Origin of the sequence: Desulfofundulus luciae (genome assembly GCF_030813795.1) — a bacterium.
In the GTDB taxonomy this organism is placed as follows: domain Bacteria; phylum Bacillota; class Desulfotomaculia; order Desulfotomaculales; family Desulfovirgulaceae; genus Desulfofundulus; species Desulfofundulus luciae.
In genome coordinates, this window is record NZ_JAUSUX010000004.1 from 111998 (window position 1) to 161709 (window position 49712).

The 49712-nt window shown below is 56.4% G+C and carries 46 protein-coding genes, 1 pseudogene and 1 riboswitch (1 of these 48 cut by a window edge); of the genes and pseudogenes, 2 read left to right on the top strand and 45 right to left on the bottom strand.

Going from position 1 to position 49712, the window contains the following annotated elements:
* From J2Z49_RS03855 to J2Z49_RS04040, 38 genes and pseudogenes are all read right to left on the bottom strand, one after another.
* A protein-coding gene (locus tag J2Z49_RS03855) for a DUF512 domain-containing protein (protein WP_407650040.1) crosses the window boundary here: on the bottom strand, positions 1 to 413 show its beginning. 925 nt of this gene lie to the left of the window's left edge; the window shows 413 of its 1338 coding nt (coding positions 1-413); the start codon lies at positions 411 to 413; its stop codon lies off the left edge, out of view.
* A gap of 528 nt (positions 414 to 941) precedes the next feature.
* Positions 942 to 1121, bottom strand: coding sequence for a capping complex subunit for YIEGIA (locus J2Z49_RS03860; protein ID WP_307399993.1), 180 nt, complete (start codon positions 1119 to 1121; stop codon positions 942 to 944).
* 21 nt (positions 1122 to 1142) lie between these two features.
* Positions 1143 to 2033, bottom strand: a complete 891-nt coding sequence (locus J2Z49_RS03865) for a YIEGIA family protein (RefSeq protein ID WP_307399994.1) — start codon at positions 2031 to 2033, stop codon at positions 1143 to 1145.
* 13 nt (positions 2034 to 2046) lie between these two features.
* Positions 2047 to 3327 carry a stage II sporulation protein P gene (gene spoIIP, locus J2Z49_RS03870; protein ID WP_307399996.1) on the bottom strand — a complete coding sequence of 427 codons (1281 nt, stop codon included), beginning with the start codon at positions 3325 to 3327 and terminating at the stop codon, positions 2047 to 2049.
* Positions 3324 to 4088, bottom strand: coding sequence for a DUF1614 domain-containing protein (locus tag J2Z49_RS03875; RefSeq protein WP_307399998.1), 765 nt, complete (start codon positions 4086 to 4088; stop codon positions 3324 to 3326). Before J2Z49_RS03875 ends, spoIIP begins: the two co-directional genes overlap by 4 nt.
* Positions 4089 to 4198: 110 nt before the next feature.
* A complete protein-coding gene (locus tag J2Z49_RS03880; protein WP_307399999.1) occupies positions 4199 to 6439 on the bottom strand; it encodes a bifunctional 4-hydroxy-3-methylbut-2-enyl diphosphate reductase/30S ribosomal protein S1 in 2241 nt (746 codons plus the stop codon).
* Positions 6440 to 6458: 19 nt separating this feature from the next.
* Positions 6459 to 7037, bottom strand: a complete 579-nt coding sequence (locus tag J2Z49_RS03885) for a lysophospholipid acyltransferase family protein (protein WP_307400000.1) — start codon at positions 7035 to 7037, stop codon at positions 6459 to 6461.
* Positions 7037 to 7714 carry a (d)CMP kinase gene (cmk, locus tag J2Z49_RS03890; protein WP_307400077.1) on the bottom strand — a complete coding sequence of 226 codons (678 nt, stop codon included), beginning with the start codon at positions 7712 to 7714 and terminating at the stop codon, positions 7037 to 7039. Before cmk ends, J2Z49_RS03885 begins: the two co-directional genes overlap by 1 nt.
* 106 nt (positions 7715 to 7820) lie before the next feature.
* The gene (aroA, locus tag J2Z49_RS03895; RefSeq protein WP_307400001.1) at positions 7821 to 9113 is read right to left on the bottom strand and encodes a 3-phosphoshikimate 1-carboxyvinyltransferase; all 1293 of its coding nucleotides are present in this window, start codon (positions 9111 to 9113) and stop codon (positions 7821 to 7823) included.
* A 558-nt stretch (positions 9114 to 9671) separates the two neighbouring features.
* Positions 9672 to 10766 (bottom strand): prephenate dehydrogenase, encoded by a 1095-nt coding sequence (locus tag J2Z49_RS03900; RefSeq protein ID WP_307400003.1) that lies wholly within the window; start codon positions 10764 to 10766, stop codon positions 9672 to 9674.
* On the bottom strand, positions 10759 to 11793 hold the full coding sequence (gene aroF / locus J2Z49_RS03905) for a 3-deoxy-7-phosphoheptulonate synthase (protein WP_307400005.1): 1035 nt from the start codon (positions 11791 to 11793) through the stop codon (positions 10759 to 10761). The genes J2Z49_RS03900 and aroF (J2Z49_RS03905) overlap by 8 nt, the downstream gene beginning before the upstream one ends.
* A 418-nt stretch (positions 11794 to 12211) precedes the next feature.
* Positions 12212 to 13045: pseudogene (aroF, locus tag J2Z49_RS03910) on the bottom strand (3-deoxy-7-phosphoheptulonate synthase); the annotation flags it as partial.
* An 18-nt stretch (positions 13046 to 13063) separates the two neighbouring features.
* A complete protein-coding gene (gene trpA, locus J2Z49_RS03915; protein WP_307400007.1) occupies positions 13064 to 13870 on the bottom strand; it encodes a tryptophan synthase subunit alpha in 807 nt (268 codons plus the stop codon).
* Between the two features lie 3 nt (positions 13871 to 13873).
* A complete protein-coding gene (trpB, locus tag J2Z49_RS03920) occupies positions 13874 to 15064 on the bottom strand; it encodes a tryptophan synthase subunit beta (protein WP_307400009.1) in 1191 nt (396 codons plus the stop codon).
* Positions 15065 to 15089: 25 nt separating this feature from the next.
* Positions 15090 to 15704, bottom strand: a complete 615-nt coding sequence (locus J2Z49_RS03925; protein WP_307400010.1) for a phosphoribosylanthranilate isomerase — start codon at positions 15702 to 15704, stop codon at positions 15090 to 15092.
* Positions 15698 to 16492: an indole-3-glycerol phosphate synthase TrpC gene (trpC, locus tag J2Z49_RS03930; protein WP_307400012.1), complete on the bottom strand. Its 795-nt coding sequence runs from the start codon at positions 16490 to 16492 to the stop codon at positions 15698 to 15700. Before trpC ends, J2Z49_RS03925 begins: the two co-directional genes overlap by 7 nt.
* Positions 16489 to 17523: an anthranilate phosphoribosyltransferase gene (gene trpD / locus J2Z49_RS03935; RefSeq protein WP_307400014.1), complete on the bottom strand. Its 1035-nt coding sequence runs from the start codon at positions 17521 to 17523 to the stop codon at positions 16489 to 16491. The genes trpC and trpD overlap by 4 nt, the downstream gene beginning before the upstream one ends.
* A 36-nt stretch (positions 17524 to 17559) precedes the next feature.
* Positions 17560 to 18201, bottom strand: coding sequence for an anthranilate synthase component II (locus J2Z49_RS03940; RefSeq protein WP_307400015.1), 642 nt, complete (start codon positions 18199 to 18201; stop codon positions 17560 to 17562).
* 5 nt (positions 18202 to 18206) lie between these two features.
* Entirely contained in the window at positions 18207 to 19868 is a 1662-nt protein-coding gene (locus J2Z49_RS03945) for an anthranilate synthase component I family protein (RefSeq protein WP_307400018.1), read from the bottom strand.
* A 475-nt stretch (positions 19869 to 20343) separates the two neighbouring features.
* On the bottom strand, positions 20344 to 20721 hold the full coding sequence (gene aroH, locus J2Z49_RS03950) for a chorismate mutase (RefSeq protein WP_307400020.1): 378 nt from the start codon (positions 20719 to 20721) through the stop codon (positions 20344 to 20346).
* 67 nt (positions 20722 to 20788) lie between these two features.
* Entirely contained in the window at positions 20789 to 21208 is a 420-nt protein-coding gene (locus J2Z49_RS03955; protein ID WP_307400079.1) for a HutP family protein, read from the bottom strand.
* A gap of 246 nt (positions 21209 to 21454) precedes the next feature.
* Positions 21455 to 21898, bottom strand: a complete 444-nt coding sequence (locus J2Z49_RS03960; protein WP_307400022.1) for a hypothetical protein — start codon at positions 21896 to 21898, stop codon at positions 21455 to 21457.
* A 78-nt stretch (positions 21899 to 21976) separates the two neighbouring features.
* Positions 21977 to 22711 (bottom strand): pseudouridine synthase, encoded by a 735-nt coding sequence (locus J2Z49_RS03965; RefSeq protein WP_307400023.1) that lies wholly within the window; start codon positions 22709 to 22711, stop codon positions 21977 to 21979.
* A gap of 54 nt (positions 22712 to 22765) precedes the next feature.
* A complete protein-coding gene (locus J2Z49_RS03970; protein WP_307400024.1) occupies positions 22766 to 23299 on the bottom strand; it encodes a spore maturation protein in 534 nt (177 codons plus the stop codon).
* A 389-nt stretch (positions 23300 to 23688) separates the two neighbouring features.
* A complete protein-coding gene (locus J2Z49_RS03975; protein ID WP_307400026.1) occupies positions 23689 to 25011 on the bottom strand; it encodes a CapA family protein in 1323 nt (440 codons plus the stop codon).
* Positions 25012 to 25112: 101 nt separating this feature from the next.
* Positions 25113 to 26444, bottom strand: a complete 1332-nt coding sequence (nagZ, locus tag J2Z49_RS03980) for a beta-N-acetylhexosaminidase (protein ID WP_307400027.1) — start codon at positions 26442 to 26444, stop codon at positions 25113 to 25115.
* Positions 26425 to 27534 carry an Ig-like domain-containing protein gene (locus tag J2Z49_RS03985; RefSeq protein WP_307400030.1) on the bottom strand — a complete coding sequence of 370 codons (1110 nt, stop codon included), beginning with the start codon at positions 27532 to 27534 and terminating at the stop codon, positions 26425 to 26427. The genes nagZ and J2Z49_RS03985 overlap by 20 nt, the downstream gene beginning before the upstream one ends.
* A 27-nt stretch (positions 27535 to 27561) precedes the next feature.
* On the bottom strand, positions 27562 to 28566 hold the full coding sequence (locus J2Z49_RS03990) for a M48 family metallopeptidase (RefSeq protein WP_307400031.1): 1005 nt from the start codon (positions 28564 to 28566) through the stop codon (positions 27562 to 27564).
* 266 nt (positions 28567 to 28832) lie between these two features.
* Entirely contained in the window at positions 28833 to 29423 is a 591-nt protein-coding gene (locus tag J2Z49_RS03995; RefSeq protein ID WP_307400033.1) for a nucleoside recognition domain-containing protein, read from the bottom strand.
* Positions 29424 to 29528: 105 nt separating this feature from the next.
* Complete coding sequence (locus tag J2Z49_RS04000) at positions 29529 to 30806, bottom strand: FAD-dependent oxidoreductase (RefSeq protein WP_307400081.1); 1278 nt, start codon at positions 30804 to 30806, stop codon at positions 29529 to 29531.
* Between the two features lie 147 nt (positions 30807 to 30953).
* The gene (gene ytfJ, locus J2Z49_RS04005) at positions 30954 to 31415 is read right to left on the bottom strand and encodes a GerW family sporulation protein (RefSeq protein WP_307400035.1); all 462 of its coding nucleotides are present in this window, start codon (positions 31413 to 31415) and stop codon (positions 30954 to 30956) included.
* 1 nt (position 31416) lies between these two features.
* On the bottom strand, positions 31417 to 32085 hold the full coding sequence (locus J2Z49_RS04010) for a DUF2953 domain-containing protein (RefSeq protein ID WP_307400037.1): 669 nt from the start codon (positions 32083 to 32085) through the stop codon (positions 31417 to 31419).
* A gap of 303 nt (positions 32086 to 32388) precedes the next feature.
* A complete protein-coding gene (locus J2Z49_RS04015; protein WP_307400039.1) occupies positions 32389 to 33237 on the bottom strand; it encodes a Gmad2 immunoglobulin-like domain-containing protein in 849 nt (282 codons plus the stop codon).
* Positions 33238 to 33291: 54 nt separating this feature from the next.
* Positions 33292 to 34275, bottom strand: coding sequence for a tryptophan--tRNA ligase (trpS, locus tag J2Z49_RS04020; protein WP_307400041.1), 984 nt, complete (start codon positions 34273 to 34275; stop codon positions 33292 to 33294).
* 33 nt (positions 34276 to 34308) lie between these two features.
* Complete coding sequence (locus J2Z49_RS04025) at positions 34309 to 34938, bottom strand: site-2 protease family protein (protein WP_307400043.1); 630 nt, start codon at positions 34936 to 34938, stop codon at positions 34309 to 34311.
* On the bottom strand, positions 34931 to 37564 hold the full coding sequence (locus tag J2Z49_RS04030) for a CBS domain-containing protein (protein WP_307400046.1): 2634 nt from the start codon (positions 37562 to 37564) through the stop codon (positions 34931 to 34933). The genes J2Z49_RS04025 and J2Z49_RS04030 overlap by 8 nt, the downstream gene beginning before the upstream one ends.
* Positions 37565 to 37959: 395 nt before the next feature.
* Entirely contained in the window at positions 37960 to 39303 is a 1344-nt protein-coding gene (lysA, locus tag J2Z49_RS04035; RefSeq protein WP_307400048.1) for a diaminopimelate decarboxylase, read from the bottom strand.
* Positions 39304 to 39427: 124 nt separating this feature from the next.
* Positions 39428 to 39616, bottom strand: a riboswitch (Lysine riboswitch).
* A gap of 86 nt (positions 39617 to 39702) precedes the next feature.
* Positions 39703 to 41067: a TrpB-like pyridoxal phosphate-dependent enzyme gene (locus J2Z49_RS04040; protein ID WP_307400050.1), complete on the bottom strand. Its 1365-nt coding sequence runs from the start codon at positions 41065 to 41067 to the stop codon at positions 39703 to 39705.
* Positions 41068 to 41324: 257 nt separating this feature from the next.
* Here J2Z49_RS04040 and J2Z49_RS04045 point away from each other — a divergent pair, with 257 nt between their 5' ends.
* Positions 41325 to 41624: a carbohydrate-binding protein gene (locus J2Z49_RS04045; RefSeq protein WP_307400052.1), complete on the top strand. Its 300-nt coding sequence runs from the start codon at positions 41325 to 41327 to the stop codon at positions 41622 to 41624.
* 34 nt (positions 41625 to 41658) lie between these two features.
* Here the strand turns inward: J2Z49_RS04045 and J2Z49_RS04050 are convergent, their stop codons facing one another.
* The 7 genes from J2Z49_RS04050 to spoVAC all read right to left on the bottom strand — a co-directional run bounded on the left by J2Z49_RS04050 (position 41659) and on the right by spoVAC (position 48200).
* Positions 41659 to 42636 carry an acyl-CoA dehydratase activase gene (locus J2Z49_RS04050; protein ID WP_307400083.1) on the bottom strand — a complete coding sequence of 326 codons (978 nt, stop codon included), beginning with the start codon at positions 42634 to 42636 and terminating at the stop codon, positions 41659 to 41661.
* On the bottom strand, positions 42636 to 43718 hold the full coding sequence (locus J2Z49_RS04055) for an acyl-CoA dehydratase activase-related protein (RefSeq protein WP_307400054.1): 1083 nt from the start codon (positions 43716 to 43718) through the stop codon (positions 42636 to 42638). The genes J2Z49_RS04050 and J2Z49_RS04055 overlap by 1 nt, the downstream gene beginning before the upstream one ends.
* On the bottom strand, positions 43718 to 44707 hold the full coding sequence (locus J2Z49_RS04060) for an acyl-CoA dehydratase activase-related protein (RefSeq protein WP_307400056.1): 990 nt from the start codon (positions 44705 to 44707) through the stop codon (positions 43718 to 43720). Before J2Z49_RS04060 ends, J2Z49_RS04055 begins: the two co-directional genes overlap by 1 nt.
* Before the next feature lie 94 nt (positions 44708 to 44801).
* Positions 44802 to 46331 (bottom strand): spore germination protein, encoded by a 1530-nt coding sequence (locus J2Z49_RS04065; protein WP_307400058.1) that lies wholly within the window; start codon positions 46329 to 46331, stop codon positions 44802 to 44804.
* Between the two features lie 11 nt (positions 46332 to 46342).
* A complete protein-coding gene (gene spoVAE / locus J2Z49_RS04070) occupies positions 46343 to 46699 on the bottom strand; it encodes a stage V sporulation protein AE (protein WP_121452509.1) in 357 nt (118 codons plus the stop codon).
* A gap of 10 nt (positions 46700 to 46709) precedes the next feature.
* Positions 46710 to 47723, bottom strand: a complete 1014-nt coding sequence (gene spoVAD, locus J2Z49_RS04075; RefSeq protein WP_307400060.1) for a stage V sporulation protein AD — start codon at positions 47721 to 47723, stop codon at positions 46710 to 46712.
* A 12-nt stretch (positions 47724 to 47735) separates the two neighbouring features.
* Positions 47736 to 48200, bottom strand: coding sequence for a stage V sporulation protein AC (spoVAC, locus tag J2Z49_RS04080; RefSeq protein WP_307400062.1), 465 nt, complete (start codon positions 48198 to 48200; stop codon positions 47736 to 47738).
* A gap of 289 nt (positions 48201 to 48489) precedes the next feature.
* On the opposite strand from spoVAC, the gene J2Z49_RS04085 reads away from it, so the two are divergent.
* On the top strand, positions 48490 to 49712 hold a 1223-nt coding region (locus J2Z49_RS04085; protein ID WP_307400063.1), incomplete at its 3' end, for an IS1634 family transposase.

The following is a 49712-nucleotide window of genomic DNA, read 5'->3' on the forward strand; positions in this document are numbered from 1 at the left end:
TCCAGATCCCTCTCTCTCAAGTTGGTCAGGGTAATAAAGTTCCCCTGGGTGAAGGAAAGGCGGTAGTCGTCGTCTTTTATGTACAGGGTGGGGCGCAGGCCCCGGGGCATTTGATCGACAAAACAGAAAAGGCAGCGGTTCTGGCAGCGGCGGATGGGTTCCAGTCCTCCGCCGGCAAAATCCACGCCCAGGTCGTCGTCGTAATCCTTTTCCACGTCGTAGAGCCATTCCTCACCGTTGGCTTTGATCAGGGTAAGCGTCAGTTCTTCTTCACAGGTCAAAAAGCGGTAGTCCAGAATGTCCTCCACCGGCAGGCCGTTTACGGCCACCAGCCGGTCCCCCGGTTCCATGCCCAGTTCGGCGGCAATGCTGCCGGGGGCTACTCTTTCTATTACGAGACCCTGCGCCGCCATCATCGTCACCTTTCGCTGGAAAAAACGTCACCATACGTAACAAAACTTTACCATACCATACGTCTGTATTATATTGTAACTTCACCCATTGTCGCAAGCCGAAACTGGGGATACGTCCGTATAAAGATTCAGTAGGTAACTCTGTTCTGAAAATATACTCGCCTGCCGTTTGCACGCGCTCGCTCCGTTCGCCTCGCAGGCCAAACTAGCGCTCGACCTCGGGCTCCGGCGGGGTTCCCGGCCCATTCGGCATCCATGCCTCAGGGGCCGGCCTCGGGCATCCATGCCCTCGGCCCCGCCTCCACCCTCGGTCTCGCTAAGTTTGCCCAGCACTCAACAGGCTTCGAATGATGACCGACTAAACACAATCACTTTCGAGTCTGTTGAGTGCTGGGTCAAGGTCGCTCGCTTCGTGCAAAACGGCGGCTATTTTTCCTCTATTGGTGGCGCTGAGTGCGTCATGGACGCCTGCTTTAATTTTACACGGCCCTGGGGATACTTCAGAAAGCCACGCACCAAAGATGTTTCTCAGTGCTTCACAATGATGTAGACGCCGTTTTCCAGGTCGTGGACCATGGCGTCCAGGGTGCGGGCCAGATAACGGGCCATCTTGACCTGTTCTTCCTGGTTGCGGGCAAAAAAAATAGGCGCTCCTCCGGCGACAATATCCATGTTCAAGGTTACCACGGCCAGTATGCGTTCTGCCATTGCCATCCTCTCCCTCGTCTTTTACCTGGCGGCCATGCGTCCCGCTTCGGTTTTCAAGGGCCTGGAGCGGGCGCTTTCCAGTACGGGAGTGCGCTTCACCGCCAGGATCAAAGCATCCATGTCCCTTTCCACCGGCACCGTGTACAGTCCCACCGCCCCGCTGTCGGGGTCGATGCGGGCCAGAGGGGTGAATTCGGGAAGATCCACGTCCTTTTTGGTTCCCAGGAGCACCGTGACGGTGTGGGCCATGGCCTGGCGCTGTCCCAGATCATGGATGGTGGCCCGGGCATCGGCATTCTTTGGTTTGATTAAAACCGCCAGGCCTTCAGCCGTAATCTTTTCGCGCATTTCCGTTAAACCAATATTGATAAACCCTATGTTTTCCACCATGAGGATGGAATCTTTAAACCATATTCTGGCCGGGACAACCTCGCATATATCCCCGATGGTCTCCCCGGCCATAAAGGTGCGCACAAAGAGGATGGCCAGCAGGGCCATGATAACCGCCGCCGGGGTCTTCCCCAGTTCGTAGGCAATGCTGGTAAAAAGGGCGCAGGCCATGGTCAGGTAGTTGCGGGCTTCAAAGGTGCGGGCTATCCCCTCGATATAATCGCTGCCCCGCTTGACCAGCTCGTTTTCGTCCAGATGTTCCAGGGTTTTTCTTTCGATACCACGGATTTCCCGGAACTGGCTGGCAGCCAGGGCCAGAAAGGTCACCGCCGTATAATCCGGTTTCAGGATGGCCGGGATGGCCACCGCCCCCAGGGCCGAGGCAATAAAACCCAGGGACAGGTGGGAGAGATAGCCGTGGGGGTAGCCGGGATACTGGCGGTAGTCCAGCCGCAGCATGACCATGCGGGCCACAGTCCCGGCCAGTGTCCCGGCAATGATGGTACCAAGGTAATGTTCCAATTTACTTCCACCCCTAATCCTGGCGGATGCGTTCCAGGTGGTCCCTGGCCGCTTCGCTGGCACCGGGATCTTTATGGCCCGGGGCAGGGACATGGGTGGCTTTTTCGGCAGTGTCCAGATCGGGTTTTCTGGCCCGCCTGGGGGCAAAAAAGCTGGCAAATTCCCGGCCAAAGAAGTCGCCGAGCCTGCTTTTGGCCCTGTCCCAGCTGCCGGCGCTGATGAGCAGGAAGGCTCCACCGCCCAGCAGGGTCAAGGCGATAATCCAGCCCAGGGCTTTCCAGCTACCCGGTGTTCCTGCCGTGCGGTCGGTAATTGGTTTGGGCGCTCCTTGAGGCGGGGGCCCGGTGAGGCCGAGTACAACCGGGACGGCGTCGGCCAGGAGGGAGACGCCCCGCTCGGCCTCCTCCTTGGTATTGGTGTGCGTACCCGCTTCAATGAGCAGGGCGGTAGGCATAAGATCCTGGTTGTAGTTACCCTGGGCGGTGAAGATTTCTTTCACTATCGGCTTGTGTACGCTGTTGGCATAGGACATAAGCCTTTTGGCAAAATCAAGGTTGGCCTGCATCCGGGGGTTTTCCCGTCCCACCACCAGCCGTGCTTGAGCCACCTGCTGTTCGGAAATGTAACGCCGGTAATAGGTGGGGTCGGGCACTCCATCCCTGTGCACATCGAAAAGGGCAATAGGGTTATTTTGCATCAATCTTACTGCCGTTCTCCGGGAACGGTAGTAGGCGTTGTCATCGTGGGGGTCGTGGGGAGTTTTGTCGTAATCCACTCTCACCCCGCCATTTTTCAAGCGGTTCACCAGGGTTTCCCCTACTTGATAGATGCCTCCTTTAAAGGGGATGGATTCCGAGCCGTCCGTAGGCACATAGGATTCATCGCTATGGGTATGGTAGATACCCACCGGCCGGGTGTTCCGGACCACCTGGACGACGGGAACCTCCAGCCGGCTGTAAAATTCGTTGTAGGCCAGCAGGTCCCTGTCCATTCCGATAAAGCGGGCGCAGGCGGTATTGCCCTGTATTCTGACCACCCGGTAATGACGGCCTTCGGCGGTGAAAATTTCGTCACCCACCGCAACCCGGCGTGAAACCAGGCTGATCACCCGGCCATGCTCGTCCTTTACCGTGCATACGTTGCCCACCCGGTGGTCGTTTTCTGCTTCTTTGAAAAAGGAAGCCAATGACCATACCGGTTGGGTGAGCCGGGAAGCCGATAAACCTACCAGCAGGGATATTCCTGCCAGCAGCAGGCCGATTCCCCAAATGATCCTGCTTTTTGCCCCGGTCATCTTAATGACCCCCTTTCACCGGTTTTGCGACCATCTTTCCCGGCTGCGTCTTCGTCGCCGCCGCCGGCATTCGCTCCCGGTTTGCGTAAAGCCTTGAGCAGCGCCTCCGGCCGCCCCTTTGTCACAGGGCCTCCTTGAAGCCGTTCCCGCACCTCACCCACCACTTCGGCCAGGAGTACGGCCAGGATTCCCGCCAGCACAATGGCATCGAAAGCGCCGGCTCCGCCAATGGCCACCCGGCCTGCCGGGGCACCGCGGCCGGCCAGCCAGAAATAGTAACCTATATCCAGAGCCAGCAACCCGAGGGTGGCTGAAACAAAGGCGGCCCGCCTGGAACGTCCGGCCAGGTAACCCACCAATCCGGCCGCCAGCGGGTAAAGCCACAGGGCATCCAGGATTTCGTACCTGCCCCCGGGTTCAGGCAGGCCGCGCATCACCAGGGAGCCCAGGGCATAGACCACCAGGGCGGTTACCCCCGCCCCCACAAGGGCACGGGTGCGTTCCGCAGCGGTACCTGCTTTGGAGAGCAGGTAAATGGCCAGACCCAGGGGAACCAGTCCGCCGCCGACGTTAATGGAAACGGGGTAGCGGCCGCCCGGGATGGGTATGGAGATGAAACTGCCTATGATCATGGCCACAATTACCGCCAGGGCACCCCTGTCGGTAAGGCGCATGCGGTCCAGAGCCCGGTGTGCCAGGCCGAAAAAGATCAAAAGGGAAACAATAATTAGTGCGGTGAAACCCACGGGAAAGCCGGTCATTTGCAATCCTCCTCGTTGTTAATTCTTTTTTTAGACTGCCCCGGCCGGGTGTAAATATGCAAAAAAAAAGCGGCGTCTTATACGCCGCTGTTCTTTGAGTAAAGGCAGGTTTATTTTTCAAAAAGGTCTCCTACTACCTCACCTATAGTTACACTGGCACCGTTACCGGTGTGTTGATGTCCCGGTTCCTTGGCGCGCCGGCTTTCCCTTTCCCGCTCCCGGTTGACTTCCCGGATGGACAGGCGGATCCGCTTTTCGGCGCGGTCCACATTGAGTACCTTGACTTCCACCTCGTCTCCTTCCTGAACCACTTCATCGGGGGTGGCTACATGCCGGTCGGCCAGGTGAGAAATGTGCACCAGTCCCTCCACCCCCGGCTCCAGCTGTACAAAGGCTCCAAAAGGTGCGAGCCGCACTACCTTTGCCCGTATGATGCTGCCCACGGGATATTTTTCTTCCACGTTATCCCAGGGATTGGGTAACACCTGCCTTAAGCCCAGGGAAATTTTTTCATTCTCCCGGTCCACCCGGAGGACCATTACGTCTACTTCGTCGCCCACATTTACCACTTCGGAGGGATGGTTAACCCGGTACCAGGCCATTTCCGAAATGTGCAGGAGTCCATCCACGCCGCCAATGTCCACGAAGGCGCCAAAACTGGTAAGCCGGCGTACCACGCCCCGTACCACCTGGCCCTCCTGTAAACTTTCCAGCATTTCCTTGCGCCTGCGGGCTGCTTCTTCTTCCAGCACGGCCTTGCGGGACAGGATGACTTTCCGCTTGCCCCGGTTCAATTCGATTACCTTCGCCCTGACCGTTTCTCCCACATACTTGCCCAGATCCTCCACATAGCCCCTTTCAACTAAAGAGGCAGGCAAAAAGGCTCTTAGGCCCACATCCACCAGAAGACCGCCTTTGACAACTTCCCGCACGGTGCCTTCCACCGGCTCGCCGTTCTCCAGGTGCTCATTTAATTTTACCCAGGCCCTTTCCGCATCGGCCCGTTCCTTGGAAAGGATAAGCCGGCCCTCATTGTCTTCTGCTTTGATGACGGCTACTTCTATCTCATCCCCGACTTTTACCACTTCTGCGGGGGAACTTACATTGTAGCAGGATAGTTCTCTTAAGGGAATAATGCCTTCCGACTTGGCTCCTACATCCACCAGCACTTCGTCGGGACCCACCTGGACCACTACACCCTTCACGATTTGCCCCGGACGCAGGGATTTTACCTCTACGGCTTCTTTCATGCTGTCATCTACACTGGCGGTTTCGGCGGCATTTCCCCCCGTGCCGGCTGCAGCGCCGGTTGTGCAGCCAGCGGCGGGTATTTCCTCCGCAGTTTCCCGGGCGACAGCGCCGGCGGCTTCGTCGTTTCTGTCCCCGGTGGTATCCTGGGCGGTATGCGGAACTTCCCCGGCAGTCTCCCCGGCAGCACCGCCGGGGGCTACCTGTTGTCTTTCCTCCCCGTCAACGTTTGTGTCTTTGATGCTTTCCTCCACAGCTACCATCTCGCCCAACTCTTTCATCCGTCGTTCTACCTCCTCGATAATCCAGTCAGGTGTGGATGCCCCTGCCGTCAATCCCGCTACCTTTACCCCCCTGAACCAGGCGGGTTCCAGTTCCCGGGCGGTTTCCACTTGATAGGTAGGTACACCCGCCTGCCGGCACAGGGTGGCCAGCTTGCGGGTATTGGCGCTTGCTGCTCCGCCAACCACCACCATCACATCCACCTCCCGGGCCAGTTCCAGGGCGGCCTGCTGCCTGGCCCCGGTGGCATGACAGATGGTATTGTATACTTTCAGCTGTCCCGCTTTTTGTTGCAGGACATCCACCACTGCCTGGAAGTTGGCCAGCGGCTGGGTGGTTTGGGCCAGCACGGCCATCCGGGGTACTGCCGGCAACTTTTGGGCTTCCCCGGGCCCCTCCACCACTACCGCCCGCCCACCGGTCCAGTCCACAATACCCTGAACCTCGGGATGATTTTTATCGCCCACTACCACCACCAGCGTGCCGCCGGCGGCTTCCGAGTGGGCCAGCTCCTGTGCCCTGCCCACAAAGGGGCACGTGGCATCCACTACCTTCAAATCGCGTTCCCTGGCAGCAGCCAGAACACCGGGGCCCACGCCGTGGGAGCGAATGATCAGCTTTCCCCCGGGACGGGCTTCTTTCACCCCGGCTATTTCCTGTATCCCCGCTGCTGCCAGTTTTTCCATCACCTGCGGGTTATGGATCAGGGGGCCCAGGCAGTAAACGGGCCCGTCCCGTTCCCTGGCCGTTTGCAACGCCAGATTCAGTGCTCTTTTTACGCCAAAACAAAAACCCGCTTTTGCAGCCCGCCGCACTTCCATTGACAAATCACCGTCTTACTTACCCGCTGTCCATAAGCCTGGCAATTTCCCGCATTAATTCCCGACTGACCGCCTGGTAATCCGGCCGGCCGGTTTGGTTGTCACGGGAAAACACCAGCGGTTTACCTATATGTACCCGGACCTTGCCGAAGACTCCCCGGGTGTTGAGCACCGCCACCGGCAGTACGGGCACCTTTGCCCGCAGGGCCAGCATGGCTGCTCCCAGATGTGGTTCCAGGAGCTCACCGCTTTTGCTTCTGGTTCCTTCGGGAAAAATACCTACCACCCGGCCCTGCTTTAACAGTTCCAGTGCCCGCCGGATGGCCTGCCTGTCGCCACCGCCCCGGCGTACGGGAAAGGCACCTAAAGCCCGTATTACCGGTCCCAGAAGAGGTATGCGAAACAGCTCGGCCTTGGCTATAAAGTGCACCTGGCGGTCCAGGGCGCAGCCCACCACAACGGGGTCCCAGTAGCTGACGTGGTTACTGACCACCAGCACCCCTCCCGAACGGGGAAGGTGATGTGTTCCCACCACTTCCCAGCGACGGATAAAGGCCAGGATCACCCGGCATACTGCCCGGGCAAAACGGTAAAACATCAGAACGACCTCCCCAGAACCCGGGCGGCAATCATTTCAACCACTTGTTCGGCATTCAGGTGTGAACTATCAATAATCCAGGCATCCGGGGCCGGCATTAATGGAGCCACGGAACGGCAACTGTCCTGCCTGTCCCGTTCCGTGATTTCCTGGATTAATGAATCCAGGGGAACGTGGTGACCCTGGGCCTGCAGATCCATCTGACGCCGTCTGGCCCGGACTTCGGGCGATGCGGTAAGGAAAATTTTCACTTGTGCGTTTGGGAGAACCACTGTACCCACATCCCGACCATCCATAACCACATTTTGACATCTTGCCAGCTCCCGCTGCCGGCGCATCAAGACTTCCCGCACGCCGGGCAGGCTGGCCACCAGTGAAACGTGGCGTGAGACTTCCGGTTCCCGGATGGCCCGGGTTACGTCTTCACCGTCAAGAAATACCCGGGTCAGGCGGTCGGGATCAGTGGTTAATTCTATCCGGCTCTCATCGGCCAGTGCCTTTAAAGACTCTTCATCGGTAAGGTTTAACCCCCGGCGCAGGGCCTTCAAGGTTATTGCCCGGTACATGGCTCCGGTATCGATATATAAAAAGCCCAATCGCCGGGCCAGTTCCCGGGCCACCGTACTTTTACCCGCCCCGGCCGGGCCATCGATGGCAACAGACATCCTGGGAACCATGGTCATCTCCCTATTATAGTAACACAAATATCTTATTAATTTCGACACCGCAAAATTTTTTCCTTTCAACAAGAGAAAAAAGAAGCCGGGGGAAATCCTCCCGGCATTAGTCTACCCGTAAAGTGTTTAAAATACCGGCGAAACCGGGGAAGGAAACATCCACACACCCCGCATCCTGAATTACCGTTTTGCCCCGGGCGACCAGGCCCGCTACGGCCATGGCCATGGCTATGCGGTGATCCCCGTGGCTTTCGCATAAGGCCCCCGTGAGGGGGCGGCCACCCCGTACCCGCAGGCCATCGGCCAGCGCTTCCACTTCCACGCCAAATTTCCTTAACTCTCCCACCACGGTGGCAATGCGGTTGCTTTCTTTCACCTTCAGTTCCGCAGCATCCCGTACTACCAGTTCTCCTTCTGCCAGGGCACCGGCCACGGCCAGAATGGGAATTTCATCGATGAGGCGGGGAATCAATTCCCCACCAATGGTAATACCTTTAAGACGGGAATAACGAACCCGGATGTCGGCTACCGGCTCACCACCCAGGTGGTGCCGGTTGAAAATCTCCAGATCGGCACCCATGGCCCGCAGCACTTCCAGAATGCCGTCCCGGGTGGGGTTGACCCCGACTTCCCGTATGGTCACGTCGGAACCGGGTACCACCGCCGCCGCTACCATAAGGAAAGCAGCCGAGGAGATGTCGCCCGGCACTGTTACCCGTCGCCCCGCCAGGACCTGCCCGCCCCTTATCCAAACGGTAAGTCCCTCTTTATGTATTTCGGCACCGAAGTATTGCAGCATGCGTTCCGTATGATCCCGGGACGGGGCGGGTTCAGCAACCCTGGTTTCACCCCGGGCCGAAAGGCCGGCCAGCAACAGGGCCGACTTTACCTGGGCGCTGGCTACGGGCAGGGAAAAGCCTGCACCCTGCAGTTCACCACCCCGCACCGCCAGGGGAGCCAGGCTGGCCTCCTGGCGCCCCCAGATGCGGGCGCCCATCCGGGATAAGGGGGCGGTGACCCGTTTCATGGGCCGCCGGCGCAGGGAGGCATCCCCGGTAATCACGGTAAAAAAGGGCAACCCGGCAAGGATGCCCAGCATAAGACGTATGGTTGTACCGGAATTGCCCGCGTCCAGCACGTTTTCCGGTTCCTTCAGGCCCGCAGGACCCCGGCCGTGTACCGTGAGCCGGCCGTTTTCATCGGGGCCGGTGAAAGACACTCCCATTCCGGCCAGGCATTTCACCGTAGCCAGGCAATCGGCTCCCATGAGAAAATTTTCAATTTGTGTATCACCTTCAGCCAGGGCGCCCAGCATGGCCGCCCGGTGCGAGATGGATTTATCCCCGGGAACCCTGGTGATCCCCCGCAGCGCCCGGGGTGGGGTAATTTCCAGGTTCATAACTTGCCTGCCTTTCTTTACTTGTAAATATTCAGTGAATCCGGTTGGATGCGGCGCTGTCCCCGCTCACTCCAATGCTTCGCGTAAGATGCGCACCGCGGCTCGCTTTGGACCGGCTCCGTTTTTTCGTACGGGTGACGGCCGTCCCTCGTCGCTCCAGTGCTCCGGGCCGACGAAACATCGGCTTGTCTCGGAGCGAACCTGGCAGCGCTGCATATGCGCTTGATAGTTTTGTACTCAACGTAATACTATAGTTTAAGTTCCTTGTTCTATCTACCGTCACTTTTACCAGCGCGATTCGCGCTGCCGGTTCGCTAGCCTCGACTGCGCCGTGTTTCGTTACCGGCCCTCCGCAAGTCGCTCCTTAGCGACGGCCGTCACCCACGACGGTATTTGTACCTTGAAAGTTCTCTTCCCGGTAGTTCATCATGCGTCCTCGAGAGCCAGCCGGTAGCCTTGCTTCGCCGGGTGCTGTTACCGGCGCTTCGCAAGTCGTTCGCTCCGGACAGCGCCGCATCCTTGTCACAACGGTTTTACTGAAATATTTGCCATTACTTTTTACCTCTTGACTACCTGGTAGCCGGCCTGTCTCAAGATATTCGCTGCTTCGTCCTGTTCGGTGGCGGTGGCGAAGGCCAGGCGTATGGAGCCCCCTTCCCCCTCCCGCACCCGGAGGATTTCGATGTCGCTAATGTTGATGCCCGCATCTCCTAAGAGGCCGGCTATTTTAGCAATCATACCCGGGCGGTCGGGAACCCCTACCACTATTTCATGCATGGCCCCCAGATATCCCCGCATGCGGGCGGGGACTTTTTTACGCACCCGGCTGGCCCGTTCTAAAAGGGCGAGGATTTTTTCGCCGTCACCATTTTTGATTACTTCTTCCAGTTGATCCAGTTGCCGGCGAAAGACGGCCAGCACCCCGGCAACGGCCGGTGTGTTCGAGAGAAAAATATCCCGCCACATCAGGGGATTGCCGGCGGCCACCCGGGTGGTGTCCCGGAACCCCCCGGCACCCAGGGGGAGAAATGCTTCTCCCCCCGGCAAATCCACCAGGGTATTCACCAGGGCCACCGCCACCAGGTGGGGCAGGTGGCTGACGGCAGCCACGGCCCGGTCGTGTTCTGCAGGGGTCATTTCCACCACCTGAGCTCCCACCCCGGCGGCCAGTGCCCTTACCCGTTCCAGGGCCGGCGGAGGCGTGTCCGGGAGGGGGGTGATGATGTAAAAGGCGTTTTCAAAAAGGTAGGGATCCGCCCCGGCCATGCCCGTATATTCCGAGCCAGCCATGGGGTGGCCGCCCACAAACCAGGCTCCCGGGGGCATTATTTCCGCCGCCCGGGTGCAGACTACCGCCTTGGTGCTGCCCACATCGGTGACCACCGTACCCGGCGAAAGACGTGATTTCAGCCGGGTCAGGACGGACAGGGTTTCACCCACCGGTGTGGCCAGGATGACCAGTTCCGATCCGGATACCGCTTCCGCGGCATCAAACGACGCTTCGTGTATGGCCCCTGATTCCCGGGCCAGGCGAAGGTTTTCCGGGTTTTTATCCACCCCTACCACCCGGCGGGCCAGGGAGCGGCGGCGCAAGGCCAGCCCCAGAGAGCCGCCTATTAAACCCACGCCGATGATGGTCACCCGGTTAAACATTAGCAGATCCCCCGGCCAGATGGCGGTTTACGGCCCGGGCTACACTGTGTAATTCCTTCATCATGTGGGCAAAATTTTCCGGGGTTAAAGACTGCGGGCCGTCGCACAGGGCTTCCGCCGGGTTGGGGTGCACCTCGACCAGCAGGCCATCGGCACCGGCGGCGACCGCCGCCCGGGCCATGGTGGGCACAAACCGCCATTTACCGACGCCGTGGCTGGGGTCTACCACCACCGGCAGGTGGCTTAAGTATTTGACCACCGGCACGGCGGTAAGATCCAGAGTGTTGCGGGTGTAGTTTTCAAAGGTGCGGATGCCCCGCTCGCACAGGATCACCCGATGGTTGCCCCCGGACATAATGTATTCTGCCGCCATCAGCCACTCTTCAATGGTGCATGAAAGGCCGCGTTTTAAAAGAACAGGTTTATCGACCCGGGCTACTTCCCGCAGGAGGAAGAAATTTTGCATGTTCCGGGCACCGATTTGCAAAATGTCGGCGTATTCCGCCACCAGGGGCAGGGTGCGTACATCCATTACTTCCGTGACTATTTTTAACCCGGTTAGTTCCCGGGCTTCGGCCAGAAGCTTCAAACCCTCCTCTTCCAGCCCCTGAAAGGAATAGGGGGAAGTACGGGGCTTATAAGCCCCCCCTCGTAAAATGGTAGCCCCGGCGGCTTTCACCTGCCGGGCCGCCTCCAGCAACTGTTCCCGGCTTTCCACCGCACAGGGTCCGGCCATCACATGGATCTCTTCCCCTCCGATGGCCAGATCCCCCACCATGACCACGCTGTCTTCCGGATGAAAGGCCCGGCTGGCCAGCTTGTATGGTTGGAGCACCGGCATTACCTTTTCCACGCCGGGCATGGCTTCCAGGGCCATGTCCTCCAGGCGGGTGCGGTCGCCAATGATCCCGATGATGGTCCGCTCTACCCCCTGGGAGAGGTGTGTTTCAAAGCCGTTTTTTTTGAGCCGCGCTATTACCGCTTCTACCTGCTCCCCGGTTGCTTCCTTTTGCATGACGATAATCATTTTTTTACCTCCCGTACTGTCCGTACTGCCGTTATTTTACCCGTAAAACCAAACAGGGCACCCTTTTAAGGAGGTGCCCGCAGGGCCAAAAATACATAGACCATCCCTCCCCTACCGTACTACCATCCTGCAACCATAACACAATTTTATCTTAGCATGTGTCACCATTGCTGGCAACGCCTTTTATAGTGGTGTTCGTTTCAAAATTGTGCAGGTAACTCTGTACTCGCCTGCCGTTTTGCACGCGCTCGCTACGTTCCCCAGCACTCACCCAGCACTCACCGGTTCCAGGCATTTGCGCAGCAACTAAGCCACATATAGTTAGCAGTATTACTATCAGAGAACCCGGTTACGGTCGCTCGCTTCGTGCAAAACAGCGGCCATCTTATCCGCTGTAAGTTATGGTAGCTCTGTTTTTTTAGGACAGCCTGCGTCCGAGGCTTTCAGCCAGGGGGCGCAGCTCTGCCATAAGCCGCCCCAGTTGTTCGGGGAGCAGAGACTGGGGGCCGTCGGAAAGTGCCTCTTGAGGGCAGGGATGGACTTCCAGCATTAACCCGTCGGCTCCCGCCGCTACCGCCGCCCGGGCCACCGGGGCCACCAGGGAGCGGCGTCCCGTGCCGTGGCTGGGATCGGCAATTACAGGCAGGTGGGAAAGCTCCTTAACGGCAGGGATGGCGTTTATATCCAGGGTGTTCCGGGTATAGGTTTCAAAGGTGCGGATGCCACGCTCGCACAGGATCACCCTGTGGTTGCCCCCGGCCAGAATATATTCCGCAGCCAGCAGCCACTCCTCGATGGTGGCGGCGAACCCTCTTTTGAGCAGCACGGGATGCTGAACCCGCCCGACTTCCCGCAACAGGTCGAAGTTTTGCATATTGCGGCTGCCGATCTGGAGAATATCGGTGTATTTCAAGACCATGTCCAGGTAGCGCACGTCGGTGACCTCGGTGACCACGGGCAGACCGGTCAGTTCCCGGGCCCGGGCCAGAATACGCAGGCCTTCTTCTCCCAGTCCCCTGAAGGAATAGGGAGAGGTGCGGGGTTTAAAAGCCCCGCCCCTCAAGATATGTACCCCCATCTCCTTGAGGGTCCTGGCCAGCCCCAGCATCTGCTCTTCACTCTCTACGGCACAGGGGCCGGCAATAATTACTACCTGGCCGTCTCCGAGGCGGCAGGTTTTTAGATCAATCACCGTGTTTTGCGGCTGGTGTTCCCGGCCAGCCAGTTCATAGGCAGGCAAGGTGCGTACCTCCTTAACAACCTTTGAACATCAGGCACACTTTTCGATAGCAGACTTGATATCCTTAACCAGGGCGGCCACCGCCGGAGCGGGATCACCCGTACCCGCCCGGGCCACCAGGTCGACGATGGCGCTGCCCACCACCATGGCATCACAGTACGGTGCCACCGCGGCAGCCTGCACCGGGCCGGCAATGCCGAAGCCAATGGCGCAGGGAAGCTGTATGTGCCGGCGCACCCTCCGCATGAATTTCGCCAGGTCGGTGTGGATCTCCTCCCGGGCACCGGTTACTCCGGTAACCGAAACGCAGTAGACAAAGCCCCGGGCCGCGGGAGCCATGGCGGCCAGCCTTTTTTCGGTGGTGGTAGGAGCCACCAGGGGTATGAGGGCGAGTCCGTAATGATCGGTATGCCCCAGCAATTCTCCGCTCTCTTCAAAGGGCAGGTCGGGCACGATCAGGCCGTCTATCCCGGCCCCGGCGGCGTCCCGGGCAAAATCTTCCAAACCATACTGGTAAACGGGATTGTAGTAGGTCATCAGGATTAAAGGAACACCTGTGTTTTGCCGGATACCGGCGCACGTGCGGATGATGTCCCTAACCCGCACGCCATTGGCCAGGGCCCGGGCGGAGGCCTTCTGGATAACCGGGCCGTCGGCTACAGGATCCGAAAAGGGGATGCCCACTTCCACCAGGTCGGCCCCGGCCTCTGCCATGGTTCTGACCAGCCTGGCGGTTGTATCCAGATCCGGGTCCCCGGCGGTAATATAGGTGATCAACCCCTTTTTCCCTTCTTGAGCCAGGGCGGAAAAACGTTGGGTGATACGGTTTCCTTTCATATTTTAGCCCTCCCCTCCCAGGGCGCGGGCTACAGTTTGCACATCCTTGTCCCCCCGGCCGGAAAGGTTTACCACGATGATGGCTTCTTGAGGCATTTCCCCGGCCATCTTCACTGCCTGGGCCAGGGCATGGGCACTTTCCAGGGCCGGAATGATTCCCTCGGTGCGGCAGAGCAGTTGAAAGGCTTCCAGGGCCTCCTCATCGGTTACGGCAGTATAGACAACCCTGCCCGTTTCTTTCAAATAGCTGTGCTCGGGACCCACACCGGGATAATCCAGCCCGGCGGAAATGGAGTGGGCCAGGTTGATCTGGCCATCTTCATCCTGCAGGACGTAGCTTTTCGAGCCGTGCAGAATACCCGGTCGGCCCCGGTTAAGGGTGGCGGCGTGTTTACCGGTATCCAACCCGCAGCCCGCTGCTTCCACCCCGACCAGTTTTACTTCCCTGTCTTCAAGGAAAGGGTGGAATATGCCCATGGCATTGCTACCCCCGCCCACGCAGGCCACGATTACATCGGGCAGCCTCCCGGTTTGCTCCTGCACCTGCCGGCGGGTCTCCACCCCAATCACGCGCTGGAAATCCCGCACCATCACGGGATAGGGATGGGGGCCTGCTACCGACCCGATCAGGTAATAAGTGGTATCGACATTGGTCACCCAATCCCGCATGGCTTCGTTCATGGCATCCTTCAGGGTACGGCTCCCCGCCGTCACACCAACCACCGTGGCACCCAGGATGCGCATGCGGAAGACGTTCAGGGCCTGACGGGCCATATCCTCTTCGCCCATGTATACGGCACATTCCATGCCGAACAGCGCAGCGGCGGTAGCTGTGGCCACCCCGTGCTGGCCGGCACCCGTTTCGGCAATAATCCGCTTCTTACCCATACGCCGGGCCAGGAGAATCTGGCCAATGGTATTATTTATCTTGTGGGCACCGGTGTGGTTGAGGTCTTCCCTCTTGAGATAAATCCTGGCCCCCCGGCAGTGTTCACTCAGACGGCGGGCAAAATACAATGGTGAGGGCCGTCCCACGTATTGCTGCAGATAATATTCCAGCTCCTGCCAGAAGGACGGGTCCCGGTGGGCTTCCTGGTAGGCCGCGGTCAGTTCTTCCAGGGCCGGCATAAGGGTTTCCGGCACGTAACGGCCTCCAAAGGATCCAAAGTAGCCCCGTTCATCCGGTAAAGGCATGTGTTTTTCCCCCTTGTATATACTGTTAAAGGCCTTTGGCTGCGGCAATAAAGCGGCGGATTTTGTCCGGGTCTTTTTTTCCCGGCTGCCCGTCCTTTTCCACTCCGCTGCTGACGTCCACCCCGTAGGGCTGCACTGTAACTACGGCCCGGCCGACATTCTCCGGCGTTAGACCGCCTGCCAGGATGAGGGGACGGGAAAGCTTTAAACCGGCGGCCAGCTGCCAGTCAAAGGGCCGCCCGGTGCCCCCCCTTTGACCGGCCACAAAGGTATCAAGCAATATGGCATCTGCCGGATGACCGGACAACTCTACCGGGTCGATTTCATCACCAACCCGGAAGGCCTTGATCACCCTGCGGCCCAGGGCGCGGCAGTAGTCCGGGGATTCGCAGCCGTGCAGCTGGATCGCGTCCAGCCCGCAGTATTCCGCCACGGCCCGCACTTCTTCCAGCGGAGCATCTACAAATACTCCCACCCGGGTGATGAAAGGCGGCAATTCTCTGCAAATCCGGCAGGCCTGGGACGGGGTAATGCGCCGGGGACTGGGAGCAAAGACAAAACCGAGGGCATCCGCTCCCGCTTCAGCGGCCGCCAGGGCGCTGGAAATATCAGTGATGCCGCAGATTTTTACCCTTACCATGGAACGATACCTTCCCCCAGCAGTTCTTTCACCTTTCGTTCTACATCACCGGCTCTCACCAGGGCCTCTCCCACCAGGGCCGCATCCACCCGGCAGCGGGCCAGGGCCAGCATATCCTCTCTGGAATTAATGCCACTTTCGCTGACCACCACCACTCCGGGGTCGGTGATTTTCTCCCGCAGGCGGAAGGTAGTGCTGAGATCCGTGGAAAATGTGTGCAGGTTCCGGTTGTTAATGCCGATGATGGTGGCTCCAGATGCCCGAGCGCGCTCCAGTTCTTCTGCAGTGTGCACTTCCACCAGGCAGCTCATGCCCAGCTCACCGGCCAGTGCTTGAAAGGTGGTCAACTGCCGGTCATTGAGCGCCGCGACAATAAGCAGGACGGCATCTGCCCCCAGGCAGCGGGCTTCGTATATTTGATAAGGGTCGATGATAAAGTCCTTGCACAAAAGAGGCAACGGGCTTTCCCGGCGCACCAGGGGCAGGAACGCGCGATGCCCCCGGAAAAAGCGGTTATCGGTAAGTATGGAAATGGCCGCGGCACCGGCCCGGGTATAAATCCGGGCTGTTTCTACCGGTTTCATGCCTTTTACCAGCCAGCCTTTAGATGGTGATGCCCGCTTGATCTCGGCTATGAGGGTCACTTTCCCGGGCCGGCGCAAGAAACTGCCCAGGGGCCTGGTGGGTCCAAGCGCCTGGACCCTGTCAATTAACCGGGAAAGGGGGCGCATTTCCCGGCGGGATTGAATCTCCCGGTGTTTGTGGGCAATAATTTTCTCCAGGATCAAAGGCTGACCACCTGCCTGCCGGACCGGCGGGTGAAAGCCACCAGTTCGTCAAGCTTTCCTGCAGCCGCACCGCTGTCAATACTGGCGGCGGCCAGGGCCAGACCCCCGGCCAGATCCCCGGCCTTGCCGGCAGCCACCAGGCCCAGAGCGGCATTAAGGAGCACGGTATCCCGGCAGGGACCGGGAGCTCCCCGGAGTATTTCCCTGGCCAGGGCCGCATTGTGTTCCGGGCTGCCCCCGGCCAGGGCCTCCACGGGAACGTAAGAAAAACCGTAATCGGCCGGATCCAGGGAATATTCCCTGATTTCTTCTTCCCGCACTTCGGCCACCACTGCCGGGCCGGCCGGGGAGATTTCGTCCAGCCCCCCCGCTCCGTGCACTACAAAGGCCCGCCTGGTCCCCAGCCGGGCCAGTACCCGGGCGATAACGGGTACCAGTTCCGCACTGTACACCCCTATAATCTGGGCTTTTGCTCCGGCAGGATTGGTTAAGGGGCCAAGGACGTTAAAGACCGTGCGAATGCCTATTTCCCGCCGGGGTCCCGCCGCATGCTTCATGGCTTTATGCAGAACCGGGGCAAAAAGGAAGGCCATTCCTACCCTGTCCAGGCACTCCTCCAGGTCCGCGGGAGATAACTCCAGATTTACCCCCAGTGCTTCCAGCACGTCGGCAGACCCGCAGCGGCTGGATACGGAACGGTTGCCGTGTTTTGCTACCGGAACCCCTGCCCCGGCCAGCACGAAGGCGGCGATGGTGGAAATGTTAAAGGTGTTGGCCCCGTCTCCCCCCGTGCCGCAGGTGTCCACCAGCAAGGGGTGTCTGGAACGAACCGGCGTGGCGTGACGGCGCATGGACCGGGCGAAGCCGGTAATTTCTTCTATTGTTTCCCCTTTAAAACGCATGGCAGTGAGCAGCGCGGCAATCTGTGCCGGGCTCGCCTGCCCGGTCATGATTTCATCCATTACCTGTTCCGCCTCTTTTTCGGTCAGACTTTGCCCGGCCACTGCCCGGCTGATGGCTTCTTTGATCATCTTCACTCGTCTCCCCTCAGCTAAAGTTAAATCGCTTCAGGCGGTCCACCGGCCACCCCGGCACCGCAGGAAGTTGGCCAGCAAATCCCGCCCGTATTCCGTAAGGATGGATTCAGGATGGAATTGCACTCCTTCAACGGTAAATTCCCGGTGGCGTAAACCCATGATTTCCCCTTCCACCGTCCAGGCACTTACCTCAAGGCAATCGGGTAAGTGATGCTTATCCACCACCAGGGAATGATAGCGGGTAGCCGTGAAAGGGGAGGGCAACCCGTGAAAAATGGTCCGGCCGTCGTGATGGATGGCTGAGGTTTTGCCGTGCATCAACTGATGAGCCTGAACAACGCGGCCGCCAAAGGCCTGGCCTACGGTCTGGTGGCCCAGGCACACCCCCAGGATAGGTACTTTCCCGGCCAGGTTTTTCACCAGCGCCAGGGAAATCCCCGCCCCGTCGGGGTTTCCGGGACCGGGGGAAATGACCACGTGGGTGGGGTTTAAGGCTCTGATTTTATCCAGGGTGATCTGATCGTTACGCCTTACCTCGACGGGTACCCCGAGTTCCCCAAAATACTGCACCAGGTTATAAGTAAAGGAGTCATAGTTGTCGATCATCAGCAGCTTCACCTTTTCACCTGCCGTTAGCCTGAACTGTTCGAGCCTTACCGGTGCAGCAAACATTGTTCTCACCCCTCATTTTCCAGGCCAAGGGTTTGCAGCAGTGCCCGGGCTTTGTTCAGGGTTTCCTGGTACTCCCTTTCCGGTACGGAATCGGCCACAATGCCCGCCCCCGCCTGCACGTAAGCAGAACCCCTGTAAAAAGTGACGGTGCGGATAGTGATGGCTGTATCCAGGTTGCCGTTATACCCCAGGTAACCCACGGCACCGGCGTATGGACCGCGGCGTAAGGGTTCCAGCTCTTCGATAATCTCCATGGCCCGTACTTTGGGTGCTCCGGAAACCGTACCGGCCGGAAAACAGGCCTTAAAAGCATCAAAGGCCGACGCATTGCGGGCCAGAACGCCCCGTACCGATGAAACGAGATGCATGACGTGGGAATATTTCTCGACGCTCATGAACTGGGGCACGGTTACGCTCCCCGGGGTGCATACCCGGCCCAGGTCGTTGCGCCCCAGGTCCACCAGCATTACGTGTTCCGCCCGCTCCTTGGGATCGGCCAGCAACTCCGCCGCCAGCGTTTCATCTTCTGCAACGGTAGCTCCCCGGGGGCGTGTGCCCGCAATGGGCCGGGTTTCTACCGTATCGCCTTCCACGCGTACCAGCATCTCCGGTGAAGAACCGGCCATTACTACTTGCCCCAGGTTCAGGTAATACAGGTAGGGGGAGGGGTTAATGCGGCGCAGCCGCCGGTAAACCTGGAAGGGATCTCCGTTAAAGGGTACCTGCAAACGCTGGGAAAGAACCACCTGCAGGATTTCCCCCTGCCTGATATATTCCTTGGCCTTTTGCACCAGGGATACAAATTCCCCCCTGGTCAGGTTGGTGCTTATAATGGAGTTTGCATCTCTGTTCGTTGAGGAATATTCATTAACGGCCCTTTGTTGAAATTGATGCGAGTTTAATTTCCCACCCGGTCCCGGCCCACCGGCAGTGTTCCTGCTGGCAGGGGAACCGTTAATTAACCGGTATATTTTTTCAATAGTTTTTATTGCCTGGAGGTAGGCGGTTTGAGGTTCTGGTCCGGGCTGTGTGTTCACCACCACCCTCAAGGTGTGGCGCAGGTGATCCAGAATGAGCACGGTGCCGGTTAAAAGCAGGATCATGTCGGGCAATCCCAGGTCATCCGTGGCCGCCAGGGGCAACCTCTCCAGCCAGCGCACCAGGTCGTAGCCAAAGTAGCCCACTGCACCGCCGTAAAAGCGGGGCAACTCCGGCAGGTGGGGACCTCGCAAATGGCTCATCAGTTGCTCAACAATGACAAAGGGGTTTCCTTCCAGATAATACCTGTATCCTGAACCACCTGATATAATTCCGCCTGTACCGTTGGATAACAACGACCCCATCTCCGGACGGTATGCTATTATACATTCTCTTCCAACTGACTTAATGGCATCAAGCAGACCGGAAGAATTTTTTGCCCCAAGGATAATCTCCCCCAGACCGTCCTTCTGGCAGTACACGGCCAGGGGATCAAAACCAATAAAGGAGTAGCGGGCCAGCTTTTCACCACCCTCCACACTTTCCAGAAGAAAGGAAGGTCCTTCGGTGGCCAGCCGGGAAAAAAGGGAAATGGGTGTTTCCATATCCGCCTCCCATTCGGCACTCACGGGTACCAGCCGGTAATGGCAGGCCAACTGCAAGTATTCTTCTTCCGAGGGAAAAATCAAACTTAAAACCCCCCCTTGCCCTAAAAGCAAAAAACCGGCGCTCCAATGAGCGCCGGCAGTCCACACCCGCACAAAGACTCGCCACGCCTCAACTGAAGCTCCCCTAAACTCAGCTCTGCTAACTCGGCTAAAAACCTAGCACCATATTTAGCTAAGGGTACCTTACCACGAAGAACATGTTTTGTCAAGGGGTCAATTTCCCCGAGTCCGTATCAAGATTCATCAGGTAACTCTGTACTGAAAGATATACTCGCCCGCCGTTTGCACGCACTCGCTCCGTTCCCCAGCACTCACCGGATACAGGTATCTGCGTAGGAATTGAAGCTGTACGTAGTTGGTAATCATTGATTCCACAGAGCTCTGGTTGCAGTGAGTGCTGGGTCAAGGTCGCTCGCCTCGTGCAAACGGCGGCCATTTTATCCTCTTCTGGTGGCGTTGAATGCGTCATGGGCACCTTATATTCTTTACGGTGCCCTTACTGGGGAAGTAAATCGGTGCGCAGTTGCGCAGCTTCCCGCAGATAAACGTGCTTGATTTCCCGCTGGGAGCGGGTTGTGTTCACGTGAACCAGTACCCTTATGCACCGGGGCAGGCGCCCCGGCACATCAATCTCCCGGGCACATAAAAGGGGTACGTATTTCCACCCCAGCAGTTCCCGGGCTGCCGTAGCCGGAAATTCAGCATTAAGATCGGCAGTAACGGTAAAAAAGGCACTGGCAATGTCCTCGGGGTCAAGATCGTTTTCCGCCATAATGGCCTGCAACAGTTCTCCCGTGGCCTGAATGATATCCTCAGCCGTATTCCGTTCTACCGTTATGGCTCCCCGGATACCCCGTACGTATGTTTTTGCCATCCTGCCATCCTCCTGATAATAAGATAACTGCAATTACATGACATTTTAAACGCGATTATTATTTTAATTAAGAAGAAACCGCCCTGTGCCCCAGCCCTACAGCCACTTCATCCAGGTGTAAAAGTCCTACCCCAAAGAAAACGGCAACACTGATATGATCCTGGTACCGGGCAATACCTATTTTGCCCCCTACGTTTAAACCGATGGCCTTGGGCATGATCTGGGAGAGGGCCTCCCGGGTTGCTCCGGCCACTGCTCCTTCTTCGGCGTGGACTTCCCTGATCACGCCTTCCCGCTTGGCGGCTACCACCGCCCGCTCGGTAATCTTGTTTACCGAAGAGATAAAATCACCACCATAATCCACGGCTGCTGTTTTGAAACCCTCCCGGGCAAAACGGGACTTTAACTCCCGCTCCTGCTCCCTGTCCTCGCTCAAAGCCATGGTCAGGGCTGCCCGGGCCACCTGCCTGCTTCCCGGCGAGAACATCCTGCCCACCTCCATTAGGGCCATGACACCTGGACCGCTGGTAAAAACATTATAGGACAACCAGGGCAAAAAAACAACAAGGCGTAAACCTGCAGCATCTTCACTTTCAGCTGACGTCGGCTTTCGGTTCGCTCCCTTCCCCGCACCGGACGGGGCCCCCGCGGCTTCCCCCGGTGGCCCGGTGGCTTTTTTCCTTCAATGGTAACATCAAAGCCGTAAAGTGGTTCTCGTGCTTTCTGAAGAAAATCACTTCACGTTGTACTTGCGTTCCAAATGCTGGCGGTAGCTTTTAAACTCTTCGAAAATGCGAAACATAAGCCTTTCTATTTCATACTTGTTTAATGATAAGGCACCGGGGGCAATAATTTCGATTTTGCGAAATTCATCCCGGGCGACAAAACGAACCAGATCTTCAAGGGTATCGGCGGTTAACTGTAAAACCACCGGGGCATAGGCAACTTCCTGGTTGTTTACGTCGTCGTAGACAGTATAAACATCCAGACTTAAATCCACGTCCTCAATGTGTATACCCTGTATGGGTACGTTGCGCAGTAAGGCCAGCTGCTGCTCCCGGGCTTCTTCTGCAGCCTTATCGGTTGATTTACCGCCAAAAAAAAGACGGCCGGGTCGCCCTACTCCTTTAAAATCCAACCTCACTTTAGCTTTGATCCCGGTGGTGAGGTCTTCCAAAACTTCACCCCCCAGCAAAAAAAATACGCATTTTTTGTTATTTCGCTGGGGGCCGGGAAATTCCTGCCGAATGGTACATTATATCCCGAGTCCTGCCGCCTGCCGTAACTGCCGGATCTCCTCCCGGGTTAAAAAGCGGTACCGGCCGGGCTTGAGTCCCTTCAGGGTGAGGGAACCGATACGAATTCTTTTTAATCGAAGCACGGGATGGCCGATATGGGCGCACATCCTTCGTACCAGGCGCTTTTTACCTTCGTGGATGGTGATTTCCAGAAAGGCATTGCCGTTTTTCTTCCCCACCAGGCGTACTTTAGCCGGCGCTGTAGGGCCGTCTTCCAGTACAAGGCCGCCGGCCATGCGGTCAAGTTTGTCATTGCCGGGGAGGCCCTTTACCAGCACCAGATAGGTCTTTGGTACCTGGTGACGGGGATGGGTAAGGGCAAAGGCCAGCTCCCCGTCATTGGTCAGCAAAAGTAATCCCTCACTGTCGTAATCAAGCCGTCCTACAGGATATACCCGTAACTTTATCCCCCGCAGCAGGTCCATTACCTTGGGCCTGCCCTGGGGGTCCTTAACCGTGGTCACATAGCCCCGGGGTTTGTTCAGCAAAATATACACTTTCTCTTGCGGTTGGCGGGGCAAAACACGGCCGGCCACTTCGATAGTGTCCTTTTCGGGATCCACCCGGGTTCCCAGCCTGGTCACCACCTGCCCGTTTACTTTAACCATGCCGGCAGCAATCAGTTCCTCGCAATGCCTTCGCGAGGCCACCCCGGCCCGGGCCATCACTTTCTGCAGGCGCTCCATGGGCATCACCCCAGGAGCATTTTACCACAAAACAGGGCGAAAGATTCAGGGGGGTTTACCTCACCTGAACAACTGGTTGACAATAAACACCGAGGCCACCAGGCTGGTGAGATCAGCGGCCAGACCGGAGATGATGGCGTAGCGGTAGCGGGTTATCCCCACGGAGCCGAAATAGAGGGTCAGGACATAAAAGGTGGTGTCGGTGCTTCCCTGCATGGTGGAAACCAGGCGGCCGATAAAACTGTCCGGCCCGTGGGTGGCAATGAGATCCGTGGCGATCCCCAGGGCGGCGCCGCCGGACAGCGGGCGCATCACTGCGTGGGGCAGCACCTCGGGAGGAAAACCCAGGGGGTCGAGGATGGGGGAAAGGGCGTGCACCAGGACTTCCATGGCCCCGGAAGCCCTGAAAATACTGATGGCCACCAGCATGGCTACGAGATAGGGGATGGTTTTGACGGCCGTGGTAAAGCCTTCCGCCGCCCCTTCCACAAAGGTTTCAAAAACGGAAACACCCCTTAACATGGCAACCAGGGGTACCAGGAGCAAAGTCAGCGGGATTGCCCAGCGGGAGATTTCAGCAATTATTTCGTACAAAGCACCCACCACCGTTTATAAACAGATTATGTCCTCACCATTTCAAGAGATTCTTCACGATCACAGGATTGCTGCGTAGTTCTTGCTTAATTTACTAATTTACAAATAAAGGCTCCGTTATCCCTCTTCGCTTTAGTTCTATGAAAGAAGTGGACAAGATAGAACTGCCTTAGAAAGCCAACCCTTGTGGAAGTAAGCTGGCAGCGTAAATTATCGGAAGATTTAATTACGGCAAGAACAGGGTTGGCGTAGGGGTTTTTAATGTTTGCCTGGAAGCTGTGGAGGTTAAAAACAGATATCCGTAAGCGCCGTAGATCCTGAAGTTCTCCTGGCGGGCACCTCCGGCCGCGACAGAAAAGCCCTTTTTATTACACTATTATCCCATATTTTTATAGCAAAGAATCTGGAAAGTATTTAGAGTAAATCTGAATAGAGGAAATCACCCCTTCCCCTTCTTCACTGTCTAACCAGTAAGGCTGCCAGTTTTTTACCCTGACGGGTATAAGGGCATATTGTTTTTGTTCTCCTTTGATAATCAGTTGAAATACAAAGGTGTCGTGTTCACGCCTGCTATTTCCGCCAAAAATAAAGTTGCCCAGGGAATAGACAATCACGCCGTTTTTATATCTTTCTATTCCTTGTAAAACGTGGGGGTGGTGGCCAATGATTAAATCGGCCCCGGCATCAATTGCTTGATGAGCAAGACGGATCTGGTAGGGTTCAGGGTAATGAGCTCTTTCCACTCCCCAGTGAAAGTTTACCACCACCACATCGGCTTTTTGTTTTAATTTTTTAATATCCTCTATGATGTACTGTTCATAACAGGGGCTGGTGCCCGGCTTACTGGTTGTAGCCGCGTAATCTTTACCGCCAAAATAGCCCAAAAAACCAATTTTCTTTTGCTTTAAAGAAAAAATCACCGGATTTCTGGCTGCCTTGAGATTTTCTCCTGCCCCTACATGCTTTATGCCGGCGGCATCAAGAAAATTCAAAGTATCAAGAATACCCTGCGGACCGTAGTCGCCAACATGGTTGTTGGCCAGATTGACAATATCCACCCCTCCCTTTAAAAGCACCTGAATATATTTAGGATTCATGCGGAAGTTAAATTGCTTGGGCACCTTTTTACCTCTGGTGGTAACAGGGTTTTCCAGGTTGAGCATGGTTATGTCCGCCTGCTTAAAAGATGGGAAAAGGGCAAAGGGATAGTCAAAATTGTCTTTTACAAATTCTTCAAAAAACCAGGCCAGGGTGGTATCGCCGGCAAAGTTTAAAGTAATTTCTTGTTCTTGACTAGCCGGATATTTTATCTCTACTGTTTTGTTTTGGAATTTTACTTCCCCGCCTAAAAACTCACTGATAAAACGTAAGGGCACAAAAAGCCGCCCATTTTTCATCCGGGCAGGAACATCAAGGCAAAATACTCTGCCCCCGGCCCAGATAACTTTTGAGCCCGGGATTACTTCTATAGTTATTTGTTCTTTTGTTAACGTGGCCCTTTGTCCATTCCATTTAACTTCGGCGCCAGCTGCTTCGCCGATTACCTGCAAGGGAACCAGTACCCGGCCGCCTTCTATAAAGGGGGCAGCGTCAGAAAAGACAACCCGGTTATTTAATTTTATGGTTATTTCTGATTCGGCCAGGGAGATGCCTGGCAATATAAGTATGGAAAAGAAGATTATTAATATTTTTATTGCATTGTTAACCGCCATAAGGTATCCCTTATAAATTTTTATTCACCACCTTAATATTTTTTTAGAAAGGAAAATAAGCTATTTTCACCCGTGAGTTGCGATCACAATTATCATGGCCCTTAATCTGAAATAAAGTTTGTTATTGCGGTTCTTATTTTTGCTGCGTCCTGCCGGTGCGCGTGAGTATTAACCCGGGCTGTTACCCTGGTTAAATCAACCTGGCTGCTTTCCTTTAGTTTATATTTTAGCTTTAAAGCAATAATCCGCCGCAAGGATTCTTTTAAGCGCTGCTCGTCTATTTCCCCTCTTCGCACGGCGGCCAGCAGAGCGTCATAAGCTTCCTTTTGTTTTTCCGGGGTGTGGCAGATCAGGAGCAGATCGGCCCCTGCCTTTACCGCCCGAACAGCCAGTTGGCCGGTGGAATTTTCCTTGTTTACGGCCCCCATTTCCAAATCATCGGTGATGATTAAACCCTGGTAGCCCAGCATTTCTCTTAAAATTACCGTCTGGATGAAAAAAGATAAGGAAGCCGGGTTCCGGGCATCCAGGGCCGGATAACGGGCATGGCTGACCATAATCATTTCCACGTTTTCTTTGATGGCCTGGCGAAAGGGAAGCCAGTCATTCTGGTAAAGGGTGGCAAAGTCAGCTTTTATTTCTGCCGGTTTTTCGTGGGGATCGACAAGGATCCGCCCCAGGCCGGGAAAGTGCTTGACGCAGGGAATTACCCCTCCTTTTTTTGCCCCGGCAACGGCGGCAGCCCCCAGTAAAGCCACCTGTTGCGGGTCGTTGCCGTAAGAGCGGCGGGCCATGAGGCTTTTTTCAGAAGCCACGTCAATCACCGGGGCCAGGTTTACGTTTATGCCGGTGGCTTTTAGCTCTTCTGCTACATCCCGGGCGGCCAGTTCTGCTGCCCGGGGGGAAGCCAGCCTGCCCAGCTCAAAAGGAGCGGGAAAAGCTGTAAGTCCTGTTTTAAAGCGGTTTACCTCCCCGCCCTCCTGGTCAACAGCAATAAACAGGGGAAGATCACCGTTGGTCTGAGCCATGTTTTGCAGCTGGTTGGTGAGCCTGGCTACCTGAAGAGGATTTTCTATGTTGCGGGTAAAAAGAATAACTCCCCCGATATGTCTTAGGTTAATCATCCGGCTGATGTAATAATCCGGCTCTTTCCCGTTAAAACCAACCACTAAGAGCTGCCCCACCATTTCTTCCGGCTCCAGGGAGTTAATTATTTCTTCTACTTCTCTCATCAAGAGCGGATTTTCTTTGCCCCCGGAACTGCTGTTTTCCTTAAGCACGTTTGGGGCGGGAGGATACTGCAGGATGGGAGCTTCTTTAACATAAGCCAAACCGGCCAGCGCCTTATCTTTAATCTCTTTAGAGTAAACCAGGGCTGTCAGAAGGAGAATAATGACAGCCAGAAAGATTAACTTATTCGTAATACTCGGCAACTTTTTTAATCTGCGGCTCATCTAACTTCCACTCCCCCCACTCCTTTACCAGCTGCCATTTTCCGGCCCATTCCCTGATTAAAATTTTCCCTTCCCCGGTATTGTCTTTTGAGGTCAGGTTAATTTCTGCCGTGGCCTGGAAAGGAGAAAGATAAGTAACTTTTACCCTGTCCACGGTATCGGAAATAGTATGGGGAAAGCCTTTAACCCAGTTTTCTAAAGGCACTTTGCTCTGGTATCTTGTGGAAAAGTAGCTGTATGCCAAAGCAAGATTGTCAGGAATGTTTTCGTAATGGCCGTAGATAGCCATTTCTATCCTCTTTATTTCCCCGGCGAGATCGGCCACTCCACCCGCAACCCGTTCCACTTCCACCTTCGCCGCAGTGATGACCACCGGGCCGGAGTTGCTTTTATTACCGCAGTTGTCGTAGGCAAATGCTTGGAAGGTATACTCCCCCTCTTCTTTTGTTGACCATTTATAAACAAAAGGTTCACCTTTTTCAAACTGCTTAACCAGAGCGCCATTTAAAAATAACTCTACCTTTTTTAACCTGCGGTTGTCGCTGGCAGCAATCTCAATGCTTTCCTGGGCTGATTTTCCCGGCAGAAGAACAACTTGTTTGTCGCCGGCCGGGGAGGTAATCATGACCTGGGGAGGTCTGGTATCAAGGAAATAACCCTGGAAATACCCCCAGGCAAAACCCCCGCCTGCAAGCAGGATGATGACTATGAAGGCGAGGATAATCCACGGAGCCCTGCGGCTTTGTAAAACCGCAGGGTGGGCAGGCAAAGGTGGCTTTTGAAAAGAGGCGACTTTTTGAGATCTGCCTGGTTTTTCAGTCTCCGCCTCCGGCAGGATTTTTTGCCCGCAGCGGCCGCAAAATTTCTGGCCGGGCCTGGTTAAGGGAGCCTGGCAGTGGGGACAATACCCAAAGGCTTCTCCTATCCTGGCTGCGTCCCCGGTTTTCTTTTCTTCTGCTGGTTGCTTTGCTTCGGTAGCCCCTTCAGGAAGAAGCGCTCCTCCGCACCGCGGGCAAAATCTGGCCCCTTCCCCGGTAATTTCAAAACTGCAGTGGGGACATTTATTCACCTCTTGACACCCCTCTTCAGAAGTCGGTTAGCTCCGCTTCCGGCCGCAGTTCTGGCAAAAAAGGTCGCCGGGAGAAAACTCATGGCCGCAATCCGGGCAGAAACTCTCTTCTTTGCCGGCGGCAATCTCTTTTAACGGCTCAACCGGCGGGGTAAACGTCTGGGAAGCAGCTTTTCCCGGTGCTCCCGCCAGGGTTGGATAAACCGGACCGGAAACCAGGCCAGGAGTTAAAGCAAGGCGCCTTTCGTATTCTTTTAATTCAATAATCCTTCTGGTCATCCGGGGGTGGGTGGCGTAGAGCTCGTAAATGAAACCCATAACCGGAGGCACAAATTTTTCCTGGGCGGTAAAGGCTTCCGGGTCAACTGCAGCAGCCAGCGCTTCGCTCCCCAGGGTCAGGGCGAGAAGGGCCCTTCCCGCGGCTTTGCTGTTCCCGGCCAGGATCATTCCTACCCGGTCGGCGCTGAGCTCGCAGGCCCGGCTGTAGGCGGCCCCCAGGAAGGGAATCAATCTGGAAGGAAATAACAAAAAGTTCTTCCAAATACTCACGTGGCCTAAGGCATGGTGGGCCAGTTCGTGGCCGATGATCATTTTAAGTTCTTCGTAAGCGCTTCTTCTTAATATTAAATCAACCAACTCGCCGTAAAGTAAGACGTATCTCCCGGACAAAAACCTTATGGCCAGCGCATTTAAAGCTCCCTGGCCGCTTAAAACAAACACGTCGGGAACTTCAGTTAAATTGAGTTCCCTGGCAATTTCTTCTACTATTTCAGCCACTTTGGGGAACTGCTCTTTGCTTACCCTGACGGCATTGCCGAAAACTTGCGCCTTAAAATACTGTCCTGTGAGCCAGTAAACAAATGTCAAAATAATCAAGTAAAAAATTGTACCAAATAACATAACACCGAATGACAAGATTACACCTATAAGCCACCAAATAACAAGGCCAAGCCAGACAACTCCCCCTACTATGCTGCCGATGGTCAGATACAGCGCTTCTTTTTCGTGCCGCAAGGCAGAAAGATTTAACATGGTCTTTCTCTCCTTTGCAAAAAGGATTGGCCTGCATGTTAATTTCCTTGGGGAAGTAGGGTCATATGTAAAAGAGTTCCCGCAACCACTAGACCAGCACCTCCTTTTTTTCAAGTATTTTCGGTAAAAAATTAGGATTTCCCTCCCTTTGCAGATAATTTTGGAAGCAAAAAACCGGGCATTCAACCATACCCGGCTTAAAATTTTCGTGCTGTTGTCGGGATTGCCCAGCAGGAAATTTCGTTAATCAGTTCATACACGGCGGATCACTCCTGGCGACCGTAGAAAATACGCAGCATCCGGTCCATAATTACGGCCACGGTCATTCCGCAGGCCGTGGCAAAGATGGTTGTCCCCACGATAGCCGTGGGATCGGTAGAGCCGTACATCACCCGGATACCGATGATGGTGGTGGGAATGAGGGTAATGCAAGAGGTATTGAGGGCCAGGAAGGTACACATGGCGCCGGTGGCCGTTCTGGGATCGCCCCGGTTTAATTTTTGCAGCTCCTGCATGGCTATGAGACCCATGGGGGTAGCGGCATTACCAAGCCCCAGAATGTTGGCGCTCAGGTTCATGATAATGGCACCCATGGCTGGATGGTTGGCCGGAACGCCGGGGAAAAGAAACCTGGTTACGGGCCTGACCAGGCGGGCCAGGGCGCGCACCAATCCGGCGGCTTCGGCCAGCTTCATAATGCCCAGCCAGAAGGTGATTATGGCAATAAGATTTAAAGAGGTTTTTACCGCTTTATCCGCCCCTTCCAGGGCCGCCCTGGTCACCACCTCTACCTGCCCGTTGGCCCCGGCCACCAGAATGCCAAAGACAATCATCCCCAGCCAGATATAGTTGACCATTCCTGTCACCCCCGAAAAAACCTCTGCTCTTTATTTTTCAGTTTTATGAGGGGAGGCCGGGGAATAGAACCGGTCGGGTTAATGTTTCCTCCAGTGGAAATATATCTACCGTAAGAGTTTTTCCCTATAAATGTCAAGCAAACCCAGCCGGGCCACCCGCTCCCGGATGGCCTGGACGTCAGTGGTATATAATCCCCGCTCCTGCATGCGCTGGAAGTAGACCGAACCGGAAAAGGTATATTTTTTCTTCAGCCCCCCGGGTGTTTTCATTTCCCGGTGCATGAAAGCAATGATGTCTCCGGTAGCCAGGTCACCGGGCAGGAAAAGGGGTTTTTTGCCGGCAAGATAGCGGACCGCATTGTATCCAGCCAAAAACCCGGTGGCAATAGCTTCGGTATGCCCAACCAGCAGCCCGGTTTTTTCGCCCGCACAGAAAAGATTTTCTACACCTTCCACCTGCAGGGCATCATTACAGGGGGCAATGGCCATAAACCGGATGGAGTTTCCTTTGCTGCCGGAATAGGGGTCGGCATAACGGGCCTGCTGGAAACCCTCCAGGTTCCGTAACACTTCCAGGGGGAAATAGGGTGTCATCAGCTTGGCGTGACCTGTATCCAGCAAGACCAGGTTGCGGGCGAATTCTTCCAGGTTATATTGCTGGCAGGCCTTTTTGGCCAGCAACTCGTGTTTCTGAAGATGTTCGGGCAGGGGGAGCACCACCTTGCCTTCCCTTTCCAGCCTTTCCACCAGCCATGGAGCCAGGGACTTTTTGTCCAGTTTACAGGAGCCGCTCATGGCCTCAAAATGGGGGAACCCGTCACCGGCCCTGATTTCTTCAATGCCTGCTCTGGCTGTCAGGCTTACCCGGGGGCCGAAGGCTGGACAGCGTAATATGCACATGGCGCACCCGGAACCGTACCGGGAGCAATTCTTAATTGGACCGGCAGTGCCAGTGGTATCAATGAACACATCCCCGGGGATGTTATTCCCCTGGGCCGTGTAGACCCCGGTAATAATGCGGTCCCTTTTGAAGACCCCTATCACCCTTTTCTGCAGCTGTACATCAATGCCCATATCCAAAAGAGCCCGGCGTATTACCGGTTCAATTCTGGTCACATCGTAAAGGGTTGCGTGGCGGTGGCCGGGAAAATCCAGCCAGCGGTGCCTGGCCACGCCCTCGATATGCCGCAGGAAGTCACCGGCTCCCATGGCCCATACTTCTTCCAGGGCCGTAAAACGGCCGTTGTTACGCATTATTCCACCTACCAGGCCGGTACCCAGGAGCATATCGGTCTTCTCCATCAGGATGACCCGCGCGCCGGCCTGAGCCGCTGCAAAGGCTGCCGCACATCCCGCCCAACCGCCGCCGACGACGATAACCATTTCCCGCACCCCCACCTTGTGTTCATTTTTGCCAGTATATTCCGAAGGCAAGCAAAAGGTCATTGATCAGGGGCAAACGGTTGAGGACACAAAAAAAGCCCGCCTTTCTCGGACGGACTTTTACGTTTTGACGCCCCAATGGTTGCGTCACATCGGCGGAATGGTTGCTCCGGGGGGCGGCGGTGGAGGAGACATGGGCACCTGGTTGCGGTTGTGTTCCCGTTTAAACATGGATTGTATCTGGGAAACCAACTGGGGAGCCAGGTCGATAAGGCGGTCAATTACGGCATTGCCATCCACGGGCAAAAGGCGGACCTGGCCCTGTCCCACCACCAGAAATCCCACCGGCTGGACCGATACCCCTGCCCCGCTGCCTCCACCAAAAAACGGGAGCTGCTCACCGTCGTGGGCCTGCCGGCCCTGGGCTTCCAGTTCCAGTTCCCCTCCGCCGGCGCCAAAGCCACAGGCCACCCGGGAGACGGGTATGATTACTGTTCCATCGGCTGTTTCCACGGGGTCGCCCACCACCACGTTCACATTCACCATTTCCTTGATGCTTTCCATGGCCGTTTTCATTAAACCTTCAATTGGATGTTCCGGCACCTGCATCTCACCCCTTGAGGAGTCTAGTAAAAGGCAAGGCCTTTCTCAAACCATCGCGGATGAATACGAAAGCCAGCTTCACTGCCGTAACCATAATATGGCCCAACCGGATGGTAAATATGCAGTGAATCAAAAGCCCGAAGGATGAGCCGGTGAAGTGAGGCACCACGGCTACTTCGGGCAGGACGGATTTTTTGCTGACCAGCCGGTAAAGGGCCGCCAGAACAGCTCCTTTAATGGACCACAGCCCTCCCACAGCCATGCCGGTATGGGCGGCGTCGGGCAGGCCGACAAGGGTTCGCCATTCAAACCGGCGGAGTTCGGTACGGTGCAGGAGAAACTCCAGGGCAGGCCATACTTTTTGCCCTAAATGGATATAGCTGATCAGGCGGCGGAACAGCTTTAAAGTTTCACCGGCAGGGTTCTTTTTCTCTTTTTCCGGCAAAACACCCCGTGGTTCCTTCATTACCGCCTTGGACCCGGGGGCCGGTTTTGGCGGGCGCTCCCGGGGTATAAGCTGGTATTTAATATCGAACCAGGTGCTGACCACCAGGGACAGGCAATGGTCCTGTCCCCGGCGGCGGTAATACAGCTCCAGGTTCAGGGGTACCATAACGAGAACACAAAACAGGAAAAAGAAAATTAAAATCAGCCACCACAACCACACACCAAACACCACCGGTCATATTTTCCCGCCGGCCTTCAAATGTATGCGAAGGAGTGAATATACAGTAAAACCGTTTTGACGAGGATGCGGCGCTGTCCGGAGCGAACGACTTGTGAAGCGCCGGTAACAGCACCCGCCCAGCACTCACTGGGATATCAGGTCTTTCTAAGACCGGATGTATCAATTGAACTTGAAACACCAGGAGCGGACTCGTGTTTTAGTGAGTGCTGGGCCGCATCCAACGCAAAGGAAAATGGCCGGGAAGTTAAACATGCACTTTCCGGCCACCGGCAGACTTCTACTCCAGGATGATTATTTGAGGGTTACCGGTACCCGGGCCAGGCTTTGCTCCTTGCCCCGGGCCGGGGCTACTATTTCCACAAAGCCCTTCCTGGGGGAAGAGGGAGGCCCATAGCTAAGGTAAGTTTCGAAATCGGTGAAACTCTCCCGTCCAACAGCAATGGTTTTTTCCGATAGGATCATGCCCCCTTCATCAACCAGACGAATCCGCACCTCTCCGGCGGAATGCCTGGCCCGGCCCACTACCTTTACCGGGCTGGTGATTTCCCGGCCCGGGGCGGGTTCATCTATGCTTGCTTCCCCCTCCACCCGGGGGGTCGTTTCCGGGGAACCAGCCGGAGCAGGTTTTGCAGCGGGCTGCGGCCCGGCAGCCGGCATCTGGCCAGGCCCGCGACCCTTCTCCCGGGTATATTGAAAAGCCACGCCACTTACCGGCCGGTCCAACCGGCCCACCCGCACAACAGTAAAAACGGGAGCGTTGGAGGCCGTTTGCCCCGGATCGTGCCTGGTGTATCTGGCCTGCACATCCAGCCAGCTGAAGTTCGCCCTGGGATTGCGCTGGCGGATTTCAGTGACTTCCGCCCTGTACTCCCTGTTACGGGGACTCATGCTGAACAGCAGGTAAAGGTCATTCCCCGCCCGCACCCAGGTGCTGGCATCGGTGTTTTCCAGGGCTTTGGCCACATCCTTGATCTCGTCCGGTGCCTTGGCCAGGTCCGTTTGCTCAAAGGAAACCCGGGTAGTTTCGGGAATAACCACGGTCCGGGGTTGAGCCGGCGGAGCCGGTTTTCTGGCAACGGTGCAACCGGCCATGCCCCAAACCAAAAGCAGAGAGACAGTAATCAAAAGTGACCTGCGCAAATTAAATTCCCCCTTTCGGCAACATTGTTTACCGGATAGGGGGAAATCATGCATCTAGATTTGCATGGCCTCCCGCACCATGGCCATGGTTCTTGCCGCTTCTGCCCGGGCCCGCCGGGCGCCTTCGGCAAGCACCTCTTCGACATAGCCGGGACGGCTGGTTATCTGGCGTCGCCGCTCCCGCAAAGGAGCCAGCACGGCCTCCAGGGATTCAGCCAGCAACTTTTTACAGGCCACACAGCCCACCCGGCCTGCCCGGCAGTCCTCCTCGATTTCGGCCATCCGGTGGCCGGTATAAATGCCGTGGTACTTGTGCACCACGCATACCTCCGGGTGGCCGGGATCGGTTTTGCGAATGCGGGCCGGGTCGGTAATCATGGCGTTTACCCGCCCCCTGATTTCATCCAGCCCGGCCATCAGGCCTATATCGTTGGCGTAACTTTTGCTCATCTTGCGGCCGTCCACGCCGGGAAGAACGGCCACACGGGACAGTTTGGCCTGCGGTTCCGGGAAAATGGGACGGTAAAGGTGGTTGAACCGCCGGGCCAGTTCCCGGCACAGTTCCAGGTGGGGAAGCTGGTCCTCGCCCACGGGCACGGCATCGGCCCGGTAAAGCAAAATATCCGCAGCCTGCAAAACAGGGTAGCCCAGGAAACCGTAGGTCATAATATCCCTGCCCTGTTGTTTGAACTGCTGCACCTGATCCTTGTATGTGGGCACCCTTTCCAGCCAGCCCAGGGGAATAATCATGGAAAAGAGCAGGTGTAACTCTGCCGTTTCGGGGACATCCGACTGGACGAAGATCACGCTTTTTTCCGGATCAAGACCTACAGCCAGCCAGTCGGCGATCATTTCCCGGACATTGTCTTTGATTCCGGCGGTATGTTCAAAAGCCGTGGTCAGGGCGTGCCAGTCGGCGGCAAAAAAGAAGCACTGGTTGTCCTTCTGCAGTTCAATCCAGTTCTCCAGCACGCTCAGGTGGCCGATGTGCAACCGGCCGGTGGGACGCATGCCGCTTAGAATTCTTTGTGCAGGCATTGGTATGGTATCTCCTTTCTATCATCCTTTGCGTTAAGAAACCAGGAAGGCAATGGCTTTCGCCAGACCGATAAGGGCATTGTACAGGGGAATAATGATCCACCTGAGCACCTTCCCGATAATACCGGTAAATAATAATAGCAAAAGGATAATTGTACCATAGCTTTCCAGCATATAAAGCCACTGCTGCCTGCCAGGCAAGAGCCCGGCCAGTATTTTCGAACCGTCCAGCGGGGGAACCGGTAGAAGGTTAAAGACTGCCAGGATGACATTGATGTGTATAATTTTTAAAACAATCTCCTGGCCATAGGGCAGCTTCCACGCCCCCAGGCCCAGGGCTACCGCCCCGGCTGTTGCCAGCAACATATTGGCAGCAGGCCCGGCCAGGGAGACCAGCATTATGCCCTGGCGCATGTCGCTGCGGAAATTATAGGGGTTGACGGGCACCGGTTTAGCCCAGCCAAAACCAACGACAAAGAGCATGATCAAGCCGATAACATCCACGTGGGCCAGGGGGTTCAAGGTCAGCCGGCCCTGGTAGCGGGCCGTGGGATCCCCCAGGCGATCGGCCACCCAGCCGTGGGCCAGTTCGTGGAAAGTAAGCCCCAATACAATGGCCGGCAGCATGATGCCCATTTCGTATAAGCTGGGGAGGTTAATCATGGGAATCCTCTCCCTGGTGGCGGCGCAGAAATTCCTGCACAAACGCCTTTTCTTCTTCGGTGTTTTTCACCAGGCCGTCCAACCGGGCCCGCCAGACCGCATCCAGGGCCCTGCGGAAAATGGGCCCGGGCCGGTAGCCCAGATTCTTAATGTATGTACCATCGACGGTTGGCTTCTCTCGCAGGAGTACGAGCAACTGCCGGAAGCGTTCCTTCAACCACTCCTCATCCAGAAGGGTAAGAATGAGGGGGTGGGCCTCCGGAGGCAGAAGGAGAAGGGCCCGGGCCAGCTCACTGGTGCGCACCCCATCACGCAGGCACAGCCGGGATAAAACTGGACGCCAGTTGGCCAGGGTGGCCAGAACCTTTCCGGTCTGGCGCTTGTTCAAATGGTAGCGCTCACACAGGCTCCGGGCTGTTTCCGGGTCGGTCCAGTGCAGGGCGGCAATAAAATAACAGAGCCATGGTTCATTCACCGGGGGAAAGCCCCATTCTTCCAGCAGTTGCATGGATTCACCCAGATCATGCAGCACCGGCTGTACTTCCCAGTAAGTTACCCCGTGGAAAGCAAAGGGCCATATGCCCAGTTGATGCAGGCGCTCCAGCATTCTCCCGGCTCTTTCTTCCATCAGGATGTGCTTCAATTCCTCCCACAAGCGTTCGGCAGAAACGCGGGCGAGAACTTCCCGGCGCACGGCCTCCTGCACCAGTTTCAAGGTTTGGGATTCGATTTTGAACCCGTAGCGCTGCTCAAAGCGCACGGCCCGCAACAGCCGGATGGGGTCCTCGATAAAACTCAAGTTATATAATACCCGGATCAGCCCCTGCTGTAAATCCTGGCGCCCGCCGAAAAAGTCTATCAGATCGCCGAAGTGTTCCCCGTTTAAGTCAACGGCCATGGCGTTAATGGTAAAGTCCCGCCGGTAAAGGTCATGGCGTACGCAGGAACTTTCCACCCTGGGCAGGGCTGCCGGGTATTCGTAAAATTCCACCCGCGCCGTGGCCACATCAACCTTGAATCCATCGGGGAACAACACTTCCGCGGTGCCAAATTTGCGGTGGGCGCGTACCTGGGCACCGTAGGCCCCGGCCAGGGCTTCAGCCAGGGCTATGCCGTCCCCTTCCACCACCAGATCTATGTCGAGATTGCCCGCTTTAAGCAATATATCCCGTACCACCCCGCCGGCGGCAAAAACCCGGTAGCCAAGACGGGCGGCAATTTCCCCGGCCCGGCACATAATCTCCCATTCCCTGGGGCCCAGCACCTGGTGCATGAGCTCGGAAATATTTGCCCCGGCGGCAGGCAGGTGACCGGAGTAAATGGCCCGGTAACGGGTGGGAAAATCGCCGTGCATGGTACGCAGGACATCGGTCCGGGAAACAATACCCACCAGGCGCCCTTCCGACACCACGGGTACGCGCCCGATATCGTGTTCAATCATCAGTTGTTGCACTTCGGCCACGGGAACGTCGGGAGTTACCCAGACCACATTCTGGCTCATAAAACCCTTTACCGGAGCATGTCCCAAACCATGGAGGTTGGCCTTTTCCACATCCCGCCGGGATATCACACCTACCAGCCGGTCCTTTTGTACTACGGGCAGGCCCGTATGGCCGTAGCGCATCATGATGCGACCGGCTTCCTTAATGGTAGTTTCGGGAGTAACGGTTTTAACCGGGCTGGACATGATCCCCGCTGCCGTCAGGGGGGGACGCACCTTTTGCTGGATGATTTTCATGAGTGTCTCTGCCACCTGGTTTAGAGGTGCCCCTTTAATGGTGGCCGAGGCTGCCGCCGGGTGGCCGCCCCCTCCAAAGGGGCCCAGAATTTCGGCAACATCCACCTGGGCCACGTTACTGCGGCCGACTATGTGTACCCGGTCCTCCATTTCCACGACAGTAAATACCGCATCCAGCCTTTCGATTTCCGAGATGGTATGGGCGAGCGGGGCCAGGCCGACCACAAATTCTTCCACCGATGCGGTGGCCAGGAGGATCTTGACCCCGTTGACCTGGTGGCGGCGGGCAGAAAGCAGTAAAGATTTGAGCAGGGACTTTTGTTCTTCGGTCATGGGCCGGCCGAGAAATTCGGCCACCACTCCCAGGTTGGCCCCCCTTTCCAGAAGATAGGCCACCGCCGCCACGTCCCGGGGAGTAGTACTGGTAAAAACTAAAGAACCGGTATCCCCGTAAATACCCAGGGCCAGAATTGTGGCTTCCAGGGGGGTTAAGGGTACGTTTTGCTCCCGTATTTTTTCCACCAGCAGGGTGGCGGTGGCCCCCACCGTCTCCACCACTTCCACCGTGCCCCGCACATCCCCTTCGGCCCAGGGATGGTGATCGTAAATATGTACTTCTACCCCGCGGCGGTTTAACACTTCCGCCAGCTTGCCCAGCCGCCTGGGGTTTTTCGTGTCCACCAGCACCACCCGCCGCACCTTTTCCAGCTGGATGTCCCGCAGGCTGGACACGGCCAGGGCGTCCTTGTGCAAAGCCATAAATTCCTCTACGTTCCTGGAAAGCTTACCCGGGAAGACCATCACGGCTTCGGGATATAGTTTCTGGGCTCCCACCATGGCAGCCAGGGCGTCCAGATCCGTATTGGTGTGGGTGGTAATAATATCCATGGACGGCTCCTCTCTCCTAGACCTCGTGGTACACTATTTTTTGATTATATCATACTCTTCTTTCTTCGTAACCCAAAATACTCCTTCGCAGCCCCCGCTGTAAATGTTCAGCGAACCAGGTTGGATGCGCCCAGCACTCACTAAAATATGACTTTGCTCCCGGTGCTTCAGGTTTAACTGACACATCCTGTTTTGGGAAGAACCAGTTTCCCGGTGAGTGCTGGGTCCTCGCTCACTCCAGTGCTTCGCGTAAGATGTGCGCCGTATCCTCGTCATTACGGTTTTGCTGAACATTCACCCCCCGCTTTTACCAGCTTTGGACCTTTCGCTCCGCCTTGTCGCTTTGCGCCGTAAAAAAAGCACCCCTCCTTTAGGGGTGCTGACGGACGAAAGGTTTAGCGTGCCGAAGCCACATTTAGCCGCCGGCTCTTGCGCAACCTTTCCGGGATTACGTCATTGCGCAGGAGATCGGCGTAGGTCTCCCGCTCCACAATGATATCGGCACGGCCGTCTTTTACCAGCACCATGGCCGGCCGGGGCAGGCGGTTGTAATTCATGGACATGGAGTAGTTGTAGGCACCGGTACAGCTAACCGCCAGGATATCCCCGGGTTGGACCCCGGGCAGGGCGATATCCCAGATGAGCATATCCCCGGATTCACAGCACTTGCCAGCGATGGAGACCACTTCCTCCGCCGGTGCGGCGGCCTTGTTGGCCACGCAGGCCTCGTAACGGGACTGGTAAAGGGCCGGGCGGGGGTTATCACCCATGCCGCCGTCTACGGCCACGTACTTGCGCACCCCGGGAATGTCCTTTACCGCCCCGACGGTGTAAAGGGTGGTACCAGCCGGGCCGCTGATGGAACGCCCGGGTTCCACAATAACCCTGGGTACGGGCAGGCCGTGCGCCATGGCCTTTTCCCGGACGGCCCGCATAACTACATCGGCATATTCGGCCACCGGCCGGGGTTGATCCCCTTCGGCGTAGTAGATGCCCAGCCCGCCTCCCAGATCAAGTTCGGACGGTGTCCAGCCGGTCTCCCTGGCCACGCGGGCGGCAAAATCCATCATTACTCCGGCAGCGTGGGCGTAAGAATCCAGCTCGAAAATCTGGGAACCGATATGACAGTGCAAACCGTGAAGGACAATATGATCCATCTCCAGGGCCCGTTTTACCCCGGCCAGGGCCTGGCCGTTTTCAATAACCAGGCCGAATTTGCTGTCAATCTGACCGGTTTTAATGTACTCATGGGTGTGGGCCTCAATGCCGGGGGTTAAGCGCAGGATAACGCCTGCCGTGGTGTGCATCTCACCGGCAAGCTGGTTGAGCATTTCCAGCTCGTGGAGATTGTCCACCATGAAGCGCCCCACCCGGGCTTCCAGGGCCAGGCGCAGTTCTTCCCTGGACTTGTTGTTCCCGTGGAAATAAACCCGGGACATGGGGAATTTGGCCTGCAGGGCAGTATATAGTTCGCCGCCGGAAACCACATCCATGCCCAGCCCTTCTTCCTCCACCAGGCGGCAGATGGCCAGGGTGAGCAATGTTTTGGCCGCGTAGATGACCTCGGCACCGTATTTTTCGGTGAAGGCCCGGTAGTACTCCCGGCAATTCTGCCGGAAAAGCTCTTCATCCACCACATAAAGGGGGGTGCCGAAGGTAGAAGCAAGCTCTACAGTATCGCAACCACCAATTTCCAGGTGGCCCCGGCTGTTAATGGTCATGGTACCGTGCAGCTTCATTTCAAAACCTCCCGCGGATATAATACGCCCGGAAAAAAGTCATTGGTGCCGGCGGCATAAAATGAGACGGCTTCCCGGATGGGGGGCCGTCTTATGCACAAGGGAAAAACCACCCTCTCCCCCCTGGTGAGATAGCGCTCCACCCGGCAGCAGGGCAACCACCGGGTGACAGTCCGGCACCTGTTCGATGACGGCCCAGCCCAGCCGTTCCGGGCAACGGCTGAACTTCGGCGGGCAACCCTTTCCCCCGGCTTCTGCGGAACCCGGGTCCTCCACCGGGGTACTCTTGTTGTCCGCAACCTCTACCTCACCTCCAAAGGGAGATGAGGCATAATGTATACAATTTTGTCCCATTGTAACATGGGTGCTGGGTGCTGTCAATAGCTTTCTAATTCCAACCTATCCCAAAGCCACCCCGGGAAGCCGGGATAGGGACCTGGCCAGCTCTTCTTCCGGCAGGGGGTAGTCCTCCAGCTTGCCGGCCAGATAGGCGTCATAGGAGGGCAGATCCAGGAAACCATGGCCGCTCAAGTTGAACAGAATGGTTCTTGCCTCCCCTGCTTCCCTGGCTGCCAGGGCCTCTTTAATGGCGCAGGCGATGGCGTGGGCGGACTCGGGAGCAGGTACGATTCCCTCGGAGCGGGCAAACATTATGGCACTTTGAAAGACATCGGTTTGGTTAAAGGCCCGGGCTTCGACAACTCCGTCATGCACCAGCTGGCTTACCAGGGGGGAATCTCCGTGGTAGCGCAGGCCCCCGGCATGGATTCCGGGAGGCATGAACTCGGCCCCCAGGGTATACATGGGGAGAAGGGGCGTTAGCCCGGCCACGTCGCCGTAATCGTAAGCAAATTTACCCCGGGTCAAGGTGGGACAGGCGCTGGGCTCCACGGCCACCAGCCGCACCTTTGCTCCCCGCACCAGCTTGTCGTGGGCGAAGGGGAAAGCCAGCCCTCCAAAGTTACTCCCACCGCCACAGCAGGCGATGACCACGTCCGGGTAATACCCGGCCCTGGCCATTTGTTCCCTGGCCTCCAGCCCGATCACCGTTTGGTGCAAAAGGACGTGGTTGAGCACGCTGCCCAGGGCATAGTTGGTATCTTCCCGGCCGGCAGCATCTTCCACCGCTTCGCTGATGGCAATGCCCAGGCTGCCGGGGGAATCGGGTTCGGCGCTTAAGATCTTGCGCCCGGCGGCAGTTTGTTCGCTGGGGCTGGCATAGACTCTGGCCCCGAATACTTCCATCATGGAGCGGCGGTAGGGTTTCTGGTGGTAGCTGACTCTGACCATGTATACGGTACATTCAAGGCCAAAAAAATTACATGCCTGGGATAGGGCCACGCCCCACTGGCCGGCCCCCGTTTCAGTGGTCAGCCTTTTGATGCCTTCCTTTTTGTTGAAATAAGCCTGGGGTACGGCCGTGTTCAACTTATGACTTCCGGCGGGACTTACTCCTTCATATTTGTAAAAGATGCGAGCCGGCGTATCCAGGGCCTTTTCCAGGCGGTGCGCCCGGTACAGGGGACTGGGCCGCCACAGGCGATAAATTTCCCGCACTTCTTCCGGAATTTCCACCCAGCGTTCCCGGGTCATTTCCTGTTCAATCAAGGACATGGGAAAAATGGCCTTCAAATCATCCGGTCCCACTGGATTTCCGGTAGCCGGATGCAAGGGCGGCCGGGGTAATTGGGGCATGTCGGCCTGGATGTTGTACCAGTGCGTGGGCATTTCTTTTTCTGTAAGTAAGATTTTGGTTTCGCTCATCTCTTCTATGCTCCTTCTTCTGTAAATAGTATTTGCCTGCCGTTTGCACGCGTCATGGGTGTCTGTAAAATATACCTTTTGTGCCGTAAGCGTACCTTAAATTATTGGTTCGCCGGCGTGTGTGCTATTCCTCCCGGAAGATAAATTTATTTTTAAGTGTCAATTTCCACGGCAGGAAGAAATGTCCGTGCATACCTTATGAGCTACGGGAGAATCTAAAAATTGAAATGCAAAAACAAAGCAGGAGGTGCTTTATTTTGGTTCAAGGTTGGTCCGATACTCCGAAAGGCGTCGAGGTAAGGCCGGCTGGCTTCAATGAAGTGAACATTATTTACAACGGCCTTCTGGCCAAAAGTGGTGCCGACCAGGTCTACTTACACTGCGGGTTTGGTGACCCGAAAAACTGGCAAAATGTCAGCACCATTAAAATGGAGCGCACCCAGCGGGGCTGGGAAAGTACCCTGCGCATGCAGAACAGCATGATGTCCTTCTGCTTTAAGGATTCAGCCAACAACTGGGACAACAACAACGGTTACAACTGGACAGTGCGGGCTTAACCGCGACAAGGGACGGGGTTTTAACCGTCCCTTTTTAAACGGCGTTCTCTTGATAACCCAGGGAATTGGACCAGCGGCCGCAGCGATCCCCCCAGCGGGCAATAACTTCGCCTTCCCGGGTGATTTCCACCACTTCGCACAGGTTCGGGCAATTTTCACATTCAAAGCCCCCGGCTTTAAAGCGGGTTTTAGCCACCCCGAATCCCCGAAACCGGCTGGTTCCCCCGCCGGCCATTTTCTCCCGGGCCAAAAGGGCCGCCCCCACCGCCCCCATCACGTTGTAGTGGGGAGGTACATGCACTTCCAGCCCCAGGGCCTGCTCGAAGGCCCGCCGCATACCGGCGTTGGCCGCTACCCCGCCCTGGAAGACAACCGGGGGGAGAATCTCCTTGCCCTTGCCGACGTTATTCAGGTAATTGCGGACCAGGGCCTCGCACAAACCGGCCAGGATATCGGGCAGGCTGTAACCCATTTGCTGCTTATGGATCATATCCGACTCGGCAAAAACGGCACAACGGCCGGCTATACGTACCGGAACGGTGGATTTCAGCGCCAGCTTACCGAATTCTTCAATGGGAATATTCAACCGGGCTGCCTGCTGGTCCAGGAAAGAGCCGGTGCCTGCGGCACAAACGGTGTTCATGGCAAAATCGGTCACCACGCCATTGCGCAGGATGATGATTTTGGAGTCCTGGCCCCCAATCTCCAGGATGGTCTGCACTCCCGGCACCAGGGTGGAAGCGGCCACGGCGTGGCTGGTAATCTCATTTTTTACCACATCGGCCCCGGCAATTATCCCGGCCAGATAACGGCCGCTGCCGGTGGTGCCCACCCCCCGGACAATGGTATTTGCGGGCAGGCGTTCGGCCAGCTGCCGCAATCCCTCCTGCAAAGCAAAAATGGGCTGCCCCCGGGTGCGCAGGTAAATGGCTTCCCTGATTTCACCGTTTTCATCCATAAAGACCAGGTTGGTGCTTACGGAACCAACATCGATGCCCAGGTATCCTTTCATCATACCACTCCTTTTTTTCTGGCCAGCAAATCTATAAAAGCCTCCAGGCGGGTCACCAGCCCCGCTTCCCCGGACTGCTCATCCACGGTGATGGTTAACGTGGGGATGCCCAGCCCGGTGCTCAGCCCGGGCAGCACGCTGTGGGCCACAATTTCGGGCATGCAGGTAAAGGGCAGGAGCTGGATTACGCCGTCATAACCCTGCCGGGCGTACATGACCGTGCTGCCGACGGTTTCCTGCCCGTGGCCTCCAACAAAATGGTTCAGGTAAGGAGGCGCCGCCCGGCAGGCCTCCTTGCGGCTGCGCAGCCCTCTGACCAGGCCCAGGAAAAGATGGTCGTTGACCCACTCGCTCAAATAAATGGACCGGTCGGTCTGGACACCCAGGTAGCCTAGCCTTCTTTCCAGATCGTGGTTGGCAAAAGGCTCCAAAAGGGTGAAGATTTCACCGACGATGCCCACGCGCAGAACCGGCCGGGGCCTTATGGCCACCCCGGCCATGATCCTGCGCACCCGTTCCCCGGCTTGAGGCAGGTCCCGCGGGTGTTTGACAGCGATGATTTCCTGCAGGGCCCGTTTGAACGCTTTATCGGTGCTGCCCCGGTGGCTCTCCCGGGGACGCAGGTAATGGGCCCGTCTTTCCAGCTCGTCCACCATGCGGGCCTTCTGGTACCCGAAGCGAATACCCCTTATCACTTCCCACCAGGAACTGTGGCCGGTAATATACTTGATCTTGGAAAGCAGCTCCCCCACATGTTTTTGGGGAGGTTCCATCACCACCAAACGGTAGTTGTAACCCAGGTCTTCCAGGATGGCGTGCTCCACCTGGGCATAGTAGCCGAAGCGGCAGGGCCCGCACCCACCGGCCATAAGAATGGTGTCCGCCCCCCGTTCCGCCGCTTCTATGAAATTGCCCAGGTTTAATTTAAGGGGTAAACAGGCAAATTCAGGGGCATGCCTGGCTCCCAGGGTCAGGGTGCGTTTGCTGGTAGGCGGCGGTACCACCACCTCCACCCCCAGGTATTCCAGCATGGCCGAAAGACAGATCCACATATGTCCCATGTGAGGAAAAGTGACCTTCATTATACACTCTCCCCTGCCGGAAGAAACTGCCGGCGTTCCATCATGTCCAAAAAGGCTTCCAGGCGGGTCACCACCCCGGCTTCCGCCGAGTGCTCGTCCAGGGTCAGGTTGAGGAAAGGCTTACCCCGGCGCCTCACCTCCCGGGAGATCAGTTCCCCGGTGAGGGAATCGGGGCCACAGGCAAAGGAAGCCACGTGGATGATGCCGTCCACATCCGGGCTCTGCAGGTAGTGCCAGGCAGCACCGATCATGCGCTGTCCCAGGCTCCAGAAAAGATGCTTGGGCAGCCTGGTGGCCTGTTCCCGGACGAGGGTTTCCGGGAGGTTGTCGGCGCTGCAAACCCGTACCCCGCTCCCTGCAAGGCGGCTCAAAAGGTTCATGCTGATGTAGGGGTCGTAAATATTGTACGGATGACCGATTACGGCCACCGCCGGGCCACCGCCACCCGGTTCCTGCCCTTCCGCAACTCCCCGGTACAGTACCCCCAGGGCCTGTTCCGGGAAAAGCCCTTTCTCCAACAACTGCACGTAGCGGGCCTGGACGTGCATGGCCCGGCGGTAGGCAAGGTAAATGGCGAGCCGGTTACCGGTAAAATTGCGGCCCAGGGCAACAAAGAAAGGGTAAGGGCTATCCTTGCGGTAAAGGTTAAGGTTTGGATCTATGAGGGGCGGCAGCCCTGAAATCCCGTGCCGGACCATGTCGGGAAAGCCCAGGAACTTGGGACATATATATTCCCGCCGGGCTATACTTACCAGCCGGGGCAAAAAAAGCACATCTACCCGGTCTTTTAAATCAAGCACGTGACCAAAGGCCAACCGTACCGGCAGGCAGACGTCATCCCCCGAGTTCTGTAAACCGGCTTCTAAAATAGTTTTGGTGGTTGGCCTGGAGATAACCACTTCCAGCCCCAGGGCTTCAAAAAAGGTACGCCACAAAGGTAAGTAGTAGTAATAAAGCAGGGCCCTGGGTATACCTACCTTAAGGGTCATTGGTTCACTCCTTTCCAGCGTAGCAATATTCTTGTAGCAATATTCTTATTATGGCCCAACGGGCAAAAAATAAAACAGCCCCCGGGCTGGGGGCTTACCGTTTCCGGGCCGGTTCGGGTATGGCCTGCCGGTATTTATCCCGGGGTTTTATGATGCTGGGGCGGATGTTGTCTATCGGCACAGGGGAACGCACCAGCACTTTCTTCATGGCCGTCCAGTTAAAAGGAACGAGGGGCCACATGTAAGGGATGCCAAAGGACCTGGTAGCCACCAGAAAGGCAAAGGTTGCCAGCATGGCGATGATAAAGCCGGGCAGGCCGGCCACAGCCACTGCCGCCAGTAAGAACAGGCGCACCAGGCGGTTGGCCTGGGAAAGTTCGTAACTGGGGGTGAGAAAGATTCCGGTTGCGGCTACCGCCGTATACAAAATCACCTCGGGGGCGAATAAACCCACGGAAACGGCAATATCGCCAATGAGCAGGGCGGCAATCAAGCTGATGGACACCGACAGGCCCGTGGGTGTGTGGATGGTGGCCAGCCGTACCATGTCAACGGCAAACTCGGCAATAATAAACTGTATGATCAAGGGAATGGCTCCAATTTTTTTGGGGCCGATGAACTTCAAAGCCGGTGGTAACAGTTCGGGATGCAGGGCGGCTAAAAACCAGAGGGGTAACAGGAAGATGGATACGGCCACCCCCACAAAGCGTACCGTCCGCAACCATACCCCCACTGCCGGGCTCTGGCGGTATTCCTCGGCATGTTGCAGGTGATGAAAGTAGGTAGCGGGAACAATGGCCACACTGGGAGATGTGTCCACCAGCACCAGGACGTGTCCTTCCAGCAGGTGGATGGCGGCCACGTCGGGCCGCTCGGTGTAACGCACCCGGGGGAAGGGATTCCAGTAGCTGCCGGGAGTAATTAATTCCTCCACCGCCTTTTCCGCCATGGGCAGCCCGTCAATGTTGATGTTTTTAATCTTTTCCTTGATGCTGTCCACCAGATCCGGGTTGGCCACATCCTGCAAAAAGCAAATAACTATGTCGGTTTTGGACCGTTTGCCCGCCTGGAGAATTTCCATGCGCAACCTGGGGTCCCTGAGACGGCGGCGGATGAGGGCGGTGTTGTAAACCAGCGTTTCGGTAAAACCATCCCGGGAACCCCGCACCACCCTTTCCAGATCCGGCTCTTCGGGCTGACGCACGGGGTAGATCCGGGCATCAATGATAATGGCCTTCTCTTCCCCGTCAATAAGCAGTGCCTGGGGGCCGGAAAGCACCTTTTCCACCACGTCCTCCAGGTACTCCACCTGGCTGACTTCGGTGAAGGGAATGTGGCGGTAAAAAAGCTTGCGGAAGGTATTGATGGTCATCCCTTCCCGTTCCAGTTCCGCCAGGTGCTCCAAAATAAGGGTGAAAATCTGATCATTGGTCAGCCCGTCCACAAAGATAAGGGCTGCCTTGACCCCCCCAATGTTCAATTCCCGCAGGATAACATCGTAGCTTTCCCCTATTCCCAGAGCCTTTTTCAGGAATTCCGTATTCTCTTCCAGCCGTTTTTTCACCGGCGTTTTATTGCCGGCACCTGCCGCCTGCTGGCTCACGTCTGCCGTCTGCTGGCTCATGAAATTCACTCCTATCCTTTTGGTCGGAAGGCCAGGGCAGCCAGGTAACCAAAAACGACCGCCGCGGTTATACCGGCGGCTGTAGCGGCCACCCCTCCGGAAAAGGCCCCCAGGACTCCCTTTTGTTTTACCCCGCCGATGGCTCCCTGGGCCAGCAGGTGGCCGAAACCACTCAAGGGCACCGTAGCCCCCGCCCCGGCCCAGTTCACCAGGGGCTGGTACAACCCCAGGGCGCTTAAAATAACTCCTGCGGTAACAAAACCTACCAGCACGTGGGCGGGGGTAACCTTATAGCTGGTTAAATCCATCAGGAGCTGGGCAATCACGCATAAAAGACCCCCCACGAGAAACGCCTTTAAAAAAATCATGTTTTTCAAATCACCGTCCTTCTATCACCACGGCATGGGCAATGCCAGGAATAGTCTCTCCCTGCTGGTAGCTGCAGGGGCTGAGCAAAGCCCCGGTAGCCACCCCCAGGATACGTTTTAAGCGGCCGGCTTTGATTTCCTGCATCAGGTAGCCACAGGTGACCACACCCGCACAGGCGCAGCCGCTACCCCCCGCATGGGCGTACTGCTCGGGGGAATAAATCAGGACCCCGCAGTCACTGAACCGGGTGGAAATGTCATAACCCTTTTGCTGCATCAGTTTAAGGGCCAGTTCCCGCCCGTAAGTTCCCAAATCGCCGGTGATAAAGAGATCGTAGTAATCGGGTTGCCGCTGGGTATCCATGAGGTGACGGGCCATGGTATCGGCAGCCGCCGGGGCCATGGCCGCCCCCATATTCATGGGGTCCCCCTGGCCCAAATCAATTGCTTTACCGATGGTAGCATGGGTAATCACCGGGCCGTTACCCTGGCGGGCCAGTACTGCTGCCGCCGCCCCGGTTACCGTCCGGGTGGCGTACAGGGGGCGCTGGGTACCCTGCTCCGTCGGGTAACGGTACTGCCTTTCGGCCGTGGAATAATGGCTGGATACCCCCACCAGCACATATTCGGCAAAGCCGCCGTCAATGAGCATGGCCCCCAGGGCCAGGCCTTCATACATGGTGGAGCAGGCCCCGTAAAGACCGATAAAGGGAATGCCCAGATCCCTGGCGACGAAATCAGCACTGATGATCTGGTTCAAGAGGTCACCGGCCAGCAGGTAGTCAACATTCTGGGGTTGGAGGTTGGCCCGCTGGATGGCATTTTGCATGACCTCTTTGAGCATCCGCCGCTCTGCTTTTTCCCAGGTATTTTCCCCGTAATAGTTGTCTTCCACCACTTTGTCAAAGGTGTGACCCAAAGGTCCCTGGCCTTCTTTACTTCCCACAATGGTGGCCGTAGAAATGATTACCGGTGGGTTTTGAAACCACACGGTCTGCAGCCCGTTTTTTTTGGGTGCCGGCAAAGGCTTCACCTCCTACCGGAAGAAGTAGTACAAAAGTGCGACTAACCAGGCTGTCACAATGCCAAAAACAAGCACCGGTCCGGCAACGGTGAATAGCCTCGCTCCCACTCCCAGAACAAGCCCTTCACCCCGGTATTCCATGGCCGGCGCGACCATGGAGTTGGCAAAGCCGGTAATGGGCACGATGGAACCGGCACCGGCAAATTTGGCAATCTCATCGTATACCCCCAGCCCGGTGAGCAGGGCGGCCAGGAAAACCAGCACCGTGGACGTAGCCGCCCCTGCTTCCGGCAAGGCCAGCCCCCGGGCCTGGAAAAAATTCAAAAACAACTGCCCTAAAACGCTGATCAGCCCTCCCACAACAAAAGCCCAGAAAACGTTACGGCCTATGGTGGGCCGCGGTTGAACCTCCTGAACCATCTTTTGATATTCTTTTTTCTGTATTTCCAGTGGTTGAGAATCTTTCACCTCGGCCATCAGGTCTCACCCCCGGTTGTTATGGTTTCCTCCCAACCAGACGATTATGCGCCCGGAAGGGAGCCCGGAAACGCCAGGAAAGATCAAGGGACACCCGCAGTGGTGTCCCGGTTTTGTGTTTAGCTCAAGTTTGAAACTTTAGCGCCCCATACATTTCCAACGAAGCTGGAAACCCAGTAAAATCAAGGATCTTAGTTAGCGGAATACTTAAAAATTGCGAAAGTGTAGTGCCACGTCTGTAAATATTTAGTTTTTCTAACCTGCCTTAACATGGTATAATATCTATGCCATGTATGCCAGAACAAAAACTTTCACCAACAAGGACGGCTCAAAAAGAACTTATGTCCAGATAGTCGAAGCCGTCAGGGAGCACGGCAAAGTGCGCCAGAAAGTGGTGGCCAACCTGGGCCGCATCGACGAACTTCAGAAAGGCAGCCTTGACCGGCTCATTGCCAGCCTGGCCAAATTCTCAAAAACGAAATGGATACAGGCCGAAGCTGATAAACTGATGGTTCACAGTGCCAGGGAATGGGGGTTGGATTTAATTTTCCGGCATCTGTGGGAACAACTTGGCCTGGACTTTATCCTGAAACGCCATTTCTCCCAGGCATACACCTGCAGCCAACTGGCTGAGGCCGTCTACGCCATGGTGCTGAACCGGATCAGCGACCCGCTTTCCAAACGGGGCGTTAATGAATGGCTCAAAGAAGTTTACCGGCCGTCCTTTGACCAGCTGGAACTGCACCATCTTTACCGTGCCCTTGATTTTCTGGCCGAATATAAAGAGAGGATAGAACTGGACCTTTTTGACAGCATCAGAAACCTGTTCGACCTGGAAGTGGACATGATTTTCTGGGACACCACATCCACATATTTTGAAGGCAGAGGGCCAGAGGAATTGGGTCGTTACGGCCACTCCAAAGATCATCGACCGGACAGAATCCAGGTAATGGTCGGCGTGGTAATGACCCGTGCCGGCATACCTATAGCCCATGAGGTTTTTCCCGGCAATACAGCTGATGTCAACACATTCAGTCAAATCATTGCCGACGTCCGCGAACGGTTTCAACTGACCCGGGTCGTCTTTGTAGGCGACCGGGGCATGGTCAGCCAGGATATTCTGGAACATTTGGACAAAAATCACATCGAATATATTGTGGGTATGCGCATGCGTAAAGTCAAAGACGTCGGCGAAGTACTCAAAACAGGCGGCAGGTACCGGACCGTCAAAGGAAACCTGAAAGTAAAAGAAGTCTGGTACGATGCTGACCGGTACATCGTTTGCCATAATCCCGTCCAGGCCGAACACGACAAAAAGGCCCGGGAGGAAATGTGCCGGAAGCTGGAAGAACAGCTTAAAAACGGCGGAATCAAATCGCTGGTGGGCAACCGTGGTTACCGCCGGTATCTATTGCTTAACAAAGACGCCGTGGTGGGTATAGATCAGGAAGCCCTGAGAGAAGAAGCCCGGTATGACGGCAAGTACGTCCTGCGTACCAACTCTCAACTCAG

Excerpts from the sequence above, each read along its gene's own strand:
- J2Z49_RS03860 (WP_307399993.1), bottom strand. The coding sequence starts at position 1,121 with ATGGCAGAACGCATACTGGCCGTGGTAACCTTGAACATGGATATTGTC.
- spoIIP (WP_307399996.1), bottom strand. The coding sequence starts at position 3,327 with ATGACCGGGGCAAAAAGCAGGATCATTTGGGGAATCGGCCTGCTGCTG.
- J2Z49_RS03875 (WP_307399998.1), bottom strand. The coding sequence starts at position 4,088 with ATGACCGGCTTTCCCGTGGGTTTCACCGCACTAATTATTGTTTCCCTT.
- J2Z49_RS03880 (WP_307399999.1), bottom strand. The coding sequence starts at position 6,439 with ATGGAAGTGCGGCGGGCTGCAAAAGCGGGTTTTTGTTTTGGCGTAAAA.
- J2Z49_RS03885 (WP_307400000.1), bottom strand. The coding sequence starts at position 7,037 with ATGTTTTACCGTTTTGCCCGGGCAGTATGCCGGGTGATCCTGGCCTTT.
- cmk (WP_307400077.1), bottom strand. The coding sequence starts at position 7,714 with ATGGTTCCCAGGATGTCTGTTGCCATCGATGGCCCGGCCGGGGCGGGT.
- aroA (WP_307400001.1), bottom strand. The coding sequence starts at position 9,113 with ATGAACCTGGAAATTACCCCACCCCGGGCGCTGCGGGGGATCACCAGG.
- J2Z49_RS03900 (WP_307400003.1), bottom strand. The coding sequence starts at position 10,766 with ATGTTTAACCGGGTGACCATCATCGGCGTGGGTTTAATAGGCGGCTCT.
- aroF (WP_307400005.1), bottom strand. The coding sequence starts at position 11,793 with ATGATTATCGTCATGCAAAAGGAAGCAACCGGGGAGCAGGTAGAAGCG.
- trpA (WP_307400007.1), bottom strand. The coding sequence starts at position 13,870 with ATGAAAGGAAACCGTATCACCCAACGTTTTTCCGCCCTGGCTCAAGAA.
- trpB (WP_307400009.1), bottom strand. The coding sequence starts at position 15,064 with ATGCCTTTACCGGATGAACGGGGCTACTTTGGATCCTTTGGAGGCCGT.
- J2Z49_RS03925 (WP_307400010.1), bottom strand. The coding sequence starts at position 15,704 with ATGGTAAGGGTAAAAATCTGCGGCATCACTGATATTTCCAGCGCCCTG.
- trpD (WP_307400014.1), bottom strand. The coding sequence starts at position 17,523 with ATGATCAAAGAAGCCATCAGCCGGGCAGTGGCCGGGCAAAGTCTGACC.
- J2Z49_RS03940 (WP_307400015.1), bottom strand. The coding sequence starts at position 18,201 with ATGTTTGCTGCACCGGTAAGGCTCGAACAGTTCAGGCTAACGGCAGGT.
- aroH (WP_307400020.1), bottom strand. The coding sequence starts at position 20,721 with ATGGCAAAAACATACGTACGGGGTATCCGGGGAGCCATAACGGTAGAA.
- J2Z49_RS03955 (WP_307400079.1), bottom strand. The coding sequence starts at position 21,208 with ATGTTCTCGCCGGGAAGCAGGCAGGTGGCCCGGGCAGCCCTGACCATG.
- J2Z49_RS03965 (WP_307400023.1), bottom strand. The coding sequence starts at position 22,711 with ATGCCCATGGAGCGCCTGCAGAAAGTGATGGCCCGGGCCGGGGTGGCC.
- J2Z49_RS03975 (WP_307400026.1), bottom strand. The coding sequence starts at position 25,011 with ATGGCGGTTAACAATGCAATAAAAATATTAATAATCTTCTTTTCCATA.
- J2Z49_RS03990 (WP_307400031.1), bottom strand. The coding sequence starts at position 28,566 with ATGTTAAATCTTTCTGCCTTGCGGCACGAAAAAGAAGCGCTGTATCTG.
- J2Z49_RS03995 (WP_307400033.1), bottom strand. The coding sequence starts at position 29,423 with ATGGTCAACTATATCTGGCTGGGGATGATTGTCTTTGGCATTCTGGTG.
- J2Z49_RS04000 (WP_307400081.1), bottom strand. The coding sequence starts at position 30,806 with ATGGTTATCGTCGTCGGCGGCGGTTGGGCGGGATGTGCGGCAGCCTTT.
- ytfJ (WP_307400035.1), bottom strand. The coding sequence starts at position 31,415 with ATGCAGGTGCCGGAACATCCAATTGAAGGTTTAATGAAAACGGCCATG.
- trpS (WP_307400041.1), bottom strand. The coding sequence starts at position 34,275 with ATGCCTGCACAAAGAATTCTAAGCGGCATGCGTCCCACCGGCCGGTTG.
- J2Z49_RS04025 (WP_307400043.1), bottom strand. The coding sequence starts at position 34,938 with ATGATTAACCTCCCCAGCTTATACGAAATGGGCATCATGCTGCCGGCC.
- J2Z49_RS04030 (WP_307400046.1), bottom strand. The coding sequence starts at position 37,564 with ATGGATATTATTACCACCCACACCAATACGGATCTGGACGCCCTGGCT.
- lysA (WP_307400048.1), bottom strand. The coding sequence starts at position 39,303 with ATGAAGCTGCACGGTACCATGACCATTAACAGCCGGGGCCACCTGGAA.
- J2Z49_RS04040 (WP_307400050.1), bottom strand. The coding sequence starts at position 41,067 with ATGAGCGAAACCAAAATCTTACTTACAGAAAAAGAAATGCCCACGCAC.
- J2Z49_RS04050 (WP_307400083.1), bottom strand. The coding sequence starts at position 42,636 with ATGAAAGGATACCTGGGCATCGATGTTGGTTCCGTAAGCACCAACCTG.
- J2Z49_RS04055 (WP_307400054.1), bottom strand. The coding sequence starts at position 43,718 with ATGAAGGTCACTTTTCCTCACATGGGACATATGTGGATCTGTCTTTCG.
- J2Z49_RS04060 (WP_307400056.1), bottom strand. The coding sequence starts at position 44,707 with ATGACCCTTAAGGTAGGTATACCCAGGGCCCTGCTTTATTACTACTAC.
- J2Z49_RS04065 (WP_307400058.1), bottom strand. The coding sequence starts at position 46,331 with ATGAGCCAGCAGACGGCAGACGTGAGCCAGCAGGCGGCAGGTGCCGGC.
- spoVAE (WP_121452509.1), bottom strand. The coding sequence starts at position 46,699 with ATGATTTTTTTAAAGGCGTTTCTCGTGGGGGGTCTTTTATGCGTGATT.
- spoVAC (WP_307400062.1), bottom strand. The coding sequence starts at position 48,200 with ATGGCCGAGGTGAAAGATTCTCAACCACTGGAAATACAGAAAAAAGAA.